The following is a 51,974-nucleotide window of genomic DNA, read 5'->3' on the forward strand; positions in this document are numbered from 1 at the left end:
TTGGTTCGAACCCTTAGTTCGACCAATTCGTCAGGAACGAATTGGGACGCACGTTAGTGCGGCCCGAAGGGCCAGAACCATGGATGGTTCTGGCAATCCCTCCCGATCTCGAAGTTGCACCAATGCTCCTGAAGCCAGGGGCTTTTTGTTTGACTGCGGAGCAGGGCGGTCTTGGTTCGAACCCTTTTAAAACCCTCTAACGAATTTACTTTTTTGCAAACTCAGCTATCTTCAATGCATCGTCCAACTTCAGCCAGCAGACCCTGCATGGATAGGCTTTAATCATGACAACTTCGACAACTGCTTTACCAAGTCCTGTTCCACCAGCTGAGCGCATGGTGATCCTTGATATTATTCGTGGCTTTGCCTTGCTGGGCATTTTACTGATGAACATCGAGTACTTTCAGCGGCCGCTGCAAGCGTTGATGTTGGGTTTTAATTCAGAGCAGTCTGGGTTGGATTATGCGGTGGCCTGGCTGTCGTTTACCTTTGTGCAGGGCAAGTTTTATACGCTGTTTTCCTTGCTGTTTGGTCTTGGTTTTATTGTTTTTATTGACCGGGCGCAACAGAAAGACAGTGCTGCTCAGGCGTTGTTTCGTCGTCGCTTGCTGGTGTTACTGCTATTTGGGGTAGTGCATCTGCTGTTTATCTGGGGGGGCGATATATTGCATCTCTATGCGTTGGTTGGGTTTTTATTGCTGTTCTTTATCAACGCGTCAGTGAAACGTCTGATGGTTTGGTCGGTTGTATTGTTGCTGATACCTATTCTGCTTATTTGGCTTGGCTCTTTGGCTGTTGAGGCGGCGATGCAAGTTCCAGAGGAAGCAGCTAAGTTGCAAGCCAGCTTTGCGGCGGATAAAGAAAAACTACTCCAGGATATTGCTCGTGGTGATGTGCTGTATGCCAGTGGTCGTTACTGGCAGGTCGTGCAGTGGCGAATGTACGAGTTTCAGGCGCTTTATATCAGCCCGGCATTGCTGGTGTTTGTACCGACTATTTTGGGAACATTTTTACTGGGTGCCGCTTTAGGTCGAGCCGGTGTTTTTAGCAATCTGGAACAGCACCAACCTTTTTTTTGGCGCTTGATGTGGCTGGGCTACGCGATAGGCCTGCCGCTGGCGTTGATTTATGGGATCTATGGTACCGAAGTGGAAGTTATCTCGCCCAGTATCAGAAATGCAGCTCTGATGACCTGCAGCACTTTGGCAAATATAGCACTTTGTCTGGCTTACATGGCGACGCTGGTGAACTTGTACCTGCACAAGGTGCGTTTTATTGGCGTGTTGGCGCCTGCTGGGCGGATGGCATTGAGTAACTACCTGCTGCACTCTATTGTTTTTACGTTGTTGTTTTATGGCTATGGCCTTGGACTCTACGGTGAGTTTGGCCGTGCGGTCACCACTTTGATGGCACTGACACTGTATGGTTTTCAATTATGGTTTAGCCAATACTGGTTGCAACGTTATCAGCTGGGCCCTGTAGAGTGGCTGTGGCGTAGCCTGACCTATGGCAAGCGGCCTGCACTAAAAATATGATGCTACATCTGAGAGGGACTATCTGGGCCGTTCTCTGCTTTTTCTTCCTGCTTCATCCTTTTTTGTTCTCTAATTGACTGAATAAAAACAAAAATATTATGGCACACATTGTGCTTTACCTCTGTACAGAACAATTTTTTGACAGAGGGCAGTGCAATGAACATCAAAGGGCCAGGATTATCTTTGTACAGTGAAATGCAAGCCATGGCGCAGCAAGCACGTATGCCAACGCATGCAATGCCGTTAAAACCTATGGAGTCGAGCGAGGTTCAAGTCATTAATAGCAGCCAAACGGACTTCTCCAGCATGTTAAAAGGCGCTATTGATAATGTCAATTCTCTTCAAGGTGAAGCTAGAACATTGCGAAACCATGTCGAACTTGGCACCGGAGGAGTCACCATTGCCGAAGCCATGATTGCGGCAAGTAAATCTTCTATTGCTTTTGATGCCACCATGCAGGTGCGTAACAAAGTAGTGGAAGCGTACAAAGAAATTATGACCATGCCGGTATAAGTCGTCAGTTGGTATAGGTACTAAGGGGTAAGTTGTGGCTGAGAACGAATCGACAGAGCTGGCATTAAGCGGAGATGATTTCAACTCCGGCGATCAGCAGGAACAAAAATCAGGGTTTATCGGTAGCCTGGGTGGCACAGACACACTGCGACAGGTCACCATGGTCATTGCCCTGACGATTTGTTTGGCGATCGCGTTACTCATTATCATGTGGGCTCGTCAGCCGGAAATGAGACCTTTAGGAACCTTTGCCACCGAAGAGTTGATCCAAACCTTGGATCATCTGGATGCGCAAAAAGTTAAGTACAAACTAGAAGGCAATGTGATCTATGTGCCTGAAAATGAGTTTCAAAGCATTCGTTTAGGCATGACGCGTTCTGGTTTGGCTCAGGACCCGCAGACAGGTACCGATATTTTAATGCAAGACAGTGGTTTTGGTGTTAGTCAGCGTCTTGAGACTGAGCGACTTAAACATAGCCGCGAACAACAGTTAGCTCGCACTATCGAAGAGTTACAAAGTATTTCCAGAGCACGAGTGCTGCTTGCTATCCCACCCGAAAATGTGTTTGCTCGCCGTCAGCGAATGCCTTCGGCCACGGTATTGGTGACTGCCCGCGGTGGTCGTGTGATCCGGGATAGTGAAGTTGATGCCATTGTGGATATCGTTGCCTCTGCGGTCCAGAGCCTTGAACCATCCAGAGTGACGGTGACGGATCAAAATGGCCGTTTACTCAATAGTGGATCACAAGATGGTGCCTCAGCCAGATCGCGCCGAGAGCATGAAATGGAGCGTTCCAGAGAAGAAGAATACCGGAATAAGATTGATTCTATTCTGATGCCGGTGCTTGGTTATGGCAATTATACCGCTCAGGTTGATTTGGTGATGGATTTCACCACGGTTGAGCAAACGCAACAACGGTTCAACCCTGATTTGCCCGCTATTCGCAGCGAAATGAGTATTGAAGAAAGTAGTGTTGGTGGTTTGAGTGGCGGTATTCCCGGTGCTTTATCCAATCAGCCGCCGATGCCATCTGCTATTCCAGAGCAGGCGGTCGGTGGTGGAGCACAGCCTGTAGTACCAGGCCGAAACCACCGTGAGTCAACACGTAATTATGAGTTGGATACCACCATTAGCCATACCTCGCAACAATCGGGCGTGATCCGTCGCTTAAGTGTGTCGGTGGCGGTGGATTATAGAACGGGTGTTAATGCGGATGGTGAACCCGAGCCGCAACCACGTACTCAGGCTGAGATAGCTAATATACGTCGCTTATTGCAAGGCAGTATTGGCTACGATGTGCAGCGGGGGGACAGCATTGAAGTGGTTTCAGTACCATTCACCAGAACCGAAATGGAAGCAGCAGATACCGTATACTTTTATGAGGAAGACTGGTTTATTCGTTTAGTTCGCTTGGTGGTCGCGGGTTTGGTGATTGTGGTGTTGATCCTATCTGTAGTTCGCCCCATGCTGAGAAAATTGATCTATCCTGAAGATACCAAAGATGCGTATGATGAAGATGCATTGGGTGGGCTTGATCTAGGTGACGATACCATCGATATGTTGAAATCGAGTTTTGATGAGTCAGCTGTCGGTTTTGCCGAGGATGGTACCCTGATGCTGCCCGATTTACATGGCGATGAAGATCTATTGAAGGCGGTTCGTGCGTTGGTTGCAAATGAACCTGAGTTATCAGCCCTGGTAGTACGGAATTGGTTGGAAGAAGATGACTGAAATTGAAGAAAAACCAACCTTTGATGTTGGCAAACTGGATGGTGTGGAAAAAGCAGCCATCTTACTGCTGAGTTTATCAGAGGAAGATGCTGCTCAAATCTTAAAGCATCTGGAACCTAAGCAGGTGCAAAAGGTCGGCACAGCTATGGCTCAGATGACCGATTTGAATCAGGCTAAAATTTCTGCAGTGCATCGTCTTTTCATCGAGCAGATACAGAACTTCAGCACCATTGGTTTCCAAAGTGAGGAGTTTATTAAGCGCGCATTGAATGCTGCGCTCGGTGAAGAGAAAGCGGCAAACCTGATTGACCAAATTGTACAGGGCGGCAGTGCGAAAGGTCTTGACTCCCTGAAGTGGATGGATTCTAAGCAGGTTGCTAATATCATTCGCAACGAGCACCCGCAGATCCAAACCATCGTGTTGTCGTATCTGGCACCAGAGCAGTCAGCTGAAATTTTGTCGCAGTTCTCCGAGAAAGTACGGCTGGATCTCACTATGCGTATTGCCAATCTGGAAGAGGTGCAACCGGCCGCATTGCAAGAGTTGAATGAAATTATGGAGAAACAGTTTGCTGGTCAGGCTGGTGCTCAGACCGCGAAAATGGGCGGCTTGAAAGCTGCGGCGGATATTTTGAACTACCTGGATACCAATATTGAAGGCCAGTTGATTGACTCCATCCGTGAAAATGATGAAGAGATGGCACAGCAAATTCAGGATCTGATGTTTGTGTTTGAAAACCTAATCGATGTTGAAGACCGTGGTATTCAAACCTTGCTGCGTGAAGTAGAGCAAGAGATTCTGATGAAAGCACTGAAGGGTGCTGATGATGGTCTGAAAGAGAAAATATTCGCCAATATGTCGAAACGTGCAGGTGAATTGTTGCGTGATGATTTAGAGGCGATGGGGCCAGTACGTGTTAGTGATGTGGAAGCAGCACAAAAAGAAATTCTTGCTGCAGCACGCCGTTTAGCAGATGCCGGTGAAATTATGCTAGGTGGCGGCGGTGGTGATGATTTCCTTTAATAGACCAGCGTTACCAGGCCTGCGTCGAGGTGGTTATGAGTCAAGACCGATTTCGTTATAAACGACCTTTTTCACCAGATGCGGATACCTTAGAGCAGCTGAAAGAGTGGCCAACGCCTGACCTTACTTCAGACATGCGCAAGTACGAACGAACCAACGCTCTGAATAAAACCTTACCAGAGAAAGGAGTGGTTGAAGCGCCTGCTGAAGAAGAGGAAGACTTGGCTGTCAAACCTTTGACGGCTGAGGATATGGAGCAGTTACGTCAGCAAGCCTATGAAGCTGGCTTTTCCGAAGGCAAAGAGGATGGCTTTGCCAAAGGTTACGAAGAGGGGCGTCAACAAGGTCAGGAAGATGGCACCAAGCAAGGTTTGGCGGAGGGGAAGAAGCTAGGCCTTGAGCAGAGTCAGGAGCTGATTGAACAGCAATTAAGCGCGTTAGAGACCATGCTTGATCGATTGCAGCAACCATTAAAACAAATCGATGATCAAGTGGAGCAGCAGCTCATTGCGTTAGCTTTAGCTATGGCTAAAGCGGTTATTCAGACTGAGGTACAGACCAACGAACAGGTCATTTTACAAGCCTTGCAACAAGCAACCGAGGCATTACCACTGCAAAAAGAGCATATCCGCATTAAGCTTCACCCGGACGACCTTGCCATTATTGAACAACATTTTACTCCGGAACAAATCGAGCAGCGCAGCTGGTTACTGTTGGCTGAGCCTGCTATCAGCCGGGGTGGTTGCAAGCTCGAAACAGAACTATCTGCGGTGGATCGGACGGTAGAGCAACGCGTTGAAAGTAGCCTGGCTCATTTTATTCAGCAGCAAGTGGTTGAATCCAGCGCAGGAGAATCCTAGTGGCCAATCGCCTGATAGCGCGCTTAGCTCAGCAGCAACAATACATTCGCTTGTCCCGGCCTTCGGTCTCTGGCCGTCTGGTGCGGGTCGTGGGGTTGACGTTAGAAGCTATCGGTTGCAGTGCGGCCATTGGCCAAAGCTGTGATGTTGAAACTGCACAAGGAACCTTGCTCGCAGAAGTGGTCGGTTTTTCAGGTGACCGCATTTATTTGATGCCAAAAGATGATGTGTCAGGGGTGGTACCAGGAGCAAGAGTGACTCCTGTGCTGCATGACAAGGGCGTACCATTGACCATGGATTTACTCGGTCGGGTAATTGATGGTGCCGGAACACCGTTGGATGGCAAGGGGCCAATAGTGACCACGACGTACGCCAGCAATCGTAAAGTGCCTATCAACCCATTACAACGACAGCCCATTAAAGTCCCGCTGGATGTTGGCGTTCGATCCATCAACAGTGTGCTTACTGTTGGCAAAGGCCAACGTATGGGTTTGTTTGCTGGCAGTGGCGTGGGGAAAAGTGTGCTGCTCGGCATGATGACCCGTGGTACCGCAGCCGATGTGATTGTGGTCGGGCTGGTAGGAGAACGTGGTCGCGAGGTCAAAGAATTTATTGATGAAATCCTTGGTGAGGAAGGAAGAGCCCGTGCTGTGGTGGTTGCGGCACCAGCCGATGTTTCGCCGGTGATGCGATTAAAAGGTTGTGAGACTGCAGTTCAGATTGCCGAGTATTTCCGTGAGCAGGGGCTGGATGTTTTACTGTTGATTGATTCCATTACGCGCTACGCACAGGCGCAGCGTGAAATTGCTCTGGCCATTGGAGAGCCGCCAGCAACGAAAGGCTATCCACCGTCTGTATTTGCCAAGTTACCTGCTTTGGTTGAGCGTGCGGGCAATGGTGCTGTTGGCAAGGGGTCTATCACTGGCTTTTATACCGTCTTGTCAGAAGGTGATGACCTTCAGGATCCTATTGCCGATGCATCACGAGCTATTTTAGATGGTCACATTGTTTTATCGAGGAAGTTGGCTGACAGTGGTCATTTCCCAGCGGTTGATCTGGAGCAATCCATAAGCCGGGTGATGCCGGCCGTCACCAGCATGGAGCATCAGTTGATGGCTCGCCAGCTTAAACAGTTGTATGCCAGTTTCCAGCAAAGTAAGGATCTTATTTCGATAGGGGCCTATGTTAAAGGCAGTGATCCATTATTGGACAAAGCGGTGGCGATGATGCCTGCCATCAATCGTTTTTTGCAGCAAGGCATGAAAGATGTGGTGGCTTATGACGATAGTTTGATGGCATTGACGCAATTGTTACCACAACCTGCCCAAGCGAAGGTGGGTTAAGCGATGGTAAGTAAACAGCTGGAATTGCTTGCCCGGGTGCAAAAAGATCGTGAGGAAAAGCTGGAGGCACAGTTTGTTCAGGCCATGCAATTTATGCGGCAATCAGAGCAAAAGTATCAGGGCTTAGCTGATTACCGCACCGATTACATTGTACAAAGTCAGCAGCAGGGTGCCGCAGGCTTAGAAAGTCGGCAATACAGTCAGTTTATTCGTTTTATTGCCAAGCTGGATCAAGCGCTGGAACAACAAGCACAGCAAATTCATCAGGCGCAGTCTGTGGTTGAGCAGCGGCGGGAAAAATGGTTAGCGATGCAGAAAAAACGTAAAGCCATCGATTATTTGCTAGAACGACAACAACTCGAACAAGATCGCAAAGCTGCCAAAGCAGAGCAGGTGCTGCTGGATGAAGTGGCGACCCAACAGTTTGTCCGTCGTCAATTGCTGCCTTAGTCTTTTTATATTTGCTCCATCATGATGCCTGCCTTCTGGCACTTTTGCTTGAGTTGGCCTGAAACTTGAATAGGCTTTAGCAGGGTACGCCTGAATGCAACCAGAGTAGGTTCCACTCAGGCCGCTGAAACGCTTAACCATGCTGGTTGACCACGCCAGGAAGGTCTCCACTTATGAGGATAGTTAGATGGCCAATGCATTGCAGATGTATTTAATGTCGGGAGCCTCCGCTGCTTTAGTGACAGAACGAGCGGCTACGGGAGCTGGCGCTGATCCTATGGGTGAATCACAGGCGTTTTCAGATACCTTGTCAGATCTTAACCAAAGTATCTCTCTTACTGAGCGGCAAAAAGCTGCCATTCATACTGCAATGCATGCTGCTGAAGGCGGTGAGGATGTGCCTGATGCTGATGCGTTAAAAGCGATTTTAGTGGACGATGACAGTTCTGCCAGTGAGAAGGATTCAGCCCGGGCATGGTTGGCGATTATTCAGTATGGCAAAGAAACCAGCGCAGAACTCACTTCGGGGGATAGCAAATCGGCAGACAGCAAAAAAAGTCAGACGTCGAGTTCGATCGTGCTTACCGTTCGGGACATGGCGGGACACCAGATCGGTGATGATGAGGGGGACAGTGAAGAAGGACTCCTCGCAGAGGAGACTGAACCATCGGCAGCCACCAAAAATAAGGCTGAGTCAGCCGGACATAGTTCTGCTCATATCAAAAGTGGTTCACCTTCTTCCGATGCGATAAAGCTTCAACACTCGACTGAGCAGGATGATGAAACGTCCGATGAGCTTGATGATGAGTCTCAGGTGTCTGATAAAGCGGAAGGTTCGGCGAGCAAGACGAAAACAGGACACAAGTCAGCGGAGTTGCCAAACCAGCCGGTTGCGGCTAAAACGGCAGTGACTACGAAAACTGAGCAAGGCAACGAAGCGGATGAAACGGCCAAAGCTGATGCTACAAGGCTCGTTATTTCGGGGGCATCTTCGTCTATCAATTCTTCGTCACTTGATGGTGGCGACGGCCGATTGGAGCAGATAGTTGTGCAGCAACATGGTTCGGCCGCTGAAGCGAAGGCAAATGCGACTGAGACGACCGATCCTCGCGTGAGCAAGGATAGTAAGCAACAAGACGTTTTAGAACAACGAGCTCAAGCCGCACTTGAAAGTAATGCATTGCAAGATAAAGGGCATGAAGGTTTGCAGTTGGAACCACGCTTGCAGAGTGCTGTCCGGGCTGAGTCAAATAGCTCGCAACAAACGCTGGCAAGTGCAACCCAAGCTCGGGCAGAGCAGCCTCAGGCCTCGGCTCTTTCTGCTGGTAATTCAGCTGGGCAGGGCAGCGCTGATGAAAAAGGACAACGACAGTCATCATCAATGAGTCAGGAGCAATGGCTGCAGGCACAATCAGCAGTCAGCAAAGACAGTGAAACGCAGCAAAACATAACCAGCCAACGTAGCTTTTCAGCTGCAGAACAACAAGCTCGCGTTGCCGCAGGTTTAGGAAATGTGACGCCGCAAGGGCTGGATACCGCTTTAAGCGCAGCGAACTCCACTCAAGCGACGGCTCAGTTTGTGCAATCGCAAGGAGGTGCTGCGCAGCCTCAGTCGGCGATGACTCAAATCAGTGAGATGTTAAGGCAACCGATGAACTTACTGGCAGCAGATGCTACGGGGCAGCTGCGAGAGCGTTTAGTAATGATGGCTCGTCACTCGATCCATAGTGCAGAAATTAAGTTGGATCCGGCAGAGCTTGGCAGTATGACCATACGTGTGAATATGCAACAGGATCAAGCCTCTGTTCAGTTCTTGGTGCAGCAGGCTCATGCTAAAGAAGTGTTGGAACAGCAACTTCCACGTTTACGTGACATGCTACAAGAGCAAGGCATTCAATTGGCAGACGGTCAGGTAGAGCAGCAAGGGTCACAACAGCCTCAGGATCAAGGGCAGGGTCGAGGGCAACAAACAGCCGATAGCGGAGATGCACAGAGCAGTGTACCTACATCTATTTCTACGGTGAGCAGCGACCGGCTGGTTGATTATTATGCTTGAGCACAGATTTTAGCTAGGACATTGGATTGCGATTCAGGGCAACTGAGTTCACAATAACAAGAACGTATTCAATAAGAGGCATGGCATGGCAGAGGATAATGAACTCAAGATTGCTGAAAAGAGTGGAAAGAAGAAGCTGATACTAATGGCTGGTGGCGGTGTGGCACTCATACTGATAGCTGCCGCAGTCATTTTTTTCGTTTTTTTCGACGGCTCAGGTAGTTCGGGAACTTCTTCAGCTGGTGCAGCAGGTGGTACAACGGCTGATGGAGGGCCTCAGACGCCAACTGGTACTGCTTTCTATGTTCCGTTACCAAGACCATTTATTTTTAATGTGCCTGGTAGCAGCCGTGATCGATTGGTGCAAATACGAGCGCAATTGCTAGTGCGAGGCAGTAACAATGATACCTTAGCCAGACGGCATATTCCGTTGATTGAAGGGGTCTTGTTGCAAACATTTAGCAGTGCCAATGCGGATGATTTAGTGACTGCAGCAGGCAAAGAAAGTTTACGAAATAAAGCGTTAAGTGATTTACAGCAGGAGCTGTTGCAGGTGACAGGGACAGTGGTGGTGGAAGAGGTTTTGTTCACCGGTTTTGTGATGCAATAAAAGGGTAGCGCCGTGACGGATCTGTTGTCACAAGATGAAATTGATGCGCTGTTGCATGGCGTCGATGACATTGAAGAAGAAGAAATAGATGATGGCGGTGGTGGCTCTGGCCGCCCTGCGACTGAATATGACTTTTCATCACAAGATCGAATTGTTCGTGGTCGTATGCCCACATTGGAACTGGTGAATGAGCGCTTTGCCCGTCATATGCGGATCAGTTTATTTAATATGATGCGTCGTTCAGCCGAGGTTTCGATCAACGGTGTACAAATGATCAAGTTTGGTGAGTACGTTCATACCTTGTTCGTACCCACCAGCTTAAATATGGTGCGCTTCCGTCCTTTAAAGGGCACTGGCCTTATCACCATGGAAGCTCGTTTGGTCTTTATTCTAGTGGATAACTTTTTTGGTGGTGATGGTCGCTACCATGCAAAAATTGAAGGGCGTGAATTTACCCCGACAGAACGCCGTATTATTCAGATGCTGCTCAAGCTTATTTTTGAAGATTACAAAGAAGCGTGGGCGCCGGTTATGGATGTGTCTTTCGAGTATCTGGACTCTGAAGTAAACCCAGCCATGGCCAATATTGTTAGTCCCACCGAAGTGGTGGTGATCAGCTCATTCCATATAGAACTGGATGGTGGTGGTGGTGATTTTCATGTTGCGCTTCCATACTCTATGCTGGAACCAATCCGCGAATTGCTTGATGCCGGGGTTCAGAGCGATAAAGAAGATACCGATCTGCGCTGGAGTAAAGCGCTGCGCGATGAAATTATGGATGTTCAGGTCGATTTGACCACCAAGATGTTGGATGTTGATTTGAGCCTGAGAGAGGTTATGGAGCTGAAAGCGGGTGATATTATCCCGGTTGAATTGCCAGAGCATATCACAGTGTTGATTGAAGAGTTGCCTAGCTTCCGAGCTAAAATGGGGCGCTCTCGCGACAGCGTCGCTCTGAAAATTATTGAAAAAATTAAACGCCCTGAGTTAGTGAAATCCGAGCTGCATGTATTCACCAAAGGTGGACGGCGACTGGATAGCGATGCGGATATTTCTGAACTGGAAGCTGATTTAAACTTGGCAGCACGAAAAGAGGATTAATGACATGGCTGATGATAAAGACACCATGGATGAATGGGCCGCAGCAATGGCTGAGGCTGAGGGCGAAGATGGCGCAACTGCAGTGGAGCTTGATGAACTGCAAGAGGAGATCCAAGCGGGTGGTGAAGATAAACTAAAGCTGGATACCATCCTTGATATACCGGTAACCATTTCGATGGAGGTTGGTCGGGCTAAAATCAGCATTCGAAATTTACTGCAGTTAAATCAAGGCTCTGTAGTGGAGTTGGAGCGGGTGGCCGGTGAGCCTCTGGATGTGCTGGTGAATGGTACCCTCATCGCTCATGGTGAGGTCGTTGTGGTGAATGATAAGTTTGGTATTCGCCTGACCGACGTGATTAGTCAGATTGAACGTATTAAGAAATTACGCTGATGGATAAAGTTGTACGCTATGGCTTGATGCTGTGTCTGGCTTTGCTGCTTGGTGTCTCCGTGGCTTCAGGAGCCTCTGAGCCTGAGGAATCAAAGTCAGAGTACTCTGAGCCAAGTCCACCAGAAAACCTCGTGCTGGAGGCGTCTGAGCAGCCAGAAGCATCTGCTGAAAACGATCAAACACAAGCCGAAGCACTTGCTGACACTGATTTGGCTGTCAATCGTTACCGCTTTGGTCAAGATAAAGCGGGCAGTGGTGATGAGGTATTAAGTCGCGCTGGCAATAGCACTGGACTATCGCTTGGCAAGATCGCCATTTCTCTGGCAATGGTGATTTTATTGGTGTTGGTGTTGGGCTGGGCCTTCAAAAAATTGACACTACGCGTACCCGGTAGTCAACACATGAAAGTAATTAGTAGTATACCTTTGGGGCAGAGAGAAAGGTTATTAGTTATTGAAATACAAGGAAAACAACGAGTTTTAGGGGTAACCCCTCAGCAGATAAACTTCCTGTTTGAGCTAGAAGAATCACTGCCAGAAGAAAAGTTGGCATCAGAATTTCATAGTCAGTTGCAATCGTGGTTGAAAAAATAAAGATGGACTATGTTGCGACTCATTTTGGTGTTCCTGGCGTTATGCTTTAGCCCTGCTTTATTGGCAGATGTCGGCAATTTGTCTGCAATTAGTGTCACCACCAATCCCGATGGTTCGCAAGAGTACAGTGTAACGTTGCAAGTGCTGGCCATAATGACGGCACTCAGCTTTATACCTGCAGCCGTCATTATGATGACCAGCTTTACCCGTATTATTGTGGTATTAGCTATTCTGCGCCAAGCCATTGGTTTGCAACAGTCTCCTTCCAACCAATTGCTGATCGGTATCACTCTGTTTCTCACTTTTTTCATCATGGCTCCGGTCTTTAATGAAATTAATGATCAGGCACTGCAACCTTACCTCGCTGAAGAAATGACTTCATTGGATGCGGTACAGGTTGCCATCGTACCGATGAAAGAGTTTATGTTGCATCAAACTCGTATGCGTGATTTGGATACTTTCGCTTCTATTGCCGGGGTTGAAGAGGTTGATAACCTGATTGATCTACCCATTTCTGTCATCATTCCTGCATTCATTACCAGTGAGTTGAAAACGGCATTTCAAATTGGCTTTATGTTGTTTATTCCATTTCTAATCATTGACTTGGTGGTTGCCAGTGTGTTGATGGCGATGGGTATGATGATGTTATCACCGATGATTATTTCCTTGCCCTTTAAATTAATGATGTTTGTGTTGGTAGACGGTTGGATCCTGGTTATGGGCACACTGGCTACCAGTTACGGAATGGGGACCTAGTATGAGCCCGGAAGTTTTTGTCGATGTACTCAGAGACGCACTTTACATCGTTATTTTATTGGTAAGTGCCATCATTCTGCCTTCACTTTTCGTTGGGTTAATTGTCGCGGTATTTCAGGCGGCTACTTCCATTAACGAGCAAACGCTGAGCTTTTTACCTCGCTTGATTGTAACCATACTGGCATTGATGTTTGGTGGTCACTGGTTAACCCGGGTCATTATGGATTTTACCGAAGGGTTGATTTTAAGCATCCCATCCGTGGTTGGTTAACAGGAGTCAGCCATGGACTTTTACCTGAGTGTGATCATGCAAACACTGGCTGACTTTATGCTGCCGATGTCGCGGATCACTGGGGTATTTATGATCATGGCTGGTCTTGGTACTCGCAATGTACCCATGCGTGTGCGAGTGGTGCTAATTGTTGCCTTAACGGTCTTGGTGATGCCAGTAATTCCTCCGGTACCAAACCCGGATTTGATGTCATTTCAGATGGTGCTGCAAGTTTTACAACAAGTAACCATAGGTTTTGCCATCGGTTTTATGACGATGATCTTTATCAATACCTTTATTGTGGCAGGGCAGGTGTTGGCAACGCAAAGTGGTTTAGCATTTGCGTCCATGGTGGATCCTGCCAGTGGTGTCAATGTCGCGGCCATAGGTCAGTTTTACTTGATCCTCGCTACCTTGTTATTTTTCGTCTTCAACGGCCACTTGATCACCATTCAAATGCTGGTACTGAGCTTTGAAACGTTACCTATTCAGAATGAATGGTGGTCGGTGATGCAAATTTGGCAAATTATTGAGTTTGCTGGTTGGATGTTTGCCACTGCACTTTCTATCACTTTGGCACCCATCATTGCCATGCTAACGGTGAATTTGTCCTTTGGTATCATGACCCGGGCTGCCCCACAACTGAATATATTTGCTATTGGTTTTCCCATCACCATGTTATCTGGCTTGTTGATCCTGTGGTTGACGCTCGATACCTTCCTGATCCATTACGATATCCAATGGCAATTGACAGTTGATTACAGCTGTCGGTTGATTGGTTGCTAAGGAGGCATCATGGCAGATAGTCCTGGTGGCGGTGAAAAGACCGAACAACCCACCCCGAAAAAGATCAACGATGCCAAAGAGAAAGGCCAGATTGCCCGTTCCAAGGACTTGGGGACAGCCTTTGTATTAATTAGCAGCTCTGCAGCTATTTTGTTGTTCGGTCCGATGCTTGCGGTGGCGGTGCTCACCATTGGCAAACGAATGTTTAGTTTGCAGGCTAAAGAAATATTTGAGACGCAATCGATGCTTTCCGTCTGGGGGGAGATCATGCCCACCCTATTGACTCCGATGGGGTATATTTTTGCTTTTATCTTAGTGGCTGCCTTTGTCGGCAATTGCTTGCTGGGAGGCTTTAATTTTAGCTGGCAAGCCGCTGGTCCCAAAGCCAGTAAAATGAGCCCGCTGAAAGGTTTTAAGCGGATGTTTGGCTTGCAAGCATTGGTCGAGCTTGGCAAAAGCGTTCTGAAGGTATTGGTTGTCATTGGTATGGCCTATGGCCTGCTTCGCGCATTTTTTGGCGATATTATGACACTGTCGGTGATGAGTGCCCCCAACAATATTGAAGATGCATTATGGATTTTAGGCTGGCTGTTTTTTGGCTTGTGCTGCAGCGTCATTATCATTGCTTTGGTAGATGCCCCCTATCAAGCATGGAAGCACAACAAAGAGCTGATGATGACTTTGCAAGAGGTCAAAGACGAACATAAAAACATGGAAGGCGATCCCAAAATTAAAGGACAAATTCGTCGTCGGCAGATGGAGATGTCGATGAAGCGGATGATGCAAGAGGTTCCGTCTGCGGATGTGATAGTGACCAACCCGACGCATTACTCAGTTGCATTGCGATACAAGCAAGGGCGGGATAGAGCGCCAGTTGTGGTGGCCAAAGGAGTGGATGAAATGGCGATGCGTATTCGTGAAGTCGCCAGTGAGCATAAAATTCCACTGGTGGAGTCACCAGCACTGGCTCGTGCCATCTATTATACCACCGAGTTAGACCGTCCAATACCAGATGCACTGTTTGCTGCAGTGGCTCAGGTGTTGGCCTATGTGTATCAGCTGAATCTGTACATCAAGGGACGCGGTAAACGGCCACGCAAACTTGCTCGTGAGCTGGCGGTGCCTAAAGATTATTATTACGACTAGTTGTTCAAGTTGGAGCGATTATTGCTTTAACTACTGCATAACGCCAATTTTTTGTTGGGAAAAAGATGCAGTTAGCCAACTATCTAAACCGATTAGATCGCACTAAACTGGCTCATTTAAAGGGGTTAGGGACACCAATTTTGATTATGGCAGCCTTGTCTATGGTGGTGCTGCCTCTACCTGCATTCCTACTTGATATTCTGTTTTCCTTCAATATTGCCTTGGCATTGGTCGTGTTGTTGGTCACCATTTATACGCTACGTCCACTTGATTTTGGCATTTTTCCTACGGTCTTACTCGTTGCTACCATTATGCGATTGGCATTAAATGTTGCCAGTACCCGGATTGTATTGCTGGAGGGGCATCAGGGTGGTGATGCGGCCGGTAAAGTGATTGAAGCCTTTGGATCAGTGGTTATAGGTGGTAATTACGCCGTTGGTTTGGTGGTGTTTTTCATTCTGATCATTATCAATTTCGTGGTGATTACCAAGGGCGCAGGCCGTATTGCTGAAGTTACTGCTCGGTTTACCTTGGATGCGATGCCTGGTAAACAGATGGCAATTGATGCCGATTTAAATGCGGGTCTATTAACTCAGGAAGAAGCCAGCGCGCGACGTGATGAAGTCACCCAAGAAGCGGATTTTTATGGCTCCATGGATGGTGCCAGCAAATTTGTCAAAGGTGATGCCATTGCTGGCATCGTTATTTTGGTGATTAATTTGTTGGGTGGTTTGTTCATTGGCATGATCCAGCATGGTTTGTCATTTGGTCAGGCCATTGAAGTGTATACCTTATTGACCATTGGGGACGGTCTGGTCGCACAAATTCCTGCGCTATTGCTGTCTATCGGTACGGCTATCATCATTACTCGTCAGAACCGCTCTGAAAATATGGGTCAGCAAATGACCAATCAACTGGCCAACATCCGAGTATTATTTATTGCTTGTGGTTTACTAGCACTGATGGGCATCGTACCGGGCATGCCGCATTTCTCATTTTTATCCTTGTCAATGGTGGTGGGTGGCTTTGCTTACTTTCTCTATCACAAAGAGAAGCAAAAGAAAATGCAGCTAGTGCAAAGTAGTGCTGAGCCAGATACCCGGCATGAGCCACAAACGGTGAAAGAAATCGGTTGGGATGATGTGCAACCAGTCGATACCATTGGTCTGGAGGTCGGCTATCGTCTGATCCCTCTCGTCGATAAATCTCAAGGTGGTGAGCTGTTAACCCGAATTAAAGGGGTGCGGAAAAAGTTATCGCAAGAACTCGGTTTTCTGGTCCCTGCTGTTCATATTCGTGACAATCTGGATCTGGAACCAAATAGTTATCGAGTCTCTCTGATGGGAGTTACCACGGGGGAGTCAGAACTTCGTCATGATCATGAGTTAGCGATCAACCCGGGACAAGTATTTGGTACTGTCAAAGGCGTAGCCACACGGGATCCTGCCTTTGGTCTGGAAGCCGTTTGGATCAACAAAGATCAACGGGAGCATGCGCAAACGCTGGGCTATACCGTCGTTGATGCTGCGACGGTGGTCGCCACCCATTTAAGCCAGATCCTGACCAACAATGCTGCCAGTCTATTGGGGCATGAAGAAGTTCAGAATCTACTGGATATGCTTGCTAAAAACTCTCCGAAATTGGTCGAGGCCTTGGTTCCCGACACCTTACCTTTGACTACAGTGGTTAAAGTTTTGCAGAACCTGCTGAATGAAGGGGTGCCTATCCGTGATATGAAAACCTTGGTACAAACGCTGGTTGAGTATGGTGTGAAGAGTCAGGATGTTGACGTTTTGACTGCAGCATGTCGCATTGCCCTTCGACGTTTAATTGTGCAAGAAGTGGCGGGTAGCCAGCAAGAAATTGCGGTTATTACTTTTGCACCAGAGCTGGAACAAATGCTGCATCAATCGATGCAGGCCGCTGGTAATGATGGCGGTGGCATTGAGCCAGGTCTGGCTGAGCGGATACAGCAATCGTTACAAGAAGCCAGTCAAGAGCAAGAATTAAACGGGGATTCGGCCATTTTGCTAACGTCAAGTATTTTACGCTCCGTGATGGCACGATTCGTGAAATACACTATTCCAGGGCTGAGAGTATTGTCTTATCAAGAGATCCCAGATGATAAACAAATTCGCATTGTCAGTGTTGTTGGCCAAGCGAGTTAGGAGATAGCAGATGAAAATTAAACGTTTTGTAGCAAAAGATATGCGTACCGCACTGGATGAAGTCAAAGAGTTTCTTGGGCCAGATGCCATCATCATGTCAAATAAAAAAGTGGCTGCAGGTGTGGAAATTGTCGCTGCTATTGATCCGGATGCGGCGACCCCACCAGGGGTTGCAGCCAAGCATAAGCCTGAAGAATCAAGCGTTTCAGCATCGCCTGTGTCGCAATTGTCAGCACGGCAAGCGGCCATGCAACAAGAGCCGAGAACGGTAAGCCGTGCAGAAGAACAAGTCGATTCATTGCGAGCCTTATTGGAGCGGCAAATGAGCAAGCAGGAGGCAGAGCCTGCAGCAAATCAATCGGCTCGGACCTCCCGGAAAAATACGGTTAATAAAGCCGCTGGGTTTGAACGTCAAAGTTATGGCGGTCAACAACAGCATAGCGCACAACAAAAGCAAGCTACACAGCAAAGCATGAATGCTCATCAGCACGGTGTGAATTTGCAGGAGTTCAGTGAGCTTCAGGAAAAGCAGCAGCAGCATTTGCAAGCTGAGTTTAATGCCATGCGTAGTGAAATGCTGTCAATGCGTGAGCTGTTGCAACATCAGGTTTCTGGCTTGATGTGGCAGGAGCTGGCTCGCTCTGAGCCAGTACGTGCCTTGGTGATCGATCATTTGAAACAAATGGGTCTATCGGAAGCGATGGCCGATCAATTAGCATGTTTTATGCCGGAAGATATTTCTGAACACGAAGCTTGGGATGCTGCACTTGAATTACTGGCAGGGCAGCTGACTACCGGTAACAATGATATTATGCGCAAAGGTGGCGTGGTTGCTTTGGTTGGCCCCACAGGGGTTGGTAAAACGACTACGGTTGCCAAGCTAGCTGCGCAATATGCTAAAAAGCATGGCGCAGAACAGGTGGCATTAATAACTACGGATACCTTTCGTATTGGTGCCCATGATCAACTGGCTACCTTTGGACGTATTATCGGCTGTCCGGTGCGACAGGCCAAAGACAGTCAAGAGCTGGCGGTGTTGCTCAATCAATTTTCCAGCCGCGGCCTTGTACTAATCGATACCGCAGGCATGAGCCAACGCGATGTGCGGTTGGCAGAAAAACTTGCCGCATTAGTGCAGGATTCTCTTGTAAAAATAAAGAGCTATTTGGTATTGTCTGCAACAGCACAAGCCAGAGTTATGCAGGAAAGTGTTGAACACTTCAAACGAATTCCATTATCAGGTTGTATTTTTACCAAACTTGATGAATGCTTAAGCTTAGGTGAAATTATTAATGCGGCATTGCAGAATGCCTTACCGGTATGTTATCTGACCAATGGTCAACGCGTACCAGAAGATATTCGCATTGCTCGTGCAGACGAAATCGTGGCGCAGGCCGAAAAGTTACGCATTGCCTACAGTAGTACGGCTTATCAATGGGAGCAGCCCATCGGATGCCGAGTGGAAGGAGCTTATGCATAGTCATGAACACATCGACGATCAGGCCGCAGGTCTGAGGACAATGAAAAAACACATGGTCAAAGTAATCGCAGTTACCGGTGGTAAAGGAGGCGTTGGTAAAACCAATGTTTCCATCAACCTTGCCATCGCAATGGCAATGCTTGGAAAACGCGTCATGGTACTAGATGCGGATTTAGGGCTGGCCAATTGTGACGTGATGCTTGGGCTGCGTGTGCAAAAAAACCTATCTCATGTATTAAATGGTGAAGCTGAGCTGGATGATATTTTGATTGAAGGCCCTGCCGGCATCAAAATTATTCCTGCTACTTCTGGATCACAAAACATGACCGAGTTAAGCCCGGCGGAGCATGCTGGCTTAATTCGCGCTTTTAGTGAAATGAAGACGCAGGTCGATATTCTGCTGATCGATACAGCAGCTGGTATTTCCGATATGGTAATGAGCTTTTCCCGGGCTTCACAGGATGTACTGGTGGTGGTTTGCGATGAGCCATCATCCATCACCGATGCGTATGCCTTAATGAAAATTTTAAGTCGCGATCACGATGTACAGCGCTTTAAAATTATTGCCAATATGGTACGAAGCTTGCGCGAAGGCCAAGAGTTATTTGCCAAGTTGACACGTGTGACTGATCGTTTCTTAGATGTCAACCTGGAGTTGGTAGCCACCGTGCCCTATGATGAAAATGTTCGTAAAGCGGCTCGAAAACAAAAAGCATTTGTTGAAGCCTTTCCAAAATCAGGTGCTAGCATGGCTGTTAAAAGCCTGGCTATGCGCGTCATTAAATGGCCAACTCCACCAGGTGCATCCGGGCACTTAGAGTTTTTTCTGGAACAGTTGGTGCAGCCTGCAGATAAACAGCAGCGAGGCCTGGCGTGAATGCAAAATTGTCTGCTTATGGTGGGGCGGATCAATTAAATCAGCTGATTGAGCGCCACGCCCCATTGGTCAAACGAATTGCCTATCATTTACTTGCCCGTTTACCTGCGAGTGTACAGGTCGATGACCTGATTCAATCCGGTATGATTGGATTGATGGAGGCTGCGAAAAACTTTGATGGTAGTAAAGGGGCTAGCTTTGAAACCTTTGCTGGGATACGAATTCGTGGGTCTATGTTGGATGAGATGCGCCGTGGTGACTGGACTCCGCGCTCGGTTCACCGCAATGCTCGATTGATTGCTGAGACCATCGCGGAGCTTGAGGCTGAGTTGGGTCGCGATGTAAAAGATATAGAAGTTGCTGAAAAACTTGATATATCTGTAGATGAGTACCATCATATGCTTAGTGATGTCAGTTGTGGCCGTATTCTTGGTATTGAGGATTTGGGCGTTTCTGAAGATGTACTGGCCAGCGCAGATGAAAAAGAGATCGATCAACTCTATGAAGTGCAGGCAAATGAAGCATTTCAGAAAAGTCTGATGCAAACGATCGCAAATTTACCAGAGCGGGAAGCATTAGTACTATCACTGTATTACAATGATGAGCTAAACTTGAAAGAGATCGGAGAAGTACTAAGCGTTAGTGAGTCTCGGGTCAGTCAAATCCATAGTCAGGCGCTGGTGCGTTTAAAGTCCAGAATGCAGGATTGGTTGTAAACAATAGTTATTGAACATGTCCGATAACGATTTTCTCACCGGAGGGGATTTTGGATAAGAACATGAAAATTCTGGTGGTCGACGATTTCTCGACCATGAGACGTATCATAAAGAATTTATTGCGTGATCTTGGGTTTACCAATGTCTCGGAAGCCGATGACGGCAGTACAGCATTACCGATGTTGCAAGGTGGCGATTTTGATTTTGTCGTTACCGATTGGAACATGCCTGGCATGCAAGGTATTGACCTGCTTCGAGCCATTCGGGCGGATGATAAGCTTAAGCATATTCCTGTGTTGATGGTAACAGCGGAAGCGAAAAAGGAACAAATCATTGCGGCTGCTCAGGCAGGTGTGAATGGCTACATTGTTAAACCTTTTACTGCAGCTACGTTGCAAGAAAAACTATCCAAGGTATTTGAAAGGATTGGTTAACCAGACGCTGATTAGGGAGTAATGCAATGTCCGCACTCACGGCACCATCTGTATCACTGGAGCAGGCTAAGGAGCTGGTTCAGCTACTGGAAATGGGCGACAATGAAGCGGCAAATCAATTGGTGCAGCAGATTGTTGTTCCCGGGTCTGCAGAGCTCTTCTCAGAAGTAGGGAAATTAACGCGTCAATTGCATGATTCACTGAAAAACTTCCAACTGGAACCTTCACTGAACAACTTGCTGGAAGAAGATATCCCTGATGCGAAAAAGCGGCTTAATCATGTGATTGATATGACTGAGCAAGCCGCGAATAAAACCATGGATGCCGTCGAGTCGTGTTTGCCAATCGCAGATCAGTTGGGGCAGAACCTGCAAACCATTCTACCTAACTGGCAGCGATTGATGAGCCGGGACTTGCAAGTCGGTGAGTTTAAAACATTGTGTCATAGTTTGGATGGCTTCTTAGTACAGGCAAATTCTGATGCTGGTACTTTGAATGGCTTATTAACTGAAGTACTGATGGCGCAAGATTATCAGGACTTAACCGGGCAAATCTTGCGGCGAGTGATTGAGCTGGTGCGCGAGGTTGAAGAAAGCCTAATTGGATTACTCACCGCCTTTGGTGAAAATAATCCAGATCTTATCCCCGATTCTCCTAAACCTGTCAAAGCGAAGAAGGTCATTGCCGCAGCGGAAGCTGAAGGTCCCATTATTGATGCTGAAGGGCGCGATGATGTGGTGACTGGGCAGGATGATGTGGACGATCTTTTGTCAAGTTTAGGGTTTTAAAGAGGTAGGTAAGCATGAGCTTCGATATGGATGAAGACATACTGCAAGATTTTCTGGTTGAGGCTGGCGAAATCTTAGAGCTTTTGCAGGAACAGTTGGTTGAACTGGAGAATAACCCAGATGACGCCAACCTGTTAAACGCAATTTTTCGTGGTTTTCATACCGTCAAAGGTGGTGCTGGTTTCTTATCTCTGACCGAGCTGGTCGATGCCTGTCACGGTGCAGAAAATGTGTTTGATATTCTGCGTACCGGCAAGCGTAAAGTGACCCCTGAGTTAATGGATGTCATTCTGCAGGCCTTAGATGCAGTCAATGCTATGTTTGTTGAGGTTCAGGCTCGTCAACCGCTGACACCCGCGGATCCTGCTTTACTTGATGCGTTGCACCACTTAAGTGAACCTGACGATGGTACTGCGGCACCTGCGGCCACAGCTGAGCCTGTTGCAGCGACTCAAACGGCAGCACCTTCGGCATCGGATAGTTCTGATAGCATTGACGAAATTGATGAAGATGAGTTTGAGCGGTTGTTGGATGAACTGCATGGTGGCAAAGCTCCCGGTAAGTCAGAGACGGCCGCTGCGCCACTGGTTGATCCCGCGGCACAGGGGGATATGACCGATGATGAGTTTGAAGCTATTTTAGATCAGTTGCACGGCAAGGGCTCTTTTGTTGCTGACAGTCCGGCTGCTGAACCAGCAAAACCAGCGGCACCAAAACCTGCTGCTCAAAGTAGTGCTGCTAAAGCGGCTGCAGACGAAATTTCTGACGATGAGTTTGAATCCTTACTGGATGAGCTGCACGGCAAAGGCAAGTCACCGCAAGCCGAAGCCCCTGCTAAATCGCAACCGGCTGAACGCAAACCAGCACCTAAGATGCCTGATGCTGACACTGCTCCAGCACCTGCCAACACAAGCAAACCAGCGGCTTCTGCACCTCCGCCGCCTCCACCAGCTGCACCGCCACCAGAAACGACAGTGCGGGTTGATACCAAGCGGCTGGACGAAATCATGAACATGGTGGGTGAGTTGGTGTTGGTGCGAAACCGTTTGGTTAGTTTGTCGACCACCACCAAAGATGAAGTGATGGGCAAAGCCATTGCTAATTTGGATGTTGTGACGGCGGATATTCAGGGTGCCGTGATGAAAACCCGGATGCAGCCGATTAAGAAAGTATTTGGCCGCTTTCCGCGCGTGGTTCGGGATCTGGCCCGGTCGTTGAAAAAAGACATCACCTTAGAGCTTGAAGGCGAAGAAACCGATTTGGATAAAAATCTGGTTGAAGCGCTGGCTGATCCTTTGGTGCATTTGGTCCGAAACTCAGTTGATCATGGTATTGAAATGCCGGAGGTTCGACAGGCAGCCGGTAAAGATAGGACCGGCCGGGTGAGGTTAGCGGCAGAACAAGCCGGGGATCATATTTTACTGACCATCGAGGATGATGGCGCAGGGATGGACCCGGAAAAACTAAAAGGAATTGCCATTAAACGTGGCATTCTTGACAGTGATGCAGCTGCCCGGATGTCCGATACGGAAGCCTTTAATCTAATCTTTGCGCCAGGTTTCTCCACCAAAGAAAAAATTTCCGACATCTCAGGCCGTGGTGTTGGTATGGATGTCGTAAAAACAAAAATTTCTCAGCTTAATGGCAGTGTGCACATTAGTTCAGAGCTAGGTAAAGGCACCTTATTGGAAATTAAAGTGCCATTGACGCTAGCGATTTTACCTACCTTAATGGTGGTGGTTGGCAAACAAACCTTTGCTTTACCGCTGGGTACCATTGATGAAATTGTGCATCTGGATTTAGCGAAAACCAATAATGTCGATGGTCAACTGACGATCATTGTTCGCGATAAAGCCATTCCACTATTTTATCTTGAACATTGGCTGGTAAAAGGCTCCAAAAAATCAGTCTGTCGCGATCAGGGGCATGTGGTCATTTTACAACTGGGTACGCAAAAAATTGGTTTCGTGGTGGATTCTTTGATTGGCCAGGAAGAAGTTGTGATCAAGCCGTTGGATCTTCTATTGCAGGGGACACCAGGTATGGCTGGGGCGACCATCACGTCTGATGGTGGCATTGCTTTGATCCTCGATGTACCGAGTTTGCTTAAACATTATGCCAGAAAATCAAAGATCAAACTCGAACGTTTTTCTAAGTCACCCGCCTAATTAAGAGAGCGTTGAATGACAATAAAGGTCCTGGTAGTTGATGATTCCAGCTTTTTTCGGCGCCGTCTTACCGAAATACTAGCTGCTGATCCAGAGCTTGAGGTCATTGACACCGCCAACAATGGTCAGCAAGCGGTTGAAAAAGCTATCGCCTTGAAACCCGATGTAATCACCATGGATATTGAAATGCCGGTGATGGATGGCATTACTGCTGTTCGTGAGATTATGCGTCAGCAACGCACCCCTATTTTAATGTTCTCTTCCTTAACGCATGAAGGCGCTAAAGCAACGCTGGATGCCTTGGATGCCGGTGCGGTTGATTTTCTACCGAAGAAATTTGAAGATATAGCCCGTGACAAAGATGATGCTGTTGCCTTGTTACGTCAGCGTGTCAAGGCCGTTGCCCGGCGACGTCCTATAGCTCGATCTGGAGCTGTCACAAGACCAGCCCTGACCCGCTCTGCATTTGAACGACCAAAGTTATCTGAGCGATTACAAGAATCGAGCGCTCCCGTTCGCTCCGGTGCCGCGGGTAGCTTCAAAGCCAGCGGCAAGAAATACAAGTTGTTGATGATAGGTACTTCTACCGGAGGACCTATTGCATTGCAGCGAATTATCACAGCCTTGCCTGCTAATTTTCCCTTGCCGATCGTTTTGATCCAGCACATGCCAGCGGCTTTTACCGGCGCCTTTGCCACTCGCTTAAATGGCTTGTCAAAAATCACAGTGAAAGAGGCTCAGGATAATGACCTGTTAAAAGCGGGTGTGGCTTATTTAGCCCCGGGCGGTAAGCAAATGCTGATTGAAGGAAGTGATAATCAAGCAAAGTTGCGGATCAAAGAGGATGATTCGCCACGGATTACATTCAAACCCAGTGTGGATATCACCTTTGGGAGTGCTGCTCGGGTGTTTAAAGATCAGGTATTAGCTGTAGTCCTGACCGGGATGGGGGCCGATGGACGTGAAGGTGCCCGATTACTAAAACAATATGGCTCTCGTATCTGGGCGCAGGATGAGGCCAGCTGTGTCGTGTATGGAATGCCACAAGCGATTGCTGCTGCTGGCTTGATGGATGTTGAAGTCAGCCTGGCAGATACAGCCAGTAAATTGATAGCAGAAGTGACTCATGGATAAACTTACTCTGGTTGGTTTTTTTGTTGCTTTAGTTGGTGTTGCCGGTGGTTTTGCGCTTGAAGGCGGCTCATTACTAACTTTATTGCATTTACCTGCATTTATTATTGTAGTGGGTGGGACTTTGGGAGCGGTAATGATCCAAACACCGATGTCTCAATTCAAACTTGGTTTTCAGTTATTGCCATGGGTGGTCAAAGGGCATAGTTTGCCAACTGATGTGATGGTCGATCGTCTGATTGAATGGAGCAATGCAGCCCGTGCAGGGGGATTTTTGGCTCTGGAGAATACGGCTTTGGTAGAAGAAGACCCATTCGTGCACCGAGGGTTAAATTTATTGGTCGATGGTGTCGATTCTCAAGTATTGCAAGATACACTGGATGCAGAGCTCACTCTTGAGCGTGAGCGCTTGTTGCGTGGTGCTAAAATCTTTGATGCTATGGGTGGTTATAGCCCGACTATTGGTATTGTGGGTGCTGTGCTCGGGCTTATTCAGGCCATGTCTAATATTACCGAGCCAGAATTACTCGGGCTTGGTATTGCCACTGCTTTTGTTGCTACTATTTATGGAGTTGGATTTGCCAACTTAATTTTTGTACCCATTGGCAATAAATTAAAGAACTTAATCCATCAGCATACCTTGCATCATGAACTCATTGTTGAGGGATTGGTTTCTATTTCTTTTGGTGAGAATCCTCGTACCATCGAGCGCAAGCTGAACGCGTATCGGGCAGGGTGATTGTTATGTATCGGCATAAAAAAAAGCATCAGCATGTAGAGCCAGAAGAGCTTGATCGCTGGTTGGTATCCTATGCTGATTATATGACTTTAATGTTTGCACTGTTCGTCGTGCTTTATGCAATGTCAATCGTGAAAGATGAAGACTATCGCGCCTTATCCGACAGCCTGACAAAAATATTTGAACGGCCTGATCGCTCAGGCACTGGTGTGCCGGGTACCTCTGTGTTGCTTGAGCCTGGGCCGCAGAGTGAACTGGATTTGTATGGTGCTTCACTGGAGCCAGCCAAAGGTCCAGATTTGGTGGCTGATGCCACTGAGTTATCTGAAGTGCGTGAACAGCTATTAGGAACACCTTTGTCTTCTTTGGAAGAAGAGCTTAACCAAGCGCTTGCCCACCTGATGGAGGAGGGGCTGGCTAAAGTTGAGCAAGATGACAACTGGCTTACGATTGAGTTAAACAGTGGCTTGTTGTTTGCAAGTGGAAGCGCCACTGCGACCAATTCAGCAAGAGCTGTGCTCGATGAGATTGCAACGATTATCGTCCCCATCAATAACTTTATTCGTGTCCGTGGCTATACTGACAATATACCGATCAACAATGAAATCTTTGCCTCAAACTGGGAGTTATCTGTTGCTCGCTCTACCTCTGTACTCAGGCTGTTGGAAAGTTTAGCGGTTGCGCCGCAGCGTATGGCCATCGAAGGGTATGGTGAGCATTACCCAATTGCAGATAATACAACGCCAGCAGGGCGGGCTGAAAATCGCAGAGTGGTGATTGCCATTTCAAAGTATGGCTATCGTGCCGATGAGGCATCCATTGATATGGCTGATACCCCAACAATTCCACCTGAAGTGATCCAGCAATTGGAAAATATTACTCAGGACGATGGCAGTATTCGGGTGATTCGTTTGCCAGGTGGTGGGATTCGTATTACCACCCGGGGCGAAGAGCCGGATCCCCCGGCTTCACAACAACAGGAACCATGACGTGGTTGTTTGGACCATTGCAAATCAAAAAGGTGGTGTGGGTAAAACGACCACTACCGTCACACTGGGTGCTTTATTAGCTGAACGTGGTTATCGTGTTCTGTTGGTTGATATTGACCCTCACGCATCCATGACGTATTACTTCGGTATCGATGCTGAAGATCTTGAAGTCAGTGTCTACGATATTTTTATTCGTGGTCAAGCCATTAGTCGGGAAGAAATATTACAATCACTGTGCCCAAGCAAAGTCGAAAACCTCGATATTCTGCCTTCCTCGATGGCATTAGCAACGCTGGACCGTTCATTGGGAAATAAGAATGGGATGGGCTTGATCCTTAAAAAAGGCTTAGCCAAGTTAAAGAACGATTACGACTTTATTTTATTGGATTGCCCTCCGGTGATGGGGGTGTTGATGGTAAATGCGCTTGCAGCCAGTAACCGGGTATTGATCCCAGTGCAAACTGAGTTTTTAGCGATTAAAGGTCTGGAGCGGATGATTGCGACCATGGGGTTGATGAAGCACTCCCAGCAAAAGGACTACCGCTTCACCATAATTCCTACCATGTACGATAAGCGCACCAAAGCTTCGCTGGAGGCTTATAAAGATCTGAAAGCCAAGTACCATGATAAGGTGTGGTCAGCTGTGGTGCCTATTGATACCAAGTTCAGAGATGCCAGTTTGGCGCAGACGCCACCTTCAGTGTTTGCACCGCGCTCTCGAGGAGTGTTTGCTTACAATACCTTGCTGAGTTACTTATTACAGTTGCCTGCGGAGTCTGGTCATGAGTGACCGCTATGCGAGCCAGAAAGTGATGCAACATTATCTGAAAGCATTGCTGACCGATGATGAAGCAGAGCAACAGCAGGTAGCGGAGGAGTTGGCTAGTCAGAAGAAGCTGGAGTCATTGCTGGCTCAAGTTACCAAGCCGAAAGTGCAACAAAGTACCCAGACTCAAGTCGACACGCCGGTAGCTCAAGTTGATACGCCTGTAGCTCAAGTCGATCATGCTGCACGGCTGCAACAAGCAGTTGAACTTAAGCAGCAAGGCGAACTAAAGCAAGAAATACAAGAAAGAGCCAGGTCGGCAGTCCGTCTGGAAGCGCCACAAATTGAACAGGATGTGATTGTAAGTCGAAAATCTACCCGGGGATTTTCGGCGCAAGATGTCAGTACTGAAAAAGAGTATCGGCAAGGCGATTTTCAGGCGCTGCTTTTTGATGTCGCAGGCTTGACGGTGGCATTGCCGCTGAAAGCCTTGGGTGGTATACATAAGCTGCTGCCAGTCAATAAGATACCGCGTAAACCAGATTGGTTTAAAGGGGTAATGCTTCAGCGTGAACAGAAAATCAATGTAGTGGATACCGCACGCTGGGTCATGCCAGAAAAGTTTGATCAGCAGCAAGCTGAATTACACGACTATCAGTATGTTATAATGTTAAGTAACAGTGCATGGGGCCTGGCTTGTGATAAACTGATTAATACAATGACCCTAAAGCAAGACGAAGTAAAGTGGCGAGAGGCCGCTGGCAAACGTCCATGGCTAGCCGGTCTGATTAAACAACACATGTGTGCTTTGCTTGATGTCGATGCGTTGATCCAGTTATTGGAGCAAGGCCAAAACAGCAGCGAATAACCTGAAAACCCTGGTGTTTACGCCCGGTGATGAGGAGCAGGAATGAGTAACGTAGCTAAACAAACCGCAAAGAATGCAGAAAGTGGTGATGAAGTACTGCAGTGGGTTACTTTTAAATTGCAGCAAGAAACCTATGGTATCAATGTGATGCAGGTGCAAGAAGTGCTTCGTTACACTGAAATAGCTCCTGTACCTGGCTCACCGGACTATGTGATGGGAATTATCAACTTGCGTGGCAATGTGGTCACGGTCATTGATACCCGAACTCGCTTTGGCCTGGAAGGTTCAGAGGTGTCTGACAATAGCCGTATCGTCATTATTGAAGCGGATAAGCAGGTGATCGGTATTTTGGTCGACAGTGTGGCCGAAGTGGTGTATCTAAAAGCCTCAGAAATTGATACCGCACCTAACGTAGGGAATGATGAGAGTGCTAAGTTTATTCAGGGCGTGACGAATCGTGAGGGTGAGCTGCTCATTTTGGTTGATCTGAATAAATTACTCACTGATGAAGAGTGGGATGAAATCAGTAGCATTTAACAGGAGCCCGACATGATGCTGTGGTGGTTGATCGCGCTGACTTTCGTGGTCGTGTTGCTGGTGTACCGTTTGTTTACGATAGAACGTTCAGCGGACAGTGTACTGCCAGATCTCAATGCTGCGTTGGATACTACCAAGACAGAGAGTCAACTGACTGAGCAAATCATCTTACTTCGTGCGGAGCTAACGGAGCTACGCTCTGGCGTGATAGGTGTGGGGCAGCGGGTACTTGAGCTAGAAGAACAGCTTTCTCAGCAAAATCAGCACATTGAGGTGCTCACTGAGCGACAACAAGCGCTTGAAATGACCGAGCCTGAATCCAAAATATACAGCCGGGCGATGAAAATGGTGCAGTTAGGGGCTGATTTGGATGAAATTATCCGCGAATGTGAACTGCCGCGTGCTGAGGCTGAGTTGTTGTTTAACTTACATCAGCAAAAAAGCTAGGTGACCAGTAAAAGGGTTAGGTTTTTAAATCGATCCGTTGATGAATATTGTGCCAATCGTCGGGAAACTTTCCTTGCAAGACGTATGAGAATGCAATCAACTCGGCAATAATCAAATACAACTCTTTTGGAATTGAGTCGCCAAGCTCCATTTTTGCCAATAGCTTGGTCAGTTCTTCATCTTCATGAATAAGAACTCCGTGCTCTTTTGCCACTGCCAGTATCTCTTCAGCAAGAGCACCATGCCCTTTTGCAATAATTTTAGGTGCTGCTTTGCCATCATATTTTAACGCCGTTGCCGATTTCTCTTTTTTCATCAGAAGTTCCTTAGCGTTAGACTTGAATTGCAATCAGACTACTGTGTCTGGCTATCAGGCTTTCCGGTATTTTTCCCAGTTGGCACTCTGCTTCTTTCACGTCTATCCCCTGTGCTTTGAGTCGATCGGATAATATTGGTAAAAATTGCTCGGCCAAACGTTGAGTTGCTGGAAGATCCGTATAAAGTTGCAGCTTCAATTGATTGTCCTGCAACCGGGCCGTGGCTAATAGATCACCATGCTCGGCTAGCTGAAAGCGCATCGTCAGTTGCCACATTTTCTGTTGCTCGCCTGAGGCCGATGTTTCTTCTTCTTTTTGTTCAATATGTAGTTGGCTCAGGACGGATTGTTGCTCTTGCTGCAATGGCAGTTGCAACACAAACTGAGTTCCTTGCTGCAATTCTGCCGTCGCCAGCTGGCTTTGCTGTATGGCACTGCTATGACTGGCAAGTTGCCGTAATAATGAACTTGCGCTACCAGGCTCCAGCTGTTGGATGAGTTGCACCAGTCGCTGGCTGCTGGTTTGTTGTTGAGCTGGCACTGGGCGTTGACTTAACTTACCTAGTAATAGCTGGATGGCTAACGCAAGGGTTCCAGCTGCTGAGTTGGTGGCTTGAGGTGAGGTCAATACTGGATTGAATTGCAAAATAGCTTGCAGCTGTTGCTGTAATTGCTGCGTATTCAGAATGCTTTGAGCGTTTGGTTGGCTTTGTCGTACCAGTTGCAAAACCTGTTGCACCGCTAGCGGTAACTCAGGCAATGATGCGAGACGAGAAGGGTTATCACTCAACAATGGCATCAGGGTGCGCCAGGCTTGATCCAACAACTGGCGTTGTGGTGTTTCAATGGGGGCCTTTGCACTTTGTGTGTTTGCGGGGGAAGGCGCTATGTTCGGTGCCTCCTTGCCTGACAGCTGAACAGGACGATTAAATGACTCTGCCGATACCGCTAGTTTATGATCAGTTTTTTGAAGTGACTGCAGTTGTAATTGCCAGCTGTTCTGTTCGTTAAGCAATTGGATCTGATAAGCCCCAGAGGGTAACCGGACTTGCGGCAAGGGTAACATCAGGCTTCCGAGCTGCAAATACTGTTGTTGCAGCTTTGATGGTAAAGCCGTTTGCTGGACGCTGGCCGCTAAACTGCTAAGCAATTGCTGCTGCAACTGAATAGGCAAGGTTAATTGCTGACTGACTGGCTTGCTCACGTTGGAGGTTGGTATCGCGGCGGTTGATTGTTGTACTGAACTTGCTGTTGTAGCTTGTTGGTTTTGGCTAAATTTCGCAGTAGCCAGAGTTGGTTGAGCGGTTTTTATTTCAATAAATAAGGTAGGCTCTTGGCCTGTTCCAAGGGTAATACTCGCTTGCAACCGAGCGGTTGGATACTGTACTTGAAGTGATTGTATGGTTTTATGCAAAGCAGTAGGCAAAAGTACTACACTGCCTTGTGGCAAACGAAGTTGAGTTTGATGAGAGCCTATCGAAAGTTCTACAGGGATCTGACTGGCTGAAGAAGGTTGTTGTTGCGATAACTGAGCGGAGCCTGCCCAATTTAATGCCAGAGTGAGCGCCTGTTGTTGATTTAATGGAAAGGATTGCGTGGCTTCGCCTTTGGCTTGAACAGCAACCTGTATTCGGCCATCAGGTTGTTGGCTAAAGCTAGCTTGCAATTGACTACCATTGTTGCCTGTTACAGATGCTGGAAGGCGAATTTGTAGTAAACCCTGACTGGTTGATAGCTGCAGTAAGCGAGCACCTTGCACTGGGTCCGTCAACAAAACGCCCGGGTACAGTCGATCGGCTTGCAACTGGATTGCGGTTGCATCCACTTTCCCGGAAGGCTTGATTTGCATAAGTTGCTCAAGTTTGATCGGGTTCATGTTTTTGCCATCTTTACAGCTATTCTGCTGGTTTGTCGCATTCGTATTTCCACCACAATATGGTAAGATCCGCGCAATTTTTCAGGAGGCTGCCGTGACAGAATTCTTTAGTGCCCAAGGCTTGAGTTGCATACGCCAAGACAGAGTCCTGTTTGAGCAGCTCGACTTGACTCTAAATTCAGGCGAACTGTTGCAAATCCAAGGAAAAAATGGTGCCGGCAAAAGTTCATTGTTGCGCTTGCTGGCCGGATTGTCCACTCCTGATGATGGTACTATTTATTTCCAAGGGCAACTTATTGCTGAATGTTTGGAACAATATGCTGCCTCTTTATGCTATATCGGCCATCAAAGCGGGATCCATGAACAGTTAACGGCCATGGAGAATATTGCTTTTTGGCGTGCGGCCTATCAGTTGCCCTATGTTGATAGTATGACACTGTTGGGCGAGCTTGGTTTAGCTGGCCTGGAAGATCTTCCCTGCCATATGCTGTCTGCAGGTCAGCAACGTCGGGTATCTCTGGCTCGATTATGGCTAACGAATTGCCCATTGTGGATTTTAGATGAGCCTTTTACCGCGCTTGATCAATCAGCGATTCAACGTCTTCAGTACCGCTTTCGGCAACACCTCGCTCAAGGCGGCGCCATGATCGTCACCACACATCAACCCCTTAGTGATGGTTTTTCTTGTTTAAAAACTCTGGAGTTGAGCTACCGATGGTAAGCGTATTTATCCGGCGCGAGCTGGCGTTGCTGGCGCGGCAAAAAGCAGACTGGCTCAACCCGTTGTTATTTTTTATTATTGTACTGACGTTGTTCCCATTAGGGGTTGGACCAGAACCTAATCAGTTGCGTATAATGGCACCTGGCATCGTGTGGATTGCAGCCTTATTAAGTGTGCTGTTGGCTTCCGAGCGCTTGTTCCGCGATGATTATCGTAATGGTGTGATTGAGCAGTTGGTGGCTAATCGTCAGGCCTTGATGCCTTTTGTGCTCGCTAAAATAGTGACCAACTGGCTAAGTACCGGATTACCGCTGGTGGTTATATCACCGGTTGTTGCCATGTTACTTGGAGTGGAACCAGCTGCTTTTGTCGCCATGATGTTGACGCTGCTTATCGGTACCCCTTTGTTAAGTATCCTGAGTGTATTAGGGGCAGCTATTACTATGGCGGCGGACAAGGGTGGGATTTTATTGGCTTTATTGATTCTACCGCTATACATTCCATTGCTGATTTTTGCCAGTGCGGCAATTGAAGCGGCCGGGATGGGATTACCGTACAATGGCCAATTGGCTATTCTGGTCGCCATGTTATTGTTGGCGTTTGCCTTGGTTCCGCTGGCTATTGCCAGCGCGCTACGTATAAATGTGAGTTAGTATGTTTAAATGGCTGCATCCTCTAGCAAAACCTGAAATCCTGTATCACTTTTGTGGCCGCTTGCTGCCGTGGTTAATGGGATCTGCTGTATTGACCTTGTTGTTCGGTAACATTTGGGGACTGGCTTTTTCACCGCCAGATTATCAACAGTTTGATACCGTTCGGATCATATACATCCATGTTCCGTCTGCCTTACTTTCCATGGCTACTTACACCATTATGGCGATTGCCGCCTTCACTGCTTTAGTTTGGCAGATCAAGGTGGTACAATGGGCGGTACTGGCTATTGCGCCGATAGGTGCAGTGTTCACCGCAATTGCTTTACTCACCGGCATGGCGTGGGGCAAGCCGATGTGGGGAACCTGGTGGGAGTGGGATGCACGTTTAACGTCCGAATTGATTTTATTATTTCTCTACTTAGGTGTCATCGCGCTGGCTGGTGCCTTCTCTGATCGACAAACCGGAACTAAAGTGGCCTGTTTGCTGGCACTGGTTGGCTTTGTCAACGTACCGATTATTCATTTCTCGGTTGAATGGTGGAATACGCTGCATCAAGGCGCAAGTATCACTAAGTTTGATAAACCCTCAGTACACCCCAGCATGCTTTGGCCTTTATTGATTAGCTTGCTTGGCTTTTATTTACTGATGTTAGCACTTTTCTGTGTGCGGCTTCGCACCGCCATTTTACAGAATGAACAGCATCGGCCATGGGTTAAATCGGCTCTGGGAGGACAGTAATGTATTTTGATAGTTTCAGTGACTTTCTGGCGATGGGGGGCTATGGCTTTTTTATCTGGCTGGCTTATGGGCTCACTTATCTGTTGTTGATTGGCTTGGTCGCCTATTGTTTTTGGGAGGTCAAAGCATTTAGGCAGCACATTCAACAAAAATTAGCCAGAGCACAACGAATTAAGCAGTATCAGGAGGCAGATCAGCCATGAACTCAAGACGTCAAAAGCGGTTATGGTCGGTGTTATCAATTGTTATTTTAGTGGCAGGTGCCATTGGTGCCATGCTCTATGCATTGCAGCAAAATATCAATCTTTTTTACACGCCTACCCAGTTAGTTGAAGGGATTGGCAAAGATAAAATCCGGCCTGAAATTGGCCAGCGTTTACGTATTGGTGGCTTGGTGGTTGAGGGCTCGGTACAACGAGACCCTGAATCCTTGTTGGTGCGTTTTGATTTAGTGGATACTGGCCCAATTGTGACGGTAGAGTATGAGGGCATTTTGCCCGATTTATTCCGTGAAGGGCAGGGTATTGTGGCACAAGGCCACTTGGTGAACGAACGCTTGATTCGCGCCACTGAAGTTCTGGCAAAACATGATGAAGAATACATGCCGGCTGAAGTAGCTAAAGCACTGATGGGAATTGAGCACGTGCCGCCCTCTCAGCAAACGTCTTATGGCTCAGAAGGGAGTTACTGATGGTCCCTGAACTTGGCCAAATCGCACTGACATTTTCATTTGCGTTGTCTTTGTTGTTGGGTACCTTGCCATTGTATGGCAGTTACACCGGTAACGAACGCGCCTTGATGTTGGCTAAACCTCTGGCTATTGGCGCCATGGTCTTTGCTGGCATTGCTTTTATCGCACTGAGTTATGCGTTTTACTACGATGACTTTACTGTGATCAATGTTGCTTCCAATTCAAGCTCAGTGCTGCCTTGGTATTATAAACTTACCGCAACCTGGGGTTCACACGAAGGTTCGATGTTACTTTGGGTCTGGATCCTGACTATCTGGACAGCTGCGGTAGCCGTGTTTTCTAAACAATTGCCGCTACTGATGCAAGGCCGTATCTTGGGCATTATGGGTTTAATCGGCGTTGGCTTTATTGCTTTTTCGTTGTTTATGTCCAATCCATTTGAGCGCAGCCTGCCGTATTTTCCTGCCGAAGGTAATGATCTAAACCCGTTGCTGCAAGACTTTGGCATGATTATCCATCCTCCCTTGCTGTACATGGGGTATGTTGGTTTTGCGGTGTCGTTTGCTTTTGCTATTGCTGCACTTCTGGGTGGTAAATTTGATAGCACCTGGGCACGTTGGGCCCGCCCTTGGACGCTGGCTGCCTGGATGTTCTTAACCCTGGGTATTATGTTAGGTAGTTGGTGGGCTTATAAAGAGCTGGGCTGGGGCGGTTGGTGGTTCTGGGACCCCGTTGAAAATGCGTCCTTTATGCCCTGGCTGGTGGGAACCGCTTTGATCCATACTTTGGCGGTGACTGAAAAACGCGGTACCTACAAATCCTGGACGGTACTGCTGGCGTTGGCCGCTTTTTCGTTAAGTTTGCTGGGAGCATTCTTAGTGCGTTCTGGTGTACTGGTCTCTGTGCACTCTTTTGCTACCGACCCAAGCCGTGGTGTGTTTTTGTTGGTGTTTTTACTGCTGGTGATAGGCGGTGCTTTGTTGTTGTATGCGCTTCGAATGCGCTCGGTACGCAGTGAGTCTCGCTACAAATTGTTCTCACGGGAAGTGATGTTGTGGGGCAATAATGTGTTTTTGTTGACAGCGACCCTAGTGGTGTTTTTAGGCACTCTGTTGCCGCTATTTCATCAGGAGTTAGGGCTTGGAACCATCTCCATTGGTGAGCCTTTCTTTGACGCTATGTTTTTCTATCTGGCCATTCCCTTTAGCTTACTGCTGGGCCTTGGGCCATGGGTCCGTTGGAAACAACAAAAGTGGCAAACACTGATCCCACCGATGTCGATGGTAGCGATTGCTGCTTTAGTGGTGGCTCTGGGCATGATGTCACTTACTCAGTCGATACAAGCGAATACAGCATTGATTGGCTTATTGCTTGGTGCCTGGGTAGGGATGTCTGCTATTGGTGAGGTAGGTCAACGTATTCATCAGTTTGGTCAGGGACTAGCTGGCATCCGCAAATTGAATGCCAGTCATTACGGCATGACTACGGCCCATATCGGTTTTGCCGTGATGGTAGTTGGTATTGCCATGACCACCACCTATAGTGTGGAGCGTGATGTTCGTATGCAGGTCGGTGATAGCGTGACGTTATCTGGCTATCAATTTACTTTGCTTGATGTGTACGATTTGGATGGCCCGAACTATGGTGGTGAAGCAGCGGATCTTCGGGTTGAACGTGATGGTCGTCTGATCACCAATTTACATGCTGAGAAGCGTTTTTACACTATACAGCGCACTGTGATGACCCAAGCGGCCATTCATGCGCGGCTAAGCCGAGATCTGTATGTATCACTGGGCGAAGCCTTACCTGGCAATGCCTGGTCATTTAAAGTGCAGGTGAAACCTTTCGTACGCTGGATTTGGTTGGGAGGCTTGCTGATGGCGCTGGGCTCGATCTGGTCGTTGCTGGATGTTCGCTATCGTCGCAAGGTGGTAAGCCGGGTCCGTCATAACTCTGCGATCACTAAGGAGGCAGAAAATGCGTAACTGGATGCTGTACACTCCGTTAGCTATTTTTCTAGGGGTATCGATTTTCTTATTTACTGGCTTGTTTTCTGATCCCTGGACCCGTGATTCAGCTTTACTGAATCGGCCGTTACCAGAATTTGACCTACCAGATTTAATGCAACCTGAGCAGCGTTGGAATCGTGAGCTATTAACCGGAGAGCCCTTCTTGCTCAGTGTCTGGGGCGTGTGGTGCCCAACGTGCAAGGCGCAACTGGCTTTTATGGAACAATTAAAAGAGCAAGGTGTCAAAGTGGTTGGTTTGTATTATCCGTTACCCGTAGACCCGGCCTTTGGGGAACACTTTAGTCTGGGGCAACTGCAGCGTGATGTGCGTCAGCAGTTGCAGCAGTTTGGTGACCCTTATCAATTTAATATCTTGGATGAAAATCGTCGTATGTCGATGGATCTGGGCGTGAGCGGTGCGCCTGAAACGTTCTTAGTAGATGCCGAAGGTCGAATTCGTATGCATCATGTTGGCGATATCAATCCACGTGTCTGGCGGCAAAAGTTTGAGCCAGCTATGGAGCAGATACAAGACCAGTCGGATACGCTAGTGCAGCAAGCTGAGGTGAATCAAATCGGAGCTAGCCACTGATGAGATCCTTATGTTTATTGCTGCTATTGTCGCTCAGCACGGTCTGGGCGGCTGGTCAGGAAATTCTACCCTTTGATGATGATGGTCAGCGTAAACTCTATCAGGAGTTAACGCAGCAACTGCGTTGCCCACAATGTCAAAATCAGAATATTGCGGAATCCAATGCCGTGGTATCGATTGATATGCGTGAAAAAACCTACGAATTGGTGCAGCAGGGCCATAGCAAGCAAGAGATCATTGATTATATGATTGATCGTTATGGTTATTTTGTACATTACAGCCCACCACTGAATGCACTCACCATTATGTTATGGTTGCTGCCGGTATTTGCCTTGCTCATGATGCTGTTGTTTATGTTGCGTCGGAAAAAACAGCAGCAACAGTTGATCTCGTCCAATGCTCCGCTTGAGCAAGAGCTCAATGCGATTATCGACGCCTACCGGAGTAAAAAATAATGATATGGCAGTTACTTTTCGGGGCGTTGTTGATGATTGCCCTGAGTGTTATTTTTATCATTTGGCCGCGAAAATCAACAGCTGGGCAGCACCAGACTCCGGCTCAGTTGTTCGAAGAGCGTATGCAGTTATTGGCCACAGCGCGTGATAATGATGAGCTGGCAGAAGATGATTTTGTCAGTGCAGCCAATGATTTGAAACAGCAGTTTTTAGAGCAGGAAGCAACCGCTGTGCAACTTAGCTCACCTAAGCACAAGTTGATGTGGCATGCCGGTATTTTGTTATCGGTCGTGGTGATCGTTGCCGGGATTTATAGCTGGAATGGGCACTATCAGCAACTGGCTCATTGGCAGTTGGCTCAAGAAAATATGACGGAGTTTGGCGAGCGTGCTTTGTTGGATAGGGGGGAGCCGCTATCGGAGGATGAATTAGCAAGCTTTGCTTTAGCGCTTCGGACCAAGTTAGCCCGTGAAGGCGACGATGCCGTTGCCTGGATGCTACTGGGGCGGCTTTGGATGTCACAAGGGTTTTTAATGGACTCCATAGAAGCCTTTGAAAAAGCACTGCAAATGACGCCTAATAGGCCAGCGTTGTTGATTAGTTATAGTCAAGCGCTTTTAGTGGTTGGTGGGGATGATAAGCTGGCTAAAGCGGGCCGGGCACTAGCGCGAGTGCTTACTCAAGATCCTGAACATATCGATGCTTTGTCTTTACTGGCATTGGTGGCTTACGAAAAAGGCGATATGGACGAGGCAATCACTGCCTGGACATTACTACTGGACCGTTTACCTACCTCGGACCCGCGTTATCAGGCGGTGATTGACCAGTTGGATAAATTAGGCCATTCAGTCGAAGCCAGACAAGAGCGGACTGTGCAGTTGGCTTTGTATGTCGAGCCGGGTTTACGTCGCGATTACCCTGATGCCAGTGTATTTATCTTTGTTCGTCAGGCCAATGGCCCGGCTTTACCGCTGGCAGCTCAACGTATTCCTGTTCCTGCAGGGGAGATTAATTTACTGCTGACAGAACAGATGGCGATGCAGTCTGGCTGGACGTTAGCCAGTGCCGATGAAGTGGAAGTAGTAGCTCGATTTTCTCGCTCGGGTAATGTTGAAGAGCGAGAAGGTGATCTGGAAGTCGTATCTGAAGTTCAAACTTTTACTGAGCCAGCGATCAAGCTATCACTGCGGCTAAAAACCAACGAGTAAATATAGCTGCCATCATCGATGTTGGCAGATGGAGTGAATAATTGAAAAGCTTATCCATTATCCAATGGTTATCACGTGGCATTCTATTGAGTAGTGCTGTGCTTATGATCGGTTGTGCCAGTGCCCCTGCTGAGCCAACCGATGATATCGACTCACGCGATAGAATCGAAGGGTTTAACCGGGCTATGTGGGATCTAAACTACGATGTGCTCGATCCGGCCATTTTAAGGCCAGCCACAGTGGGTTATACCAAGGTGGTACCAGAAGCCGGGCGAAAGGGCATTGATAACTTGCTCACAAACCTTCGCGAACCAGATAGTTTTGTCAATGCTGCCTTGCAAGGCAAGCCGGAAAGTATGGCGATCACCGCCGGTCGTTTCTTGGTCAATAGCACTATCGGCATCTTCGGTTTGTTTGACGTTGCAACGAAAATTGGCTTGCAAGAGCGAAAAGAAGATTTTGGCCAAACATTGGCGGTCTGGGGAGTTGGGGATGGCTCTTTTTTGATGATCCCAGCCCGTGGACCTTCTACAATACGAGATACTACAGGTGACTTGATTGATGGTTTTTATTCACCACTTGGTTTGTTTAACACACCGCTGACGATTACTCGATATGTGTTGTATGGACTGACGCAGCGTGAAAAAGCCATGGCGATGGAGCACTTACTCGAAGACTCTCTGGACCCATACGCTTTTATACGTGAAGCCTATTTGCAAAATCGCTTGCATGAAATTTACGATGGCAACCCGCCAGAGCAGGATGACTACGACGACTCGTATTTGGATGAGTTCCTAAATTAAGCTGGTATCGCCTGAAAACACAGACCCGTCAGCTTGACGGGCCTGTGTCATTCGCTTCAGATTCAGCCTTTGCTTCGGCCTTTTGCTGACTGACCTCTTCCATGCGCTCACGAAATGTAGCCAGACCTTTCAGAACAAAGTCATAAGTTTTATCAACGTTGCTTTCGATTTCGCCCTCGTACACACTAAGCCCTTTTAAAATATCTTTGGCTTCGGTAAACCCTTGATCGATAGCACCACCGATGATGTTTAGAAAGCTATCTAAACGCTCTTCATCCGACATGTCGGGTGTCATTTTTTCATAGCGGCCATAAAACTTGGTCGCAAAGCTAACAATGCGCTCAGCAGTTGCTTCTGGTGATACATCGATGCCAGAGTCATAAACTTTTTGAGCAGCATTTTCACCAAACACCGGCTCGAGTTCTTTATTGATTGCTTCCAGTGCCGTTTTGTACAGCAGGCTCAAGCCTTCATTGTTTGAATTCAGGCTGACTTTTTCATTGGCGGCCATAATGGCAGCGTTCTGGGCTGTTTTGTTACTTTCTTTCGCCGCGCGGTTCTCAAGTGCGGTTGCTAACTCAGATTTTTTCTGCTTTTCTGGTGCAGCAGCCGGACTGCTGCTCTTCTGTGGTATCGGAGTAATCGCCATTTTAGGTGCCTCTCTATCTGCCAGACGAATGGATGCTTATCCATGGTATCGGCCAAAAAGTACTCAACTTTAGCTTTTATTTTTTATATTTTCATTCTCTGACATCAGGTAGCCGGCCCCGGCCCGATACAATGGCCACGCGAGGGTTATTCCCCGTAGCAGCATAAAGCAGCTCAGCGCAAACCATAGGGCGTGATTTCCCAGCGATTGCAGCGTGGTATAGCTGATGATAAAGCCAGCAAAGGATAACAACATACTGTTACGCATCGCTTTGGCTTTGGTTGCACCTATGTAGATGCCATCCAATAGGTAACTCCAGACGGCAAGCAGGGGCAGGGCGATTAGCCAGGGCAGGAAGTCAGCGGCGGTTTGTCGTACTTCCACAATAGAGGTGAGCAGAGCGATGAGTTGTGGGCCTGCTAACCAGAAAAAAGCGCTGAATAGCAAGGCCAGCAAGAGACCCCAGCCCGCCAGAATACGGAAGAGATCCTGTAAATCATTTCGATCATTTGCACCTACTGCCTTGCCAGTCGTTGCTTCAGCTGCATAGGCGAAACCATCCAGCGCATACGATACCAACATCAAAAAGGTAATAAGCACCGCATTGGCAGCCACAATGGCATCGCCATAACTGGCACCACGAAAAGCAATAAAGACAAACACCAGCTGCAAGCAAAGGCTACGAATAAAAATATCACGGTTTAGTGCAAATAGTCTGGCCAAGCCGGTGAGCTGCTTTAGCTGCAGCCATTGAAAAGGAGCCAGTTGCTGCTGTTGCCACATACGTCGAACCAAGATTAGGCCAACCAGCAAAGTGCTGTAATCGGCAATCACTGAGGCGGCCGCTACGCCAGCAACTTTCCAACCAAAACCAAGCACAAACAGCAGATCCAGTGCGATATTCAGGCTTTGGTTAAGTAGAAGCAGCCACATCGGGTAGCGGGCATTATGCAGACCCAAAAACCAGCCGAGTAGCACCATATTCAGCAGTGCAGCTGGTGCGCTCCAAATTCGCACCTGAAAATAAATAGCCGCCTGCTGTAGCACCTCACTACTGGCTTGGCTAAACAGATGGACTGTCGGCAATACCAGCGGATGCAGTAGCAATAACAGAGCCGCCAATAACAAGGCTACTAATCCAGCTTGTAACAAGCAATCGCGCTGAGCTTTGCTATCTCTGGCGCCATAAGCCTGCGCCGTCAGGCCAGTGGTGCTCATGCGTAAGAACCCAAGCAGCAAAAATAATAAACTGATTAGGCTCCCACCCAATGCTACTCCGCCCAGGTACCACGCATGTTCCAGATGACCTACCACCGCAGTATCGACCAGTGATAGTAAAGGAATGGTCAGATTGGAAGCGATCATCGGCAAGGCGATCAGCAACACTTGTTTTTGTTTAGGGTGTAATGTGTTTAACAAAGCCAGGTATCGTCATAAAGCTGTCATTTGGGCCGTTTATACTAGCACAGCCTGTCGAGAGTGAAGGCTGTTTGTTCCTCCTAGTGCTAACTTTACCGGCCCGTATGGGGCCGGTTTTTTTATACTAAATTATAGTATTAGTGCTTTATGATGACATAAAGCGCATGAATGATACCGGGTATAAAGCCAAGCAGAGTCAGCAGAATACTAAGCCAGAAGTGACCTTTCAGACCAACCTCCAGAAAAACACCCAGTGGTGGCAGGATGATAGCAAAAATAATTTTAATCGGGTCGGTTGCAGTAATCGCCATAGTATGGCTCCTCGGTTATCAATCATCATTATTCCAGTCGAGCCGTACTTCAAAGTCCATCTGTAGCTGTTCATCTGTGCCTGCGGGCTGAACATTGATGTCGAGTTTAAAAATACGCTGTGAGCTGGCGTCAAGGATGCCGGCGAAGGAAACATCACCCAGCGTTTCGATTGGACGCATTTCAATACTTTCCTGACGACCTACCAGACTTATACTTCTGACGGTTACTTCGGCCCATACAGTCGATGGTTGCTGATCTGGTTGTTTTTCTAAAGGGTAAGCGGATTAAATGGTTGATCTTACCTTTGCATGAGAGTGAGACAGACCGGCATCTCATCGGATTATCTGGTTGATGCTTCACCTACTGCTGGTGCATGTTTCCTTCGCTAATTCCAGCAAGAACCCCACACGCCTCAACTTCCCGGTCATCGTTGCAACTCGCTCTCAGTGAAACGAGTTGTTTCTCAAGCGCTTGCAGAGCGGTTATCTGCGACCGCACATGAGAGATGTGATCATCGAGCAAGGCGTTGACGGCGGTACAAGGCTGATGAGGGTCGTCCTGATAGCTCTGTAGTTCGTGAATCTCAGCCAGTGACAGATCCAGGATGCGGCAGCGACGAATAAAGGCCAGCCGCTCAACGTGTTTCTCGGTATAGACACGGTAACCGTTCTCCTGCCGACCAGGCGGCGGCAACAAGCCCTGCCGTTCGTAGAAGCGGATCGTCTGTGTATCTACCCCTACTGACTGTGCCAACTGACCAATACGCATCGGGTTCCTCCGCAACGGATTCTCTACGCTATTGACCTTATAGCGACTATATAGTTTTAAATGAAAACCCGATCACATTCAAGTGGAGTCATATCATGAGTAAAAACTGCGGAGGCCCCTGTGGCGACCATGCAAGGCCTGCGGCGGATACCGATATGCAGGCCTCCTCCGATGCGTCGGGGGAATGGGTCAGTGTTTATGCCGTGCCGAAGATGGACTGTCCATCAGAAGAGCGCATGATTCGCCTGGCCCTGAACGGCGTTGAGGGGATTCGGGCACTGTCCTTCGACTTGTCGAACCGCCGGTTGAAGGTCGTGCATGACGGTGAGGTCGAGCCCGTCACCGCGAAGCTGAAGACCTTGGGGCTAGGCGCCTCGCTTCAGGAAACCGTCGCTGCAAATCCGGAGACCATCAAGGCCGCCGAGTTTTCGGCAGCTTCTGCTAAGCAAGAATCCGGGACCCTGCGCTGGTTGCTCGGCATCAATGCACTTCTGTTCGTGGTGGAAATGACTGCCGGTCTGATGGCTCAGTCAACTGGCCTCATTGCAGAGTCCCTGGACAATTTTGCTGATGCGGCAGTGTACGGACTCGCTCTTTATGCGGTTGGGCATAGCGTGAAAAGGCAGGTCCGTGTTGCGCACGTTGCTGGTGTGGTCCAACTGGTTTTGGCTGTTGGCGTACTCGTAGAGGTGGTGAGACGCTTTGTATTCGGTAGTGAGCCTGAATCGCTAGTGATGATAGCCATCGCATTCGTCGCATTGATTGCCAATACCGCCTGTCTGCTGATGGTATCCAAACATCGAGGGGGCGGAGCTCATATGAAGGCTAGCTGGATATTTTCGGCCAACGACGTGGTGATCAACCTGGGGGTCATCACCGCCGGCGCCCTGGTCGCGTGGACCGGGTCCAATTATCCGGATCTGATTATCGGCACCATCGCGGGGGTCATTGTACTTAACGGTGCTAGACGCATTCTGGCGCTCAAGGATTAAGCAATGTCCATTTTTGGCAAACATCTGTCACCGTACGCTCTGTTGTCCATCTCCGGCCTGCTGGCAGCGTCTGATCAGGCCGTAAAATGGCTGGTGCAACAATCAATGGCCTATGGCGAGTCTATTTCAGTGACCTCATTCTTTAACTGGGTACACGTATGGAATACCGGTGCCGCATTCAGTCTTTTTGCGAATGGTGGAGGCTGGCAGCGCTACTTTTTTATCGGAATCGCGGTAGTGGTCTCGATTTTTCTGATCAAGCTGATCCTTGAAAATCGTCATAAAGGAGAAGCCATCGCTTACAGTCTTATCCTCGGTGGCGCCATGGGCAACCTGATTGACCGGGTCTTTCGCGGCTATGTTGTGGATTCCTTTGATTTCTATTGGCGAGACTGGCATTGGCCAGCCTTCAACCTGGCTGATATTGCAATTGTCCTCGGTGCCTTACTTTTCGTTTCCAGCAGCTTGTTGGGTAAAAAAGCAAACACCAATGCCGAGCCGGATGGATCTGACTGACACCTACGCCTATACAATTCCGCGCCTTCCGGGGTGAAGGCGGCATCGAGCGGAATTTCTTTGCAGCATACGCAGCAGGTGGTGCAACTGGCAGTGTTCGGGGCGTTTGCGTTCATGGTGGTACTCCTCCAGATTGGTAGCGAAGCTCAAAGCTGCCCACTCTCGGCTGGCTGGGAAGCGGTCATGATCTTCCCTTGAAGGCCCGCAGCAGCCGCGTCACAGACAGGACAAACAAGCCGGTCAGCGTGAGGGCTGCAATACCCCAGTGCTCCCCGATGAACGCGCCGGCCGTCGTGCCGGCTAGCACAATGGCGAGAATCGGCAAATGGCAGGGACAGGTGAGCACGGCCAGCGCGCCCCACAAGTAGCCGGTGATCGGTTTGTGCGTCTCAGACGGCAAGTGCTCTGGGCTGTTCATGGCAGACTCTCCGCGTGCTGTGCCGGTTCGGTTGGCATGGCGGCCAGTTGCATTTCGAGGCTGGCCAGGGCCTCGCGCCGACGCTCGACGAGTTGCCGCAACACGGCAAGCTGCGCAGACGCACCGTCACCGTCCGCAGCATCCAGCGCCCGGCACAGCCGCGCCAGTGCGTCCAGGCCGATACCCGCTTCGAAGGCAGCCCGTACAAAGCGCAGCCGTTGCAACGCGGTGTCATCGAACAAGCCGTAGCCGCCCGTGGTGCACGCGACCGGCCGTAGCAATCCGCGCAGCAGGTAGTCGCGCACGATATGCACGCTCACCCCGGCATCAAGGGCCAGCCGGGACACTGTGTAGGCGCTCATTGAACACCTCCTTTTCCTCATCCGGCGCAGCACGAAAGCTGCTTCACGTCCTTGCTGAAGGTCTGCGCCGCGAGCTTCAGCCCTTCGACCATGGTCAGGTAGGGGAACAATTGGTCGGCCAGTTCCTGCACGGTCATACGGTTGCGAATGGCGAGCACCGCCGTCTGGATCAGTTCACCCGCTTCCGGGGCCACCGCTTGCACGCCGATGAGCCGTCCGCTACCTTCCTCGATGACCAGCTTGATGAAGCCGCGTGTGTCGAAGTTGGCAAGCGCACGCGGCACGTTGTCCAAGGTCAAGGTGCGACTGTCGGTCTCGATCCCGTCGTGATGTGCTTCCGCCTCGCTGTAGCCCACGGTGGCGACCTGCGGGTCGGTGAACACCACGGCCGGCATTGCGGTCAGGTCCAGGGCCGCATCGCCGCCAGTCATGTTGATCGCAGCACGGGTGCCGGCCGCTGCCGCCACATAGACGAACTGAGGCTGGTCGGTGCAGTCGCCAGCCGCATAAATGTGTGGCGTACTGGTGCGCATGCCCTTGTCGATGACGATGGCCCCCTGCGCATTGGCAGCGACTCCCGCCGCTTCCAATGCCAGGCTGCGCGTGTTCGGTGCCCTGCCAGTGGCGACCAGCAGCTGGTCGGCGCGTATTTCACCGTACCCGGTGGTCAGCACGAATTCGCCGTCAACATGCGCGACCTGGCTGGCTTGCGTGTGTTCCAATACCTTGATCCCTTCGGCACGGAACGCGGCTGTAACGGCCTCGCCAATGGCAGGGTCCTCGCTCGCAAACAACGTGCGCCGCGCCAGGATCGTGACTTCGCTGCCCAGCCGTGCAAACGCCTGCGCCAGTTCCAGCGCTACTACTGAGGCACCGATTACTGCGAGCCGTTTCGGAATGGTCTCGCTAACCAGCGCTTCGGTGGAAGTCCAATAGGGGGTTTCTGCAAGACCAGGCAACGGCGGAATGGCTGCGCTCGCGCCGGTAGCAATGAGACAGCGGTCAAACGCCACTTCGTGCCAGTCCCCTTCTGCAGCTTCCACGATAAGCGTGTGGCCATCCTTGAAACGGGCGCTGCCTCGTACCAGATTGATTGACGGATTGCTTTCGAGGATGCTTTCATATTTGGCAATTCGCAGCTCGTCCACGCGCGCCTGTTGCTGGACAAGCAAACGGTCACGCGAGACAACAGGCGGCGTCGCAGTGAGCCCCACGTCAAAAGGACTTTCACGGCGCAGATGAGCGATATGGGCTGCCCGAATCATGATCTTGGAGGGAACGCAACCCACGTTGACGCAGGTGCCGCCGATAGTCCCGCGCTCGATCAGCGTGACCCGGGCACCGTTTTCCGCCGCTTTGAGCGCAGCCGCCACAGCGGCTCCGCCGCTACCGATAACCGCCACATGTAACTGACCGGCCAGCTCCTCCACCGCGCGGTCACCGCTCAGCCACTGGGCGGCTCTGCCAAGAAGTCCTGGCCGTTCAGCACTGCGCCTTTTGCTTTCCACTTCGTCTGCAGGCTTAGCACGATAACCAAGTGCCCCCACTGCCGTCACGAGTGCCGATACGTCAAGCCTATTGCCCGTGACCTGCGCCCTGTTCGCCGGATAATCGACAGACGCTCGTATCACGCCGGGAACCGCCAGCAGCGCGTCCTCAACGTGCTTTGTGCAACTTGGGCAAGTCATGCCCGCCACGCTCAGACCAACTTCGTTTAATTCTTGCATTTTGCTCTCTCTTTCATCCGTTATGCCCAAGCCGACTCGTACAACGCCTCGGTAACTGGATCAGTTTTTCGCATCAGCGAACAGGCTCCGTACGTCATTTACAGGTTGTGCACGGAATGACTGACAGTAGAATCGCCAGAACAACATCTCTATCTGGCTCTGGCGACGCCGCCGTCATTTGATGCCTTATTTCTTCAGTTCAGAAGGGTAGCCCACGTCCGTCGTCGCCTTGATCAACTCATGCACACTGGTCTTGGTATCATCGAAGGTGACAACCGCTTCGCGTGGTTCGAAGGTAACGTCAACTTTATCAACGCCTTCAATCCTGGAAATCGCCATTTTGACGGTGATCGGGCAAGTCGCGCAGGACATTCCGGGAACGGACAACGTGACCGTCTGCGTGGCGGCCCAGGCAGGGACAGCGAAGGTAGCGGCAAGGGCAAGAGCGGTAAGCAGTTTTTTCATGATTTTTCCTCAATTAGTAGAACAGGGGCATTACATACGGGAACGTTAGTGCAACGACAACTAGCGCAGCCACAATCCAAAAGATGACTTTGTACGACGTCTTGGCTTGTGGGGCAGCGCATACATCGCCAGGCTCGCATGCTTGCGTAGTCCGGAAGATGCGGCGGTAGGCAAAGAACATTGCTATCAATGCCGCACCGAGAAAGATGGGGCGGTAAGGTTCCAATGCCGCCAAGTTACTCATCCAAGCGCCGCTGAATCCCAAGGCGATCAAAACCAGCGGCCCCAGGCAGCAGGCCGACGCAAGAATGGCGGCCAGCCCACCGGCGAAGAGCGCGCCGCGCCCGTTTTGTGGTTCAGACTTTTGTGGTTCAGACTTTTGTGGTTCAGACATACGCTTGTCCTTTCAAATTTGGTTTGGATAGCTTAAGCTTACTTCCGTAGTTATGTACGGAGTCAAGCGATATGCAAATTAATTTTGAGAATCTGACCATTGGCGTTTTTGCCAAGGCGGCCGGGGTCAATGTGGAGACCATCCGGTTCTACCAGCGCAAGGGCCTGCTGCCGGAGCCAGACAAGCCCTATGGCAGCATTCGCCGCTATGGCGAGGCGGATGTAACACGAGTGCGGTTCGTGAAATCGGCCCAGCGGCTGGGCTTTAGCCTGGACGAAATCGCCGAGCTACTGCGGCTGGAGGATGGCACCCATTGCGAGGAAGCCAGCGGCCTGGCCGAGCACAAGCTCAAGGATGTGCGCGAGAAGATGGCCGACTTGGCACGCATGGAGGCCGTGCTGTCTGAACTGGTGTGCGCCTGCCATGCGCGGAAAGGGAACGTTTCCTGCCCGCTGATTGCGTCACTGCAAGACGGAACGAAGCTCGCTGCATCGGCGCGGGGGAGTCACGGGGTGACTACGCCTTAGCGTGCTTTATTTTCCGAATTCTGAGACGACCCCCTATTGTCCATATCGGGCCTGCTGGCAGCGTCTGATCAGGCTGTAAAGTGGCTGGTGCAGCAATCAATGGCCTATGGCGAGTATGTTTCGGTGACCCCGTTCTTTAACTGGGTGCACCTATGGAACACCGGTGCCGCATTCAGTCTTTTTGCGAATGGTGGAGGCTGGCAGCGCTACTTTTTTATCGGAATCGCGGTAGTGGTCTCGATTTTTCTGATCAAGCTGATCCTTGAAAATCGTCATAAAGGAGAAGCCATCGCTTACAGTCTTATCCTCGGTGGCGCCATGGGCAACCTGATTGACCGGGTCTTTCGCGGCTATGTTGTGGATTCCTTTGATTTCTATTGGCGAGACTGGCATTGGCCGGCCTTCAACCTGGCTGATATTGCAATTGTCCTCGGTGCCTTACTTTTCGTTTCCAGCAGCTGTGGAGGAGTAATAAAGATTCATCCTATTCATAGTGTAAGTCATTGTTTTTACAAACCGAGAAGGAGAGGAAGAAAAACAAAGTATCATACTAATCAACAAGATATCGTGACGACCACACTGAGCAAGTAGAATAAAGTACCATACTCAATTTATTAAAGCTTCAATGCGATGCTGACTAGTAGAAAGTAGGCCACAAGAATGAGTAGAGCCCATAGCGTAGCTCTTATCTCATGGATGTAAAAGAGAGACCTCCGAGGCGGATAAACTCGATCAAAACTATCCTCGATGAGAGTGTAAAAATATCTGTGTAAATGGCATTCTTATCAACTCCTTAGAAGGATATCAGAATGCCAATATCAGAAAAACTTATCGATCAGCTGCTTGAAGGCTGTGATTCTCCAGAAGACATTTTAGGCGAAGCTGGCCTGCTTAAGCAGCTCACCAAGAAAGTGGCGGAGCGGGCGCTAGAAGCTGAGATGGAAGCTCATTTAGGTTACGCCCCGAATGATGCAGCCGGTAACAACAGCGGCAACTCTCGCAATGGTAAAACCAAGAAAACGGTTCGCAGCACCAACGGTGATGTCGAACTGGATATTCCCCGCGACCGAAATGGCAGTTTTGACCCTAAATTAGTCCGCAAGGGCGAACGCCAGCTTAACGGATTTGATGAGCGCATCGTGGCGCTGTATGCCCGTGGCATGACGACCCGTGATATTCAGGCATACCTCGAAGAAGCCTATGGCGTTGAGGTCTCACCCACTTTCATATCGCAGGTGACGAATGCTGTTATGGATGAAGTTAAAGCTTGGCAGCACCGACCGCTAGCAAAGCTGTATCCGGTTGTTTATCTTGATTGTCTGGTCGTCCGCAGCCGTGATTCTGGTGTCGTGCAGAACAAATCGGTGTACTTGGCGCTGGGCATTAACACCGACGGCGAGAAAGAGCTTCTAGGTCTGTGGATGGCTCAAACTGAAGGCGCTAAATTCTGGCTGTCGGTGATGAACGAGCTTAAGAACCGTGGTGTTGATGACATCTTCATCGCCTGCTGCGATGGCCTAAAAGGTTTCCCTGAAGCTATTGAAGCGTAAGCGTCGCAGAAACCACACCTATTCAGCCATAGTTTGAAGCCATAGGCTACCACCAGGTTTGATTAAATAAGGTGGTAACATTATGAGTCGAGTACATCGCACGCGTGAACAATGGCGAGCGCTGATTGCTGAATTTGAACAAAGCGACCTCAGCCAGAAAGATTTTTGTGAGCCGCGAGGCATTAATCCTGCGTACTTTAGTCAGCGCCGAATGGAGCTGCAGCGTGAAGTTGAAAGTAATGACACTGGCTTTGCATTGGCGATGCCGCAATCGGTTAAGTCGCAACAAACATTGCAGCTTCGTGTTGGCCAAACCGAGTTGGTGCTGCCTTTGTCGGTTTCACCGCGCTGGGTCGCACAACTGGTCAAAGAGCTCAGCGCATGAAAATGTTCGTTGAGCCGCCGGCCATCTATTTACACAAAGCGCCGGTCGACTTTCGTAAAAGCATCAATGGCTTAAGCGCCATTGTCGAAAGCGAGATGGCGCTTTCGCCGTTCAGTGGCGCACTGTTTATCTTTTGCAATCGTCAGCGCGATAAACTCAAGGTGTTGTACTGGGACAAAACAGGCTTTTGCCTGTGGTATAAGCGCCTTGAGAAAGCCAAATTCAAGTGGCCGCGTAAGATGCCAGGTAGCACTATCACGCTCACTGAGCAGCAGTCGGCATGGCTCTTAGATGGCCTTGATATCACCCTGATGAAAGGCCACCAACCGCTACATTTTAGCGCGATAACCTGATCACTTTTAGCCATATAGAGATCAAGCATAACAGCCATTTATCGATCACCAATCGGTCTAAGAAAGCCTTTATCTGAGGCGGTTTAGCGCCAATTTATGCGGTATAATAGCCGCATGAAAAAGCTTGATACCAACGCACTTCCAGACGATGTCGAGGCCCTTAAAAAGATGGTCCTCGACCTGCAGAATCAGCAACAAGCTGAGGCGATGCAGTGGAAGAGCAAGTTCTATCACCTGCTAGAAAAATGGCAGCTTGAGCTCAAGAAGCGCTTTGCTGCCAGCTCTGAAGGTCTGCCGGGTCAGGGCGACCTGTTCAACGAAATAGAAGACATCCTCCAGCCTGATGAGGAAGAGGTTGCTGCCGAGCAGCACATTGCCTATACCCGTAAAGTTGGCCGCCGCGCACGATTAGATGCATCGTTACCACGCAAAGAAATCGTTCACGACATCAGCGACGATGACAAAACCTGTGAATGCTGCGGCACCGACATGCATCGCATGGGCGAGGATGTCAGCGAGAAACTCGACTTTATCCCGGCCAAGGTACAGGTTATCCGTCATGTGCGACCTAAGTACAGCTGTCGGCAGTGTGAACAAAAGAGTACTGAGACCCCGATTAAACAGGCGCCTGTGCCGGCAAGCATGCTACCAAAGAGCATCGCCACCCCGAGCTTGCTGGCACAAATCATCACAGCGAAGTTCCAATATGGTTTACCGCTGTATCGCCAGGAAGCCATGTTCAAGCAGTTCGGTGCCGATATCAGCCGCCAGAACATGAGCCGCTGGTTGGTGGCTGTGAGCCAAAAGCTTGAGCTGCTGTACCAGCGGATGCATGACCTTTTATTACAACAGCCGGTACTGTGGGCGGATGAGACAACGCTCAAAGTCATCCAGTCGGAGAAAAGTAAATCGTACATGTGGGTGTATGGTTGTGGTGGTGATAAGCCACCGCCTGATAGCACATCACCACCACCGAACATCGTGCTCTATGACTACCAGGATGGTCGCGGCGGCGTACACCCGAAAGACTTTTTAAAAGGCTATCGTGGACCCTTGCAGGTGGATGGCTATCAAGGCTATGAGCAAACCGATGCTGTGCTTGCCGGTTGCTGGGCGCATGCCCGGCGCAAATTTATGGACGCCAAAACCATACAAGGCAAAAACAAAACCGGTAAAGCTGACCGGGCGTTAAGCTATATCCAGAAGCTATACCGGGTTGAAAAACGTTTGGCCGGTAAGCCTGTTGATGAGCTCTTGAGTGCACGACAAACTGAATCAAGCACCATCATGAGCGAGTTCAAAGAGTGGCTCGAAGTTCAGGCGATACAGGTGCCACCCACCAGCATCATCGGCAAGGCTGTGCAATACACGCTGAATCAGTGGTCAAAGCTACAGGTGTACTTAACCGATGGGCGCATCAACATCGACAACAACCGCGCGGAGCGCGCCATCAAACCGTTCGTGATTGGCCGTAAAGCTTGGCTGTTCGCCAACACTCATGGTGGTGCTGATGCTAGTGCAGTGCTTTATAGCCTGGTGGAAACAGCCAAAGCCAACGACCTGCAACCGATTGACTACCTGATGAGTCTGTTTGAGCAGTGGCCACACAGCAAAGACGGCGACAGTATCGACCATCTACTGCCCTGGAACATCAAACTAAGCACCTAAACGAGCCGCTTGGGATCTCAGCGTCAATTATCTTGGCTGGTGTGTGGTTTATGTGACGCTTACATTGAAGCGGTTTACCCGAAAACTCAGGTGCAACTGTGCATCGTGCATCAAATTCGGCACTCGTTGCG

Annotated in this window: 58 protein-coding genes and 3 pseudogenes; 48 read left to right on the forward strand and 13 right to left on the reverse strand. The window is 49.1% G+C overall.

Going from position 1 to position 51,974, the window contains the following annotated elements; translation table 11 throughout:
• Positions 1 to 284 precede the first annotated feature (284 nt).
• The 30 genes from Q3O60_RS15205 (at position 285) to Q3O60_RS15350 (ending at position 29,275) form a co-directional block, all read left to right on the forward strand.
• Positions 285 to 1,535, forward strand: a complete 1,251-nt coding sequence (locus Q3O60_RS15205; protein ID WP_305894794.1) for a DUF418 domain-containing protein — start codon at positions 285 to 287, stop codon at positions 1,533 to 1,535.
• A gap of 156 nt (positions 1,536 to 1,691) precedes the next feature.
• Positions 1,692 to 2,048: a flagellar hook-basal body complex protein FliE gene (fliE, locus tag Q3O60_RS15210; RefSeq protein WP_305894795.1), complete on the forward strand. Its 357-nt coding sequence runs from the start codon at positions 1,692 to 1,694 to the stop codon at positions 2,046 to 2,048.
• Positions 2,049 to 2,082: 34 nt separating this feature from the next.
• Positions 2,083 to 3,780 carry a flagellar basal-body MS-ring/collar protein FliF gene (gene fliF / locus Q3O60_RS15215; RefSeq protein WP_305894796.1) on the forward strand — a complete coding sequence of 566 codons (1,698 nt, stop codon included), beginning with the start codon at positions 2,083 to 2,085 and terminating at the stop codon, positions 3,778 to 3,780.
• Positions 3,773 to 4,804, forward strand: a complete 1,032-nt coding sequence (gene fliG / locus Q3O60_RS15220; protein ID WP_305894797.1) for a flagellar motor switch protein FliG — start codon at positions 3,773 to 3,775, stop codon at positions 4,802 to 4,804. The genes fliF and fliG overlap by 8 nt, the downstream gene beginning before the upstream one ends.
• A 35-nt stretch (positions 4,805 to 4,839) precedes the next feature.
• Positions 4,840 to 5,664 (forward strand): flagellar assembly protein FliH, encoded by an 825-nt coding sequence (fliH, locus tag Q3O60_RS15225; protein WP_305894798.1) that lies wholly within the window; start codon positions 4,840 to 4,842, stop codon positions 5,662 to 5,664.
• Positions 5,664 to 7,007: a flagellar protein export ATPase FliI gene (gene fliI, locus Q3O60_RS15230; RefSeq protein ID WP_369812677.1), complete on the forward strand. Its 1,344-nt coding sequence runs from the start codon at positions 5,664 to 5,666 to the stop codon at positions 7,005 to 7,007. The genes fliH and fliI overlap by 1 nt, the downstream gene beginning before the upstream one ends.
• Positions 7,008 to 7,010: 3 nt before the next feature.
• Positions 7,011 to 7,457, forward strand: coding sequence for a flagellar export protein FliJ (fliJ, locus tag Q3O60_RS15235; protein WP_305894799.1), 447 nt, complete (start codon positions 7,011 to 7,013; stop codon positions 7,455 to 7,457).
• 187 nt (positions 7,458 to 7,644) lie between these two features.
• Complete coding sequence (locus Q3O60_RS15240; protein WP_305894800.1) at positions 7,645 to 9,513, forward strand: flagellar hook-length control protein FliK; 1,869 nt, start codon at positions 7,645 to 7,647, stop codon at positions 9,511 to 9,513.
• Between the two features lie 85 nt (positions 9,514 to 9,598).
• The gene (gene fliL / locus Q3O60_RS15245; RefSeq protein ID WP_305894801.1) at positions 9,599 to 10,123 is read left to right on the forward strand and encodes a flagellar basal body-associated protein FliL; all 525 of its coding nucleotides are present in this window, start codon (positions 9,599 to 9,601) and stop codon (positions 10,121 to 10,123) included.
• A gap of 12 nt (positions 10,124 to 10,135) precedes the next feature.
• Entirely contained in the window at positions 10,136 to 11,224 is a 1,089-nt protein-coding gene (gene fliM / locus Q3O60_RS15250) for a flagellar motor switch protein FliM (protein WP_305894802.1), read from the forward strand.
• Positions 11,225 to 11,228: 4 nt separating this feature from the next.
• Positions 11,229 to 11,615, forward strand: a complete 387-nt coding sequence (gene fliN, locus Q3O60_RS15255) for a flagellar motor switch protein FliN (RefSeq protein WP_305894803.1) — start codon at positions 11,229 to 11,231, stop codon at positions 11,613 to 11,615.
• Positions 11,615 to 12,208, forward strand: a complete 594-nt coding sequence (gene fliO / locus Q3O60_RS15260) for a flagellar biosynthetic protein FliO (RefSeq protein WP_305894804.1) — start codon at positions 11,615 to 11,617, stop codon at positions 12,206 to 12,208. Before fliN ends, fliO begins: the two co-directional genes overlap by 1 nt.
• A 9-nt stretch (positions 12,209 to 12,217) precedes the next feature.
• Positions 12,218 to 12,964, forward strand: coding sequence for a flagellar type III secretion system pore protein FliP (gene fliP / locus Q3O60_RS15265; protein ID WP_305894805.1), 747 nt, complete (start codon positions 12,218 to 12,220; stop codon positions 12,962 to 12,964).
• Position 12,965: 1 nt separating this feature from the next.
• Entirely contained in the window at positions 12,966 to 13,235 is a 270-nt protein-coding gene (fliQ, locus tag Q3O60_RS15270) for a flagellar biosynthesis protein FliQ (RefSeq protein ID WP_305894806.1), read from the forward strand.
• Positions 13,236 to 13,247: 12 nt separating this feature from the next.
• Positions 13,248 to 14,021, forward strand: a complete 774-nt coding sequence (gene fliR, locus Q3O60_RS15275) for a flagellar biosynthetic protein FliR (RefSeq protein WP_305894807.1) — start codon at positions 13,248 to 13,250, stop codon at positions 14,019 to 14,021.
• A gap of 9 nt (positions 14,022 to 14,030) precedes the next feature.
• Positions 14,031 to 15,167 carry a flagellar biosynthesis protein FlhB gene (flhB, locus tag Q3O60_RS15280; RefSeq protein ID WP_305894808.1) on the forward strand — a complete coding sequence of 379 codons (1,137 nt, stop codon included), beginning with the start codon at positions 14,031 to 14,033 and terminating at the stop codon, positions 15,165 to 15,167.
• 65 nt (positions 15,168 to 15,232) lie between these two features.
• A complete protein-coding gene (flhA, locus tag Q3O60_RS15285) occupies positions 15,233 to 17,335 on the forward strand; it encodes a flagellar biosynthesis protein FlhA (protein ID WP_305894809.1) in 2,103 nt (700 codons plus the stop codon).
• Positions 17,336 to 17,345: 10 nt separating this feature from the next.
• Positions 17,346 to 18,815: a flagellar biosynthesis GTPase FlhF gene (gene flhF, locus Q3O60_RS15290; RefSeq protein WP_305894810.1), complete on the forward strand. Its 1,470-nt coding sequence runs from the start codon at positions 17,346 to 17,348 to the stop codon at positions 18,813 to 18,815.
• Positions 18,808 to 19,692: a MinD/ParA family protein gene (locus Q3O60_RS15295; RefSeq protein WP_305894811.1), complete on the forward strand. Its 885-nt coding sequence runs from the start codon at positions 18,808 to 18,810 to the stop codon at positions 19,690 to 19,692. The genes flhF and Q3O60_RS15295 overlap by 8 nt, the downstream gene beginning before the upstream one ends.
• Positions 19,689 to 20,408 carry an RNA polymerase sigma factor FliA gene (locus Q3O60_RS15300; protein ID WP_305894812.1) on the forward strand — a complete coding sequence of 240 codons (720 nt, stop codon included), beginning with the start codon at positions 19,689 to 19,691 and terminating at the stop codon, positions 20,406 to 20,408. Before Q3O60_RS15295 ends, Q3O60_RS15300 begins: the two co-directional genes overlap by 4 nt.
• A gap of 50 nt (positions 20,409 to 20,458) precedes the next feature.
• A complete protein-coding gene (gene cheY, locus Q3O60_RS15305; RefSeq protein ID WP_228589313.1) occupies positions 20,459 to 20,842 on the forward strand; it encodes a chemotaxis response regulator CheY in 384 nt (127 codons plus the stop codon).
• 26 nt (positions 20,843 to 20,868) lie between these two features.
• Complete coding sequence (locus Q3O60_RS15310) at positions 20,869 to 21,630, forward strand: protein phosphatase CheZ (protein ID WP_305894813.1); 762 nt, start codon at positions 20,869 to 20,871, stop codon at positions 21,628 to 21,630.
• 14 nt (positions 21,631 to 21,644) lie between these two features.
• Positions 21,645 to 23,798, forward strand: a complete 2,154-nt coding sequence (locus Q3O60_RS15315; protein ID WP_305894814.1) for a chemotaxis protein CheA — start codon at positions 21,645 to 21,647, stop codon at positions 23,796 to 23,798.
• A gap of 15 nt (positions 23,799 to 23,813) precedes the next feature.
• Positions 23,814 to 24,932, forward strand: a complete 1,119-nt coding sequence (locus Q3O60_RS15320; protein WP_305894815.1) for a protein-glutamate methylesterase/protein-glutamine glutaminase — start codon at positions 23,814 to 23,816, stop codon at positions 24,930 to 24,932.
• Positions 24,925 to 25,668, forward strand: a complete 744-nt coding sequence (locus Q3O60_RS15325; protein ID WP_305894816.1) for a flagellar motor protein — start codon at positions 24,925 to 24,927, stop codon at positions 25,666 to 25,668. The genes Q3O60_RS15320 and Q3O60_RS15325 overlap by 8 nt, the downstream gene beginning before the upstream one ends.
• 5 nt (positions 25,669 to 25,673) lie before the next feature.
• On the forward strand, positions 25,674 to 26,657 hold the full coding sequence (locus Q3O60_RS15330; protein WP_305894817.1) for a flagellar motor protein MotB: 984 nt from the start codon (positions 25,674 to 25,676) through the stop codon (positions 26,655 to 26,657).
• Between the two features lies 1 nt (position 26,658).
• A complete protein-coding gene (locus tag Q3O60_RS15335; protein WP_305894818.1) occupies positions 26,659 to 27,447 on the forward strand; it encodes a ParA family protein in 789 nt (262 codons plus the stop codon).
• Entirely contained in the window at positions 27,440 to 28,291 is an 852-nt protein-coding gene (locus Q3O60_RS15340; RefSeq protein WP_305894819.1) for a chemotaxis protein CheW, read from the forward strand. The genes Q3O60_RS15335 and Q3O60_RS15340 overlap by 8 nt, the downstream gene beginning before the upstream one ends.
• Before the next feature lie 42 nt (positions 28,292 to 28,333).
• On the forward strand, positions 28,334 to 28,828 hold the full coding sequence (locus Q3O60_RS15345) for a chemotaxis protein CheW (protein WP_305894820.1): 495 nt from the start codon (positions 28,334 to 28,336) through the stop codon (positions 28,826 to 28,828).
• A gap of 15 nt (positions 28,829 to 28,843) precedes the next feature.
• Positions 28,844 to 29,275, forward strand: a complete 432-nt coding sequence (locus Q3O60_RS15350) for a DUF2802 domain-containing protein (RefSeq protein ID WP_305894843.1) — start codon at positions 28,844 to 28,846, stop codon at positions 29,273 to 29,275.
• A 16-nt stretch (positions 29,276 to 29,291) separates the two neighbouring features.
• On the opposite strand, the gene Q3O60_RS15355 is transcribed toward Q3O60_RS15350, so the two are convergent.
• The gene (locus Q3O60_RS15355) at positions 29,292 to 29,591 is read right to left on the reverse strand and encodes an EscU/YscU/HrcU family type III secretion system export apparatus switch protein (RefSeq protein WP_305894821.1); all 300 of its coding nucleotides are present in this window, start codon (positions 29,589 to 29,591) and stop codon (positions 29,292 to 29,294) included.
• Between the two features lie 16 nt (positions 29,592 to 29,607).
• Positions 29,608 to 31,467: a flagellar hook-length control protein FliK gene (fliK, locus tag Q3O60_RS15360; protein ID WP_305894822.1), complete on the reverse strand. Its 1,860-nt coding sequence runs from the start codon at positions 31,465 to 31,467 to the stop codon at positions 29,608 to 29,610.
• Positions 31,468 to 31,561: 94 nt separating this feature from the next.
• Between fliK and ccmA the strand changes: the two genes are divergently transcribed.
• The 10 genes from ccmA to Q3O60_RS15410 all read left to right on the forward strand — a co-directional run bounded on the left by ccmA (position 31,562) and on the right by Q3O60_RS15410 (position 39,338).
• Positions 31,562 to 32,188: a cytochrome c biogenesis heme-transporting ATPase CcmA gene (ccmA, locus tag Q3O60_RS15365; protein ID WP_305894823.1), complete on the forward strand. Its 627-nt coding sequence runs from the start codon at positions 31,562 to 31,564 to the stop codon at positions 32,186 to 32,188.
• A complete protein-coding gene (gene ccmB, locus Q3O60_RS15370) occupies positions 32,182 to 32,841 on the forward strand; it encodes a heme exporter protein CcmB (protein WP_305894824.1) in 660 nt (219 codons plus the stop codon). Before ccmA ends, ccmB begins: the two co-directional genes overlap by 7 nt.
• Before the next feature lies 1 nt (position 32,842).
• Positions 32,843 to 33,580 (forward strand): heme ABC transporter permease, encoded by a 738-nt coding sequence (locus Q3O60_RS15375; protein ID WP_305894825.1) that lies wholly within the window; start codon positions 32,843 to 32,845, stop codon positions 33,578 to 33,580.
• A complete protein-coding gene (gene ccmD / locus Q3O60_RS15380) occupies positions 33,580 to 33,783 on the forward strand; it encodes a heme exporter protein CcmD (protein WP_305894826.1) in 204 nt (67 codons plus the stop codon). Before Q3O60_RS15375 ends, ccmD begins: the two co-directional genes overlap by 1 nt.
• Positions 33,780 to 34,271 (forward strand): cytochrome c maturation protein CcmE, encoded by a 492-nt coding sequence (ccmE, locus tag Q3O60_RS15385; protein WP_305894827.1) that lies wholly within the window; start codon positions 33,780 to 33,782, stop codon positions 34,269 to 34,271. Before ccmD ends, ccmE begins: the two co-directional genes overlap by 4 nt.
• The gene (locus Q3O60_RS15390) at positions 34,271 to 36,256 is read left to right on the forward strand and encodes a heme lyase CcmF/NrfE family subunit (RefSeq protein WP_305894828.1); all 1,986 of its coding nucleotides are present in this window, start codon (positions 34,271 to 34,273) and stop codon (positions 36,254 to 36,256) included. The genes ccmE and Q3O60_RS15390 overlap by 1 nt, the downstream gene beginning before the upstream one ends.
• Positions 36,249 to 36,872 (forward strand): redoxin family protein, encoded by a 624-nt coding sequence (locus Q3O60_RS15395; protein WP_305894829.1) that lies wholly within the window; start codon positions 36,249 to 36,251, stop codon positions 36,870 to 36,872. Before Q3O60_RS15390 ends, Q3O60_RS15395 begins: the two co-directional genes overlap by 8 nt.
• A complete protein-coding gene (locus Q3O60_RS15400; protein WP_305894830.1) occupies positions 36,872 to 37,327 on the forward strand; it encodes a cytochrome c-type biogenesis protein in 456 nt (151 codons plus the stop codon). Before Q3O60_RS15395 ends, Q3O60_RS15400 begins: the two co-directional genes overlap by 1 nt.
• Positions 37,327 to 38,535 carry a c-type cytochrome biogenesis protein CcmI gene (gene ccmI, locus Q3O60_RS15405; RefSeq protein WP_305894831.1) on the forward strand — a complete coding sequence of 403 codons (1,209 nt, stop codon included), beginning with the start codon at positions 37,327 to 37,329 and terminating at the stop codon, positions 38,533 to 38,535. Before Q3O60_RS15400 ends, ccmI begins: the two co-directional genes overlap by 1 nt.
• Before the next feature lie 104 nt (positions 38,536 to 38,639).
• Complete coding sequence (locus tag Q3O60_RS15410) at positions 38,640 to 39,338, forward strand: MlaA family lipoprotein (protein ID WP_369812678.1); 699 nt, start codon at positions 38,640 to 38,642, stop codon at positions 39,336 to 39,338.
• 28 nt (positions 39,339 to 39,366) lie between these two features.
• On the opposite strand, the gene Q3O60_RS15415 is transcribed toward Q3O60_RS15410, so the two are convergent.
• From Q3O60_RS15415 to cadR, 5 genes and pseudogenes are all read right to left on the reverse strand, one after another.
• On the reverse strand, positions 39,367 to 39,987 hold the full coding sequence (locus Q3O60_RS15415) for a DUF5610 domain-containing protein (protein ID WP_305894833.1): 621 nt from the start codon (positions 39,985 to 39,987) through the stop codon (positions 39,367 to 39,369).
• Positions 39,988 to 40,056: 69 nt separating this feature from the next.
• Positions 40,057 to 41,412: an MATE family efflux transporter DinF gene (gene dinF / locus Q3O60_RS15420; RefSeq protein ID WP_369812679.1), complete on the reverse strand. Its 1,356-nt coding sequence runs from the start codon at positions 41,410 to 41,412 to the stop codon at positions 40,057 to 40,059.
• A gap of 131 nt (positions 41,413 to 41,543) precedes the next feature.
• Positions 41,544 to 41,717, reverse strand: coding sequence for a YqaE/Pmp3 family membrane protein (locus tag Q3O60_RS15425; RefSeq protein WP_305894835.1), 174 nt, complete (start codon positions 41,715 to 41,717; stop codon positions 41,544 to 41,546).
• Between the two features lie 18 nt (positions 41,718 to 41,735).
• Positions 41,736 to 41,972 (reverse strand): annotated as a pseudogene (locus Q3O60_RS15430) (hypothetical protein); the annotation flags it as partial.
• Positions 41,973 to 42,078: 106 nt separating this feature from the next.
• Positions 42,079 to 42,486, reverse strand: a complete 408-nt coding sequence (gene cadR, locus Q3O60_RS15435) for a Cd(II)/Pb(II)-responsive transcriptional regulator (protein WP_305894836.1) — start codon at positions 42,484 to 42,486, stop codon at positions 42,079 to 42,081.
• Between the two features lie 95 nt (positions 42,487 to 42,581).
• Here cadR and Q3O60_RS15440 point away from each other — a divergent pair, with 95 nt between their 5' ends.
• Together Q3O60_RS15440 and lspA (Q3O60_RS15445) are read left to right on the forward strand one after the other, a co-directional pair.
• Positions 42,582 to 43,478: a cation efflux transmembrane domain-containing protein gene (locus Q3O60_RS15440; RefSeq protein ID WP_305894837.1), complete on the forward strand. Its 897-nt coding sequence runs from the start codon at positions 42,582 to 42,584 to the stop codon at positions 43,476 to 43,478.
• Between the two features lie 60 nt (positions 43,479 to 43,538).
• Positions 43,539 to 43,994 (forward strand): signal peptidase II, encoded by a 456-nt coding sequence (gene lspA, locus Q3O60_RS15445; protein ID WP_282842559.1) that lies wholly within the window; start codon positions 43,539 to 43,541, stop codon positions 43,992 to 43,994.
• On the opposite strand, the pseudogene Q3O60_RS15450 reads toward lspA (Q3O60_RS15445), so the two are convergent.
• The 6 genes and pseudogenes from Q3O60_RS15450 to merT all read right to left on the reverse strand — a co-directional run.
• Positions 43,994 to 44,125, reverse strand: a pseudogene (locus Q3O60_RS15450) (DUF3330 domain-containing protein); the annotation flags it as partial. The gene lspA (Q3O60_RS15445) and the pseudogene Q3O60_RS15450 overlap by 1 nt on opposite strands.
• Positions 44,126 to 44,175: 50 nt before the next feature.
• Positions 44,176 to 44,412: a broad-spectrum mercury transporter MerE gene (gene merE / locus Q3O60_RS15455; protein WP_001087807.1), complete on the reverse strand. Its 237-nt coding sequence runs from the start codon at positions 44,410 to 44,412 to the stop codon at positions 44,176 to 44,178.
• On the reverse strand, positions 44,409 to 44,774 hold the full coding sequence (gene merD, locus Q3O60_RS15460; RefSeq protein WP_001277463.1) for a mercury resistance co-regulator MerD: 366 nt from the start codon (positions 44,772 to 44,774) through the stop codon (positions 44,409 to 44,411). Before merD ends, merE begins: the two co-directional genes overlap by 4 nt.
• A 17-nt stretch (positions 44,775 to 44,791) precedes the next feature.
• Positions 44,792 to 46,501: a mercury(II) reductase gene (gene merA, locus Q3O60_RS15465; RefSeq protein ID WP_001157002.1), complete on the reverse strand. Its 1,710-nt coding sequence runs from the start codon at positions 46,499 to 46,501 to the stop codon at positions 44,792 to 44,794.
• A gap of 186 nt (positions 46,502 to 46,687) precedes the next feature.
• Positions 46,688 to 46,966, reverse strand: a complete 279-nt coding sequence (gene merP / locus Q3O60_RS15470) for a mercury resistance system periplasmic binding protein MerP (protein WP_008950835.1) — start codon at positions 46,964 to 46,966, stop codon at positions 46,688 to 46,690.
• A 13-nt stretch (positions 46,967 to 46,979) separates the two neighbouring features.
• The gene (gene merT / locus Q3O60_RS15475) at positions 46,980 to 47,360 is read right to left on the reverse strand and encodes a mercuric ion transporter MerT (protein ID WP_001294655.1); all 381 of its coding nucleotides are present in this window, start codon (positions 47,358 to 47,360) and stop codon (positions 46,980 to 46,982) included.
• A gap of 71 nt (positions 47,361 to 47,431) precedes the next feature.
• Between merT and merR the strand changes: the two genes are divergently transcribed.
• The 6 genes and pseudogenes from merR (at position 47,432) to tnpC (ending at position 51,843) form a co-directional block, all read left to right on the forward strand.
• Entirely contained in the window at positions 47,432 to 47,887 is a 456-nt protein-coding gene (gene merR / locus Q3O60_RS15480) for a mercury resistance transcriptional regulator MerR (protein ID WP_001166628.1), read from the forward strand.
• Between the two features lie 36 nt (positions 47,888 to 47,923).
• Positions 47,924 to 48,478, forward strand: coding sequence for a signal peptidase II (lspA, locus tag Q3O60_RS15485; RefSeq protein WP_305894838.1), 555 nt, complete (start codon positions 47,924 to 47,926; stop codon positions 48,476 to 48,478).
• 218 nt (positions 48,479 to 48,696) lie between these two features.
• Positions 48,697 to 49,434, forward strand: a pseudogene (locus tag Q3O60_RS15490) (IS256 family transposase); the annotation flags it as partial.
• Between the two features lie 85 nt (positions 49,435 to 49,519).
• The gene (gene tnpA / locus Q3O60_RS15495; RefSeq protein WP_305894839.1) at positions 49,520 to 49,822 is read left to right on the forward strand and encodes an IS66 family insertion sequence element accessory protein TnpA; all 303 of its coding nucleotides are present in this window, start codon (positions 49,520 to 49,522) and stop codon (positions 49,820 to 49,822) included.
• Complete coding sequence (tnpB, locus tag Q3O60_RS15500) at positions 49,819 to 50,175, forward strand: IS66 family insertion sequence element accessory protein TnpB (protein ID WP_305894840.1); 357 nt, start codon at positions 49,819 to 49,821, stop codon at positions 50,173 to 50,175. The genes tnpA and tnpB overlap by 4 nt, the downstream gene beginning before the upstream one ends.
• Before the next feature lie 114 nt (positions 50,176 to 50,289).
• A complete protein-coding gene (gene tnpC / locus Q3O60_RS15505; protein WP_305894841.1) occupies positions 50,290 to 51,843 on the forward strand; it encodes an IS66 family transposase in 1,554 nt (517 codons plus the stop codon).
• The last annotated feature ends 131 nt before the right edge of the window (positions 51,844 to 51,974 follow it).

Origin of the sequence: Alkalimonas collagenimarina (assembly GCF_030717845.1) — a bacterium.
Classification (GTDB): Bacteria; Pseudomonadota; Gammaproteobacteria; order Enterobacterales; family Alteromonadaceae; genus Alkalimonas; species Alkalimonas collagenimarina.

Bases quoted from the DNA above. Each gene is read 5' to 3' on its own strand.
- merT (WP_001294655.1), bottom strand. From the start codon at position 47,360: ATGTCTGAACCACAAAAGTCTGAACCACAAAAGTCTGAACCACAAAAC.
- fliN (WP_305894803.1), top strand. From the start codon at position 11,229: ATGGCTGATGATAAAGACACCATGGATGAATGGGCCGCAGCAATGGCT.
- Q3O60_RS15415 (WP_305894833.1), bottom strand. From the start codon at position 39,987: ATGGCGATTACTCCGATACCACAGAAGAGCAGCAGTCCGGCTGCTGCA.
- fliG (WP_305894797.1), top strand. From the start codon at position 3,773: ATGACTGAAATTGAAGAAAAACCAACCTTTGATGTTGGCAAACTGGAT.
- fliK (WP_305894822.1), bottom strand. From the start codon at position 31,467: ATGAACCCGATCAAACTTGAGCAACTTATGCAAATCAAGCCTTCCGGG.
- Q3O60_RS15295 (WP_305894811.1), top strand. From the start codon at position 18,808: ATGCATAGTCATGAACACATCGACGATCAGGCCGCAGGTCTGAGGACA.
- Q3O60_RS15315 (WP_305894814.1), top strand. From the start codon at position 21,645: ATGAGCTTCGATATGGATGAAGACATACTGCAAGATTTTCTGGTTGAG.
- flhB (WP_305894808.1), top strand. From the start codon at position 14,031: ATGGCAGATAGTCCTGGTGGCGGTGAAAAGACCGAACAACCCACCCCG.
- Q3O60_RS15440 (WP_305894837.1), top strand. From the start codon at position 42,582: ATGAGTAAAAACTGCGGAGGCCCCTGTGGCGACCATGCAAGGCCTGCG.
- fliJ (WP_305894799.1), top strand. From the start codon at position 7,011: ATGGTAAGTAAACAGCTGGAATTGCTTGCCCGGGTGCAAAAAGATCGT.
- Q3O60_RS15325 (WP_305894816.1), top strand. From the start codon at position 24,925: ATGGATAAACTTACTCTGGTTGGTTTTTTTGTTGCTTTAGTTGGTGTT.
- ccmE (WP_305894827.1), top strand. From the start codon at position 33,780: ATGAACTCAAGACGTCAAAAGCGGTTATGGTCGGTGTTATCAATTGTT.
- ccmD (WP_305894826.1), top strand. From the start codon at position 33,580: ATGTATTTTGATAGTTTCAGTGACTTTCTGGCGATGGGGGGCTATGGC.
- tnpA (WP_305894839.1), top strand. From the start codon at position 49,520: ATGAGTCGAGTACATCGCACGCGTGAACAATGGCGAGCGCTGATTGCT.
- Q3O60_RS15345 (WP_305894820.1), top strand. From the start codon at position 28,334: ATGAGTAACGTAGCTAAACAAACCGCAAAGAATGCAGAAAGTGGTGAT.
- fliO (WP_305894804.1), top strand. From the start codon at position 11,615: ATGGATAAAGTTGTACGCTATGGCTTGATGCTGTGTCTGGCTTTGCTG.
- Q3O60_RS15350 (WP_305894843.1), top strand. From the start codon at position 28,844: ATGCTGTGGTGGTTGATCGCGCTGACTTTCGTGGTCGTGTTGCTGGTG.
- fliR (WP_305894807.1), top strand. From the start codon at position 13,248: ATGGACTTTTACCTGAGTGTGATCATGCAAACACTGGCTGACTTTATG.
- fliP (WP_305894805.1), top strand. From the start codon at position 12,218: ATGTTGCGACTCATTTTGGTGTTCCTGGCGTTATGCTTTAGCCCTGCT.
- merR (WP_001166628.1), top strand. From the start codon at position 47,432: ATGCAAATTAATTTTGAGAATCTGACCATTGGCGTTTTTGCCAAGGCG.
- ccmB (WP_305894824.1), top strand. From the start codon at position 32,182: ATGGTAAGCGTATTTATCCGGCGCGAGCTGGCGTTGCTGGCGCGGCAA.
- merP (WP_008950835.1), bottom strand. From the start codon at position 46,966: ATGAAAAAACTGCTTACCGCTCTTGCCCTTGCCGCTACCTTCGCTGTC.
- Q3O60_RS15395 (WP_305894829.1), top strand. From the start codon at position 36,249: ATGCGTAACTGGATGCTGTACACTCCGTTAGCTATTTTTCTAGGGGTA.
- Q3O60_RS15355 (WP_305894821.1), bottom strand. From the start codon at position 29,591: ATGAAAAAAGAGAAATCGGCAACGGCGTTAAAATATGATGGCAAAGCA.
- Q3O60_RS15320 (WP_305894815.1), top strand. From the start codon at position 23,814: ATGACAATAAAGGTCCTGGTAGTTGATGATTCCAGCTTTTTTCGGCGC.
- merD (WP_001277463.1), bottom strand. From the start codon at position 44,774: ATGAGCGCCTACACAGTGTCCCGGCTGGCCCTTGATGCCGGGGTGAGC.
- flhF (WP_305894810.1), top strand. From the start codon at position 17,346: ATGAAAATTAAACGTTTTGTAGCAAAAGATATGCGTACCGCACTGGAT.
- Q3O60_RS15410 (WP_369812678.1), top strand. From the start codon at position 38,640: ATGATCGGTTGTGCCAGTGCCCCTGCTGAGCCAACCGATGATATCGAC.
- Q3O60_RS15375 (WP_305894825.1), top strand. From the start codon at position 32,843: ATGTTTAAATGGCTGCATCCTCTAGCAAAACCTGAAATCCTGTATCAC.
- Q3O60_RS15330 (WP_305894817.1), top strand. From the start codon at position 25,674: ATGTATCGGCATAAAAAAAAGCATCAGCATGTAGAGCCAGAAGAGCTT.
- tnpC (WP_305894841.1), top strand. From the start codon at position 50,290: ATGAAAAAGCTTGATACCAACGCACTTCCAGACGATGTCGAGGCCCTT.
- Q3O60_RS15390 (WP_305894828.1), top strand. From the start codon at position 34,271: ATGGTCCCTGAACTTGGCCAAATCGCACTGACATTTTCATTTGCGTTG.
- fliE (WP_305894795.1), top strand. From the start codon at position 1,692: ATGAACATCAAAGGGCCAGGATTATCTTTGTACAGTGAAATGCAAGCC.
- flhA (WP_305894809.1), top strand. From the start codon at position 15,233: ATGCAGTTAGCCAACTATCTAAACCGATTAGATCGCACTAAACTGGCT.
- cadR (WP_305894836.1), bottom strand. From the start codon at position 42,486: ATGCGTATTGGTCAGTTGGCACAGTCAGTAGGGGTAGATACACAGACG.
- Q3O60_RS15205 (WP_305894794.1), top strand. From the start codon at position 285: ATGACAACTTCGACAACTGCTTTACCAAGTCCTGTTCCACCAGCTGAG.
- ccmI (WP_305894831.1), top strand. From the start codon at position 37,327: ATGATATGGCAGTTACTTTTCGGGGCGTTGTTGATGATTGCCCTGAGT.
- tnpB (WP_305894840.1), top strand. From the start codon at position 49,819: ATGAAAATGTTCGTTGAGCCGCCGGCCATCTATTTACACAAAGCGCCG.
- Q3O60_RS15425 (WP_305894835.1), bottom strand. From the start codon at position 41,717: ATGGCGATTACTGCAACCGACCCGATTAAAATTATTTTTGCTATCATC.
- Q3O60_RS15240 (WP_305894800.1), top strand. From the start codon at position 7,645: ATGGCCAATGCATTGCAGATGTATTTAATGTCGGGAGCCTCCGCTGCT.
- merE (WP_001087807.1), bottom strand. From the start codon at position 44,412: ATGAACAGCCCAGAGCACTTGCCGTCTGAGACGCACAAACCGATCACC.
- Q3O60_RS15400 (WP_305894830.1), top strand. From the start codon at position 36,872: ATGAGATCCTTATGTTTATTGCTGCTATTGTCGCTCAGCACGGTCTGG.
- fliQ (WP_305894806.1), top strand. From the start codon at position 12,966: ATGAGCCCGGAAGTTTTTGTCGATGTACTCAGAGACGCACTTTACATC.
- merA (WP_001157002.1), bottom strand. From the start codon at position 46,501: ATGCAAGAATTAAACGAAGTTGGTCTGAGCGTGGCGGGCATGACTTGC.
- Q3O60_RS15340 (WP_305894819.1), top strand. From the start codon at position 27,440: ATGAGTGACCGCTATGCGAGCCAGAAAGTGATGCAACATTATCTGAAA.
- fliH (WP_305894798.1), top strand. From the start codon at position 4,840: ATGAGTCAAGACCGATTTCGTTATAAACGACCTTTTTCACCAGATGCG.
- Q3O60_RS15310 (WP_305894813.1), top strand. From the start codon at position 20,869: ATGTCCGCACTCACGGCACCATCTGTATCACTGGAGCAGGCTAAGGAG.
- fliL (WP_305894801.1), top strand. From the start codon at position 9,599: ATGGCAGAGGATAATGAACTCAAGATTGCTGAAAAGAGTGGAAAGAAG.